At 39.7% G+C, this 57671-nt stretch carries 53 protein-coding genes (1 of these 53 running past the window's edge); 13 read left to right on the top strand and 40 right to left on the bottom strand.

Going from position 1 to position 57671, the window contains the following annotated elements; genetic code table 11:
* The 29 genes from BM375_RS11550 to BM375_RS11410 all read right to left on the bottom strand — a co-directional run.
* Positions 1-467, bottom strand: the 5' portion of a protein-coding gene (locus BM375_RS11550; protein WP_093366244.1) for a glycosyltransferase family 2 protein. The gene continues 358 nt to the left of window position 1, outside the view; the window shows 467 of its 825 coding nt (coding positions 1-467); its start codon is at positions 465-467; its stop codon lies off the left edge, out of view.
* Positions 468-484: 17 nt separating this feature from the next.
* Positions 485-1252 (bottom strand): glycoside hydrolase family 16 protein, encoded by a 768-nt coding sequence (locus BM375_RS11545; protein ID WP_170852649.1) that lies wholly within the window; start codon positions 1250-1252, stop codon positions 485-487.
* Entirely contained in the window at positions 1245-2084 is an 840-nt protein-coding gene (locus tag BM375_RS11540) for a glycoside hydrolase family 16 protein (RefSeq protein ID WP_139227577.1), read from the bottom strand. Before BM375_RS11540 ends, BM375_RS11545 begins: the two co-directional genes overlap by 8 nt.
* A 75-nt stretch (positions 2085-2159) precedes the next feature.
* A complete protein-coding gene (locus BM375_RS11535; protein WP_093366238.1) occupies positions 2160-2939 on the bottom strand; it encodes a glycosyltransferase in 780 nt (259 codons plus the stop codon).
* On the bottom strand, positions 2932-5037 hold the full coding sequence (locus BM375_RS11530; RefSeq protein ID WP_093366235.1) for a glycosyltransferase: 2106 nt from the start codon (positions 5035-5037) through the stop codon (positions 2932-2934). The genes BM375_RS11535 and BM375_RS11530 overlap by 8 nt, the downstream gene beginning before the upstream one ends.
* Complete coding sequence (locus tag BM375_RS11525; RefSeq protein ID WP_139227575.1) at positions 5037-6050, bottom strand: glycosyltransferase family protein; 1014 nt, start codon at positions 6048-6050, stop codon at positions 5037-5039. The genes BM375_RS11530 and BM375_RS11525 overlap by 1 nt, the downstream gene beginning before the upstream one ends.
* Positions 6051-6086: 36 nt before the next feature.
* The gene (locus BM375_RS11520; protein WP_212611675.1) at positions 6087-7106 is read right to left on the bottom strand and encodes a glycosyltransferase family 2 protein; all 1020 of its coding nucleotides are present in this window, start codon (positions 7104-7106) and stop codon (positions 6087-6089) included.
* Positions 7107-7111: 5 nt separating this feature from the next.
* Positions 7112-8071, bottom strand: coding sequence for a glycosyltransferase family 2 protein (locus tag BM375_RS11515; RefSeq protein ID WP_170852647.1), 960 nt, complete (start codon positions 8069-8071; stop codon positions 7112-7114).
* Between the two features lie 186 nt (positions 8072-8257).
* Positions 8258-9028 carry a glycosyltransferase family 29 protein gene (locus BM375_RS11510; protein ID WP_093366227.1) on the bottom strand — a complete coding sequence of 257 codons (771 nt, stop codon included), beginning with the start codon at positions 9026-9028 and terminating at the stop codon, positions 8258-8260.
* 2 nt (positions 9029-9030) lie between these two features.
* Positions 9031-10599: an N-acetylneuraminate synthase family protein gene (locus tag BM375_RS11505; RefSeq protein ID WP_093366225.1), complete on the bottom strand. Its 1569-nt coding sequence runs from the start codon at positions 10597-10599 to the stop codon at positions 9031-9033.
* A complete protein-coding gene (locus BM375_RS11500) occupies positions 10544-11227 on the bottom strand; it encodes an inositol monophosphatase family protein (RefSeq protein WP_093366223.1) in 684 nt (227 codons plus the stop codon). Before BM375_RS11500 ends, BM375_RS11505 begins: the two co-directional genes overlap by 56 nt.
* Positions 11220-11957 carry an acylneuraminate cytidylyltransferase family protein gene (locus BM375_RS11495; protein WP_093366221.1) on the bottom strand — a complete coding sequence of 246 codons (738 nt, stop codon included), beginning with the start codon at positions 11955-11957 and terminating at the stop codon, positions 11220-11222. Before BM375_RS11495 ends, BM375_RS11500 begins: the two co-directional genes overlap by 8 nt.
* Positions 11930-13231, bottom strand: a complete 1302-nt coding sequence (locus BM375_RS17490; RefSeq protein WP_093366219.1) for an ABC transporter ATP-binding protein — start codon at positions 13229-13231, stop codon at positions 11930-11932. The genes BM375_RS11495 and BM375_RS17490 overlap by 28 nt, the downstream gene beginning before the upstream one ends.
* Before the next feature lie 18 nt (positions 13232-13249).
* Positions 13250-14110, bottom strand: coding sequence for an ABC transporter permease (locus BM375_RS11485; RefSeq protein ID WP_244525887.1), 861 nt, complete (start codon positions 14108-14110; stop codon positions 13250-13252).
* Complete coding sequence (locus tag BM375_RS11480) at positions 14100-15479, bottom strand: nucleotide sugar dehydrogenase (RefSeq protein ID WP_093366215.1); 1380 nt, start codon at positions 15477-15479, stop codon at positions 14100-14102. Before BM375_RS11480 ends, BM375_RS11485 begins: the two co-directional genes overlap by 11 nt.
* Before the next feature lie 3 nt (positions 15480-15482).
* On the bottom strand, positions 15483-16556 hold the full coding sequence (locus tag BM375_RS11475) for a hypothetical protein (RefSeq protein WP_093366213.1): 1074 nt from the start codon (positions 16554-16556) through the stop codon (positions 15483-15485).
* Positions 16557-16558: 2 nt separating this feature from the next.
* Positions 16559-19069, bottom strand: coding sequence for a polysaccharide biosynthesis/export family protein (locus tag BM375_RS11470; protein ID WP_093366211.1), 2511 nt, complete (start codon positions 19067-19069; stop codon positions 16559-16561).
* Positions 19047-19934, bottom strand: coding sequence for a glucose-1-phosphate thymidylyltransferase RfbA (gene rfbA / locus BM375_RS11465; protein ID WP_093366209.1), 888 nt, complete (start codon positions 19932-19934; stop codon positions 19047-19049). The genes BM375_RS11470 and rfbA overlap by 23 nt, the downstream gene beginning before the upstream one ends.
* A gap of 133 nt (positions 19935-20067) precedes the next feature.
* Positions 20068-20925 (bottom strand): dTDP-4-dehydrorhamnose reductase, encoded by an 858-nt coding sequence (rfbD, locus tag BM375_RS11460; RefSeq protein WP_093366207.1) that lies wholly within the window; start codon positions 20923-20925, stop codon positions 20068-20070.
* 165 nt (positions 20926-21090) lie between these two features.
* On the bottom strand, positions 21091-21642 hold the full coding sequence (gene rfbC, locus BM375_RS11455; protein ID WP_093366205.1) for a dTDP-4-dehydrorhamnose 3,5-epimerase: 552 nt from the start codon (positions 21640-21642) through the stop codon (positions 21091-21093).
* Between the two features lie 93 nt (positions 21643-21735).
* Positions 21736-22086, bottom strand: coding sequence for a four helix bundle protein (locus BM375_RS11450; protein ID WP_170852646.1), 351 nt, complete (start codon positions 22084-22086; stop codon positions 21736-21738).
* 201 nt (positions 22087-22287) lie between these two features.
* Complete coding sequence (rfbB, locus tag BM375_RS11445; RefSeq protein WP_093366400.1) at positions 22288-23340, bottom strand: dTDP-glucose 4,6-dehydratase; 1053 nt, start codon at positions 23338-23340, stop codon at positions 22288-22290.
* A gap of 73 nt (positions 23341-23413) precedes the next feature.
* Positions 23414-23665 (bottom strand): four helix bundle protein, encoded by a 252-nt coding sequence (locus BM375_RS11440; protein ID WP_212611674.1) that lies wholly within the window; start codon positions 23663-23665, stop codon positions 23414-23416.
* 168 nt (positions 23666-23833) lie between these two features.
* Positions 23834-25129 carry a nucleotide sugar dehydrogenase gene (locus BM375_RS11435; RefSeq protein ID WP_093366201.1) on the bottom strand — a complete coding sequence of 432 codons (1296 nt, stop codon included), beginning with the start codon at positions 25127-25129 and terminating at the stop codon, positions 23834-23836.
* 18 nt (positions 25130-25147) lie between these two features.
* Positions 25148-25633, bottom strand: coding sequence for an adenylyltransferase/cytidyltransferase family protein (locus BM375_RS11430; RefSeq protein ID WP_093366199.1), 486 nt, complete (start codon positions 25631-25633; stop codon positions 25148-25150).
* A gap of 17 nt (positions 25634-25650) precedes the next feature.
* Positions 25651-26640 carry a mannose-1-phosphate guanylyltransferase gene (locus BM375_RS11425; protein WP_093366197.1) on the bottom strand — a complete coding sequence of 330 codons (990 nt, stop codon included), beginning with the start codon at positions 26638-26640 and terminating at the stop codon, positions 25651-25653.
* 9 nt (positions 26641-26649) lie between these two features.
* Positions 26650-27207 carry a 3'-5' exonuclease gene (locus tag BM375_RS11420; protein WP_093366195.1) on the bottom strand — a complete coding sequence of 186 codons (558 nt, stop codon included), beginning with the start codon at positions 27205-27207 and terminating at the stop codon, positions 26650-26652.
* Between the two features lie 65 nt (positions 27208-27272).
* Complete coding sequence (locus BM375_RS11415; RefSeq protein WP_093366193.1) at positions 27273-28373, bottom strand: toxic anion resistance protein; 1101 nt, start codon at positions 28371-28373, stop codon at positions 27273-27275.
* A 3-nt stretch (positions 28374-28376) separates the two neighbouring features.
* Entirely contained in the window at positions 28377-29162 is a 786-nt protein-coding gene (locus BM375_RS11410) for a hypothetical protein (RefSeq protein WP_093366192.1), read from the bottom strand.
* A 239-nt stretch (positions 29163-29401) separates the two neighbouring features.
* On the opposite strand from BM375_RS11410, the gene BM375_RS11405 reads away from it, so the two are divergent.
* From BM375_RS11405 to BM375_RS11385, 5 genes are all read left to right on the top strand, one after another.
* Positions 29402-30862: a WG repeat-containing protein gene (locus BM375_RS11405; RefSeq protein ID WP_093366190.1), complete on the top strand. Its 1461-nt coding sequence runs from the start codon at positions 29402-29404 to the stop codon at positions 30860-30862.
* Between the two features lie 7 nt (positions 30863-30869).
* A complete protein-coding gene (locus tag BM375_RS11400) occupies positions 30870-31364 on the top strand; it encodes a hypothetical protein (protein WP_139227573.1) in 495 nt (164 codons plus the stop codon).
* 84 nt (positions 31365-31448) lie between these two features.
* Positions 31449-33308, top strand: coding sequence for a M1 family metallopeptidase (locus BM375_RS11395; RefSeq protein ID WP_093366399.1), 1860 nt, complete (start codon positions 31449-31451; stop codon positions 33306-33308).
* 123 nt (positions 33309-33431) lie between these two features.
* Positions 33432-34565, top strand: a complete 1134-nt coding sequence (hemW, locus tag BM375_RS11390) for a radical SAM family heme chaperone HemW (protein ID WP_093366186.1) — start codon at positions 33432-33434, stop codon at positions 34563-34565.
* A 185-nt stretch (positions 34566-34750) separates the two neighbouring features.
* Positions 34751-36199 (top strand): glyceraldehyde-3-phosphate dehydrogenase, encoded by a 1449-nt coding sequence (locus BM375_RS11385; protein WP_093366184.1) that lies wholly within the window; start codon positions 34751-34753, stop codon positions 36197-36199.
* Positions 36200-36272: 73 nt separating this feature from the next.
* Here BM375_RS11385 and BM375_RS11380 read toward each other — a convergent pair whose 3' ends face one another.
* Positions 36273-37517, bottom strand: a complete 1245-nt coding sequence (locus tag BM375_RS11380; RefSeq protein ID WP_093366182.1) for a 3-deoxy-D-manno-octulosonic acid transferase — start codon at positions 37515-37517, stop codon at positions 36273-36275.
* A gap of 61 nt (positions 37518-37578) precedes the next feature.
* On the opposite strand from BM375_RS11380, the gene BM375_RS11375 reads away from it, so the two are divergent.
* Together BM375_RS11375 and galE are read left to right on the top strand one after the other, a co-directional pair.
* Entirely contained in the window at positions 37579-38571 is a 993-nt protein-coding gene (locus BM375_RS11375; RefSeq protein WP_244525886.1) for a UDP-glucuronic acid decarboxylase family protein, read from the top strand.
* 2 nt (positions 38572-38573) lie between these two features.
* Positions 38574-39602: a UDP-glucose 4-epimerase GalE gene (gene galE / locus BM375_RS11370; RefSeq protein WP_093366178.1), complete on the top strand. Its 1029-nt coding sequence runs from the start codon at positions 38574-38576 to the stop codon at positions 39600-39602.
* Between the two features lie 148 nt (positions 39603-39750).
* Here galE and BM375_RS11365 read toward each other — a convergent pair whose 3' ends face one another.
* Both BM375_RS11365 and BM375_RS11360 read right to left on the bottom strand, forming a co-directional pair.
* A complete protein-coding gene (locus BM375_RS11365) occupies positions 39751-40179 on the bottom strand; it encodes a DUF983 domain-containing protein (RefSeq protein ID WP_093366176.1) in 429 nt (142 codons plus the stop codon).
* A 3-nt stretch (positions 40180-40182) separates the two neighbouring features.
* The gene (locus BM375_RS11360; protein ID WP_093366174.1) at positions 40183-41034 is read right to left on the bottom strand and encodes a helix-turn-helix domain-containing protein; all 852 of its coding nucleotides are present in this window, start codon (positions 41032-41034) and stop codon (positions 40183-40185) included.
* Positions 41035-41179: 145 nt separating this feature from the next.
* On the opposite strand from BM375_RS11360, the gene BM375_RS11355 reads away from it, so the two are divergent.
* The 3 genes from BM375_RS11355 (at position 41180) to BM375_RS11345 (ending at position 46939) form a co-directional block, all read left to right on the top strand.
* Positions 41180-41725, top strand: coding sequence for a hypothetical protein (locus tag BM375_RS11355; RefSeq protein WP_093366172.1), 546 nt, complete (start codon positions 41180-41182; stop codon positions 41723-41725).
* Between the two features lie 57 nt (positions 41726-41782).
* Positions 41783-45118, top strand: coding sequence for a transcription-repair coupling factor (gene mfd / locus BM375_RS11350; RefSeq protein ID WP_093366171.1), 3336 nt, complete (start codon positions 41783-41785; stop codon positions 45116-45118).
* A gap of 633 nt (positions 45119-45751) precedes the next feature.
* Positions 45752-46939 (top strand): trans-sulfuration enzyme family protein, encoded by a 1188-nt coding sequence (locus BM375_RS11345; RefSeq protein WP_093366170.1) that lies wholly within the window; start codon positions 45752-45754, stop codon positions 46937-46939.
* A 38-nt stretch (positions 46940-46977) separates the two neighbouring features.
* Here the strand turns inward: BM375_RS11345 and BM375_RS11340 are convergent, their stop codons facing one another.
* From BM375_RS11340 to BM375_RS11330, 3 genes are all read right to left on the bottom strand, one after another.
* Positions 46978-48249 carry a metallophosphoesterase gene (locus BM375_RS11340; RefSeq protein WP_093366169.1) on the bottom strand — a complete coding sequence of 424 codons (1272 nt, stop codon included), beginning with the start codon at positions 48247-48249 and terminating at the stop codon, positions 46978-46980.
* A 6-nt stretch (positions 48250-48255) separates the two neighbouring features.
* Complete coding sequence (hemH, locus tag BM375_RS11335; protein ID WP_093366168.1) at positions 48256-49284, bottom strand: ferrochelatase; 1029 nt, start codon at positions 49282-49284, stop codon at positions 48256-48258.
* A 74-nt stretch (positions 49285-49358) separates the two neighbouring features.
* Complete coding sequence (locus BM375_RS11330) at positions 49359-50207, bottom strand: 4-hydroxy-3-methylbut-2-enyl diphosphate reductase (RefSeq protein WP_093366167.1); 849 nt, start codon at positions 50205-50207, stop codon at positions 49359-49361.
* A gap of 161 nt (positions 50208-50368) precedes the next feature.
* Between BM375_RS11330 and BM375_RS11325 the strand changes: the two genes are divergently transcribed.
* On the top strand, positions 50369-50788 hold the full coding sequence (locus tag BM375_RS11325; RefSeq protein ID WP_093366165.1) for a nucleoside-diphosphate kinase: 420 nt from the start codon (positions 50369-50371) through the stop codon (positions 50786-50788).
* A gap of 67 nt (positions 50789-50855) precedes the next feature.
* Here the strand turns inward: BM375_RS11325 and ybeY are convergent, their stop codons facing one another.
* Both ybeY and ruvX read right to left on the bottom strand, forming a co-directional pair.
* On the bottom strand, positions 50856-51290 hold the full coding sequence (gene ybeY, locus BM375_RS11320; protein WP_093366163.1) for an rRNA maturation RNase YbeY: 435 nt from the start codon (positions 51288-51290) through the stop codon (positions 50856-50858).
* Positions 51291-51293: 3 nt separating this feature from the next.
* Positions 51294-51707: a Holliday junction resolvase RuvX gene (ruvX, locus tag BM375_RS11315; RefSeq protein WP_093366161.1), complete on the bottom strand. Its 414-nt coding sequence runs from the start codon at positions 51705-51707 to the stop codon at positions 51294-51296.
* Positions 51708-51780: 73 nt separating this feature from the next.
* Here ruvX and def point away from each other — a divergent pair, with 73 nt between their 5' ends.
* Positions 51781-52998 carry a peptide deformylase gene (def, locus tag BM375_RS11310; protein ID WP_170852645.1) on the top strand — a complete coding sequence of 406 codons (1218 nt, stop codon included), beginning with the start codon at positions 51781-51783 and terminating at the stop codon, positions 52996-52998.
* 44 nt (positions 52999-53042) lie between these two features.
* Here the strand turns inward: def and BM375_RS11305 are convergent, their stop codons facing one another.
* The 3 genes from BM375_RS11305 to BM375_RS17655 all read right to left on the bottom strand — a co-directional run bounded on the left by BM375_RS11305 (position 53043) and on the right by BM375_RS17655 (position 56401).
* Positions 53043-54113: a glutaminyl-peptide cyclotransferase gene (locus tag BM375_RS11305; RefSeq protein WP_093366397.1), complete on the bottom strand. Its 1071-nt coding sequence runs from the start codon at positions 54111-54113 to the stop codon at positions 53043-53045.
* 102 nt (positions 54114-54215) lie between these two features.
* Entirely contained in the window at positions 54216-56201 is a 1986-nt protein-coding gene (gene dnaG / locus BM375_RS11300) for a DNA primase (RefSeq protein ID WP_093366157.1), read from the bottom strand.
* A gap of 11 nt (positions 56202-56212) precedes the next feature.
* Positions 56213-56401 carry a PLDc N-terminal domain-containing protein gene (locus BM375_RS17655; protein ID WP_093366155.1) on the bottom strand — a complete coding sequence of 63 codons (189 nt, stop codon included), beginning with the start codon at positions 56399-56401 and terminating at the stop codon, positions 56213-56215.
* 157 nt (positions 56402-56558) lie between these two features.
* Between BM375_RS17655 and BM375_RS11290 the strand changes: the two genes are divergently transcribed.
* A complete protein-coding gene (locus tag BM375_RS11290; RefSeq protein ID WP_093366153.1) occupies positions 56559-57413 on the top strand; it encodes a universal stress protein in 855 nt (284 codons plus the stop codon).
* Positions 57414-57671: the final 258 nt, after the last annotated feature.

Genomic DNA, 57671 nt, shown 5'->3' with positions numbered 1-57671 from the left:
AATGTAGCAAAATGCCCGACATAGGTCTCCTGTATAACAGATACGTCCACAGGCTGTTCTTTGACCCAGGAACTTATTTGAACAATATTCATTTGTTCATCGCATTCGTAATTCGTTGAATATATCAAGCTGGCATTTTCAAGTTCACGATGTTTTTGCACCATAAGAGAGACAGCATGCAGAGCCAATTTATCATCTGGATCAACAAATCCACACAATTCGCCAGAGGAAGCATCTATGCATCTCTTTTTTGTATAACCAGCGCCCCTATTCTGTTCGTTCCGAAGTACCTTTATATTGGGAAAGTTGGTCGCAAACTGCTCTAATAACGTCATAGAATGATCTTGGGAGCAGTCGTCTACTACAATGATTTCGATATCAGCATAATCCTGATTTAAAATACTGTCTAAGCACTCCTCCAAGTACCGCCCATTGTTATAACTTGCTATTAGAACTGAAAACTTCATATTTTTAGCGGCACGGATTATTTACTCTTTTTTTGGTAAACACGTACGTAATCTACGGTAAAATCCAAAAACGAATCGCCCATCTTGTTTATAAACACCTGTTTACTATCGACCTCCGTACTTAATATAACATACTGGGGTCTATGGGAAATCGGTGAGGTAGCCGTCCATACCAGCTTACCATCGAAATAAAATTTATAGTATTCCGGGGTCCATTCTACCGCTGCGATGTGAAATTTTCCATCAGCGATATTCGGAATAGGGGTTTTCTGACTAACAGATTTGTGATCGGCACCATAGCCATTCCAGTGCAATGCATTCTCCAACAGCTTTGGATCCCCCAAATAGAACTCCATGACATCAATCTCGACGCCATCATCTGCAGGAGTTTTAGTACTTCCAAAAGTATTACTTTGCAACCAAAAAGCTGGCCAATACCCTCTAAATACTTCGTCCACCTTGAATCGACACTCAAAGTAACCATATTGTTGGTCAAGATGTGCCTTGCTCCTCAACATACCCGTTATGATATTGCCATCCTGAGCAAAAGTACGAATATGCAAATGACCTTTCCTTCTATTGGGAACAATAGCTTCTACGGCGTTGATAGAGGCCCTCCGAGGTCCCAATGATCGATACTGCCAAATCGTAGTGTCCAACTCTTGAGACTTGAAATCATCTTTCCAAACTAATTTATACTCTTTTCTGGAAACATTTTTCTGCGCACTCACAATGTTTGGCACAATCAACAATGCCAATGCGAGTGCATAAATCATTTTATTCATCTTTTGCATAAACTCTAACATAATCTACATAAAATTTAATTCCTGATCCGGCGACCGCTTTGAATAGCGCCGCATTATTTACCTCTGTGCTTAAAATAATATATTGCTCCATCTTTGATATGGGTTCTTTTACCACCCATATCAATCGATTATCTACAAAGAACCGCAACTCATTCTCTGTCCACTCCATACCATACCTATGGTACCTACCTTCATCATATGGGGTATTAGAATACACCGCGTTGGAGAGAGTTGCTTGATTCTCCCCATAACCATTCCAATGTAGGGCATTTTCCAAGACAAACCTATTACCGTTATAAAACTCCATAATATCCATTTCTACACCATCGACCTCTGGGTTTAATGTTTTCCCTATATTACGACTCTGCAACCAAAAAGCAGGCCAATAACCTGCAAATATAGTATCGATCTTTGCCCTACACTCAAAATAGCCGTGTTTTGCTTCAAACAACCCCTGTGTACTTATCATCCCTGTATAAACCGTATCCCCTCGAGAAAAAGTATTGATAACCAATGCTCCTTCAGTAGTATCTACATAGACGGGTTCTTTCCCATTAAAACTTTCCCTCCGAAAACCAGGCGCTCTATGATTCCACTTTTTTGCATCAAGAAGAGGAGAATCAAACTCATCAGCCCACACCAATGTATAACCTGGGGGAGGCATACTAGCATAGGGCATATTCTCTATATCATTAAGGTTTTCTTTTCTGCACGCTGTCAGTGTTAAAAGCAATAGAAGGAAAATAAAATATTTCATTGTTACTTCAATAATTAAATCGGATGTTTTTGCTAATTTAATATTTTTTTTCAAGAGCACTAATGATTAAACCAGTAGCACTTATAATTACACAATTATTATTTCGCTATATAGATTTATAGAACACTATCAACGTCTATGACTTAAATAACCAATTAAATAAACAAAGTCCCTGATAGCATAATATGGCCTAATACAATAACTTAAGCACCTTCTCGCGCTGATTCTAAAATTCGATGTCCGTCTATCTAATGCTCCAAAGAATATTTCTTTCTCGATCATGGACTCTTTCTTTTTCCCCGTACTCTCATAAGGATGAGATACGATATATTCATTTATATACCCACATCTTAATCCTGCCTTCATACAATCACTGATAAAGACCTCTTCTTCCCCTTTTTTCAGTTTTGTGCCTAATCCAAACTTTTCGTCAAACCGTAAATTATATTTATTAATCGCCTCCGTCCTTATAACAATTTCAATAGACGAAAACCAATGTTTAAAACCATTATTAAGCGTATAATCTGAACGTGGGTAGTTTTTATATTCAGGTTCCTCTGGGTTAGTTTTGATCTTGAATAATAATACATCATAATTCCCATTCTCCATCTTATTGAGAATAGTTTCAAAACTATCCTTAAAATACCGAACATCATCATCAGCAATCACGGCATATTTCGTTCGACAAGAATCAAGTCCGGTATTACGACTTTTCGAAAGCCCAGTTTCATCACGCTCAATGATATTAATATCTTCTCTAAACAAAGTCTCTGGCACTTCAATCCCTTTGGGGTTCTGGTGAATAATCAGATATTCAACCAATGGATGTCGGTATTCAACAACATTTTCTACTTTTTTAATCCCCTCATTCATTGTTGAGATCAAAATTGTCAAAATATTTTCATCCATCTTTTCTACCCTCAATCTTTAAAAGTTCCCGATACTTATGATGAAAATTTTTCGTATTAAAATATTCAACAGCATATAGAAACGAGTTTTGAGCAAGTTCAAATAAAACCTCTCTATTCTCTTCTAAATAAGAGATATATTGGACAATAGCTTCAACGATCTCATCCTCATTCTCTTCTTCGATCAAAAGTCCATTTTTATGGGGATGAACGTGCTCACTTATACCACCAACATTAGTTAAGATACAAACGACTCCTCGAGCCATTGCTTCCATAACAACAAGGGGAAAACCCTCTCTTTCTGAAGCCATTAAGAGTATGTCCGCTTCGTTATAAATTTCATCAAGCTCTTCATCGTCAATCACATTACCCTTATAAAAGTCATTTATGCCTTCAATATTTACGAATAATGGGCCGAACACACTGAAATCCAATTCAAACGGAAGTTGTCTAATTGCTTTTACCAAAAGATGCACTCTTTTTTCTTGTGCAACTCGACCTACAAATATTATATTAAGTTTTTTCTTGTCATTTACTCTATTGGTTTTCACCAAATGGTCTGGGACATAAATTGCATTTTCAATTTTTACAATTCTATCTGTGTATTTTGTAGGTATATTTTCAGTTTGATACAACTGTCTAAAATCCTCCCTCGTCCTTTCATTTATTGTTACTCTGTTATGTAGCAAAGATACGTACGGCAAACTGAATCGTTCTACCGTGGTTTCCAAGGTACTAAAGGCATGCACCAAATCGATTTTTCGAGTGGAGGTCCTCAGATAAGGCAAAAGACGATAAAAAAATAAATTATTACAACCGAATACTGTAACCTTATTAAAAAAAGATGAAATACTAAAAACTATAAATAGGATTCGTTGAAGATACTGATTTCCTACAAAAGGGGATAAATTAAAACATTTGCGACAGGATTGTTTAAATTCATTTAAGTAGTGTTCATTTACCGAATTTTGAAGAAAGAATACAAGCGCCTTGTCTTTTTTCACGCTCCGGACAATCTCTAAATGGACTCTCTCTCCTCCCCCTGTATGATAAAATGGAAAAAAAAACCAGACTTTGCTTTTAAAAGAGTTAAGAAAAATAGCAGAACAAATCGAGATGAAGTTCGCAACCTTTATTAATTTATTAAAAAACGAAAGTCTTACTTTAAAACCAAGGATACAGCAAGATTTTATCATCCTCTTTATATAATCTGTATTAGAAAGCAAACCTAACCTTTTCATCAAACGGGAATAGGTTGTTAATGCTTTCAAAACTTTCAATTCATTTGGCTTGTTATTATTTCTAAGAACCTGTTCGAAGGAGGTGCAATAAAATTTAGTTAATTGCTGACGGCAATACTCTTCATCTACCCGTCCCTTCACCAAAGATGAGGCCATTACAATATACTTAGAGAACCCCTCAATTCCAATGAGCATATTCCATTTCTTGCCTATTGGTTGACGGTACATACAATCTGCCGGGACACCCTGAAAAACCTTAAATTTCACATCTTCTACTAAAAGTGCTCTTGTATAGAATTCGGGGTCTTGCAGTCTGGGAAAGTCTTCATCAAAGCCCGTTAAATGCTGAATGACGAACTCCCTTTTCATTATTGGAGCTGTTATAGACCACGGAATATTATATGCTAAATATTCGTACAGATAGTTAGCACTACTTTTGGTCGATTCTGAATTTAAAATTTCACCAAGTTCATTAAAACGAGACATTTGGAAAACTAAAAAGTCACACTCAGAGTGGTCATTAAAATAATTTATACGCTGCTCCAAACAGAAAGGCTTTAGTACATCATCCCCATCCAAAAAAATCAAGAACTCTCCAACTGCATTCTTTATCCCAATATTACGACAAACATTCCCACCCTTTTGCGTACTTATTTTTTCTCTCCTAAAAAGCTTAAACCTATTATCACTCGCTATACACTCCTGCGTAATCTCAACCGTTCTATCAGAGGATCCATCATCAATAATTAGACATTCCCAATCTACACAGGTTTGAGCAGACACAGAACGTAACGTCTCCTCTATAAATGAATCACAATTAAACGTAGGTATTATAATTGATGTTTTACCTGCCCCCATTATCTATATGTCAATAATTCTTTATAGAGAGTCAAATGACTCTTAGCAATAGAATTTATGTCGAGAATAGCATCACTATATTTTTTGTTTAATGCCCCTATATCTCGTCTCTCTTTAGCCTTTCGTAAGGCTTTTTCAATAGAAAAAATATTTAGAGGCTCAAAAGTAGGGTTACTATTTATATCTAAATATTCTTTTATATTTCCTATCCGAGGACCAACGACTACTTTACCAAAACTAAACCCCATAAAAACTACCCCCGAATTAAGACTGTCTACCCTCGGAACTATGACTACATCAGATTCATTAAAGTAATGATTTATTTCATCATCAGAAAGTCTATGAGTAATCAATACTATATTTTTTCTCTTCAGAGAGCGCAAATACAACCGATACTTTATTTTTTTTATCGCTTGACGGATTCTATATTTATTGACTCCGACTAAAGAATTCACAATTATCAACTTCGTGTCAGCATCTTTCATAAGCAGGAACGCTTCAATAAGTTGCCTTTCTTCTTCTACACTACGTATTTTCCCAAATGACAGATACGTTATGCATTCTTTTTGTTTTTCATCCTCTGGATTAACTTTAATAACTGGATTGTAATTCGGATGGGGTATAACGACATTCATCACATTGGGATAAAAAGACTGACTATAACTCCCCAAATGAACAACCGCATCAACATGTTTGTATACAATGTTATAAAGCTTTTCATCTAAGTCTCCTTTTCGATGGGGAGCTTTATTATGCAAGGTTGCAACCAACTTAGTCCCTCTATTTTTCAGGTATGCGATGCGCTTATTCAGTCTTAATAGATCTGCTTCAGATATTTTTCTCCACTTAAAAAGCTCTTCTGGCCATTGAATATGAACAACATCATAATCCACTGATGACGTCCAGAAGTTTTGAGGTTCCGAAGCAAATTCAGTCTGCTCGCGCAAAATGTCTGCCAACATTGAAAAATACGAATTTGGACTATCATACTCACTCGTGATTAATACCTTCATATTCATGTATAAATGACCTATCATACCCAGTATTTATCAAGAGAAAAATTGAAATTTTCTTATCTTATCTTTTACCCGCCCCTCTAATATAGACACTTTTTCAAAGTAATACTGGTATTCCAAAACAAATATAGGAAAATATTTAAAAATAAATTTCTCTATCCTATTGGCAAAACTATCTGTTGAAATTACAGGGATTGAAATGCCTCTTAAACTTTTTTGCAAGCCCTTACCATATACCTTATTATTTTGTTCCTTGAAAATCTTTTTCAGAAAAAAAAACTCATATTGCATGCGATGAAGAAGGTAGTCTTGTGGCAAAAGTTGTTCATTCCGAATATAGTTGAATTTATTCAACACTTGAACTTCAGATGAGAGATGTTGCTTATTGAAACGCGAAGTCATAATCGACCCCTCCCTTTTAAAATAGTGTATCAATATCTCGTTAATACCCACTACATTCTTAACAACCTGATAAATATCCAGGTTAATATAAATATCTTCAAAATATATCCCCTCTTTGAAGCAGAAGCCATTCTTTATAAAAAACTCTCTTTGATAACACTGCGTCCAAGCATTTATCGGCACAACACCGTATCTCTCCACATACTCAACTCCTGACAAAAGAGGTGTATCTTCAGGGGCGTTCACATTAATCCACCCTTTTTTTTCAGCCCCCTCGTAGATTACCTCATTATTAAAAACCACAATATCTGGACTGTCAGTTTTACTTTTTATTGTATCATAAATTTTTTGTAACCCTTCCTTATCACAGACATAATCATCTCCATCAATAAACCACACATAAGCCCCTTTACTATGATGTAATCCAAAGTTTCTTGCCGAACTCAACCCTCCATTTACTTTGGATAAAATCTTAATTCTCTTGTCGGTATATTCTTCCACCAATGAAATCGAACTATCTTTGGATTCATCATCCACAATGAGCAATTCATAATCATCAAAAGTCTGCTCCAAAACACTATCAATACACCTTTTGATATATTGTTCGATATTATATACAGGAATTACAATAGAGAAAAAGGGCTGTCCCATCATGTTCATCTCCCAATCCCTCTCAGTCGACTCAACAGCCCTTTGAGCTTCCGAAATCGGTTTTCGTTCCTATATCTATTTTGCATATCTTTCAACATTCCACCATCCATTACAGTTTCAAAACTCGCTTGTATCTCATCTACAACATGATCCTCCAAAGAGGATTTTCTCTTTTGGAATTTGTCATACCGCTGTACCAGAGATTCATTGATATACTCTTTAGGAGCACGAAGCACATTCTTAAAATAAGTTAATGCCTTTAGCTCTTCAATAAAATTATAGCCACTTTTATTTACCTTCCCCGTGACGTCTCGACCATGTTTCCTAAAATAATTAAGGTGTTTACCCAATTCCAACACATCTCCCAATAGACTCAACTCCGCCCAGAACACCCAGTCTCCACAGAATCTAAAGTCCTTATAATATGGTGACACTTCCCAATATAACTCTCTTTTAAAGATAGCCATACTAGCATTCATAATCAGATTATTGGGCAGTAACCTTTCTTGGATAAAGAAATCCTTTGATATTATCTGAACAAGTTTCCTGGGCAATTCTAGTGTTCGAAGTAAACCTGTCTCCATATAATAATAATAAGATTGGCAGAATGCAATGGAGAGCTGCTCTTCACTTCTTCCGATATGGTACATTAATTCTTCTAAGAAATTAGACTCACACCAGTCGTCGCTTTCAGCGATCCATACCCATTCCCCTTGCGCCAATTCAATTCCTTTCTCCCATTGTTTAAAAGTGGATCCAGAATTACTTTTATTAAAAACAATATTAGTAACATGAGGGTGATTCCTATATCCCTCAATTATTTCTCTGCTACCGTCAGTAGAACAATCATCCAAAATAATTACTTCTATATCTTGATACGTTTGGTTCAAAACAGAATCAATGCGCTCTTTTAGATAAGGGGCATGATTATAGTTTGGTGTGATAACAGAAACTTTGGGAACCATGGAATTCATACATTATTAAACTCAACACCTCCTTCCTCCACTAAAGAACTATTTTTAGTTGCAGAAAAAAGGTTTTATTAGATTTTTTTCAATTCATTAAGCATTCTCCTATATACAGGAGCTACAAATATATTATTATGGGTTATCATCATTATATATCTTCTTAGGTCGGAAAGATCAAATACTTTAACTAATTATTTTACTTAGTGTTGAATCAACCTTTAGTTTTCCTCCCCATTCTAATTTTTTCTTAAGGAAATATGAAAATTCTGAGTCTGGAGAATGGTTGTTATACTTTTTAAAATGATCAATCCAGTGCGATAAATCCCCCTGTCTATAGCCTGGATTATGGGGCGTCTTAAAAAATGTCACACCGGTAATATAGACTTCCTTACATGGACTATTTAATATGGTATGTATTGCAGCGAATCCGGTTGTTGGAGAATAGCCTTGCAAATCTTCTTTAATCTTTTGATACTGCTCATAATCCAATTCGCATATTCGCACCCTTCCCTTCGTCTTATTGAAAAAATTAACGAGAACATTATGGTTATACTTATTATCATTAGAATTAAAAGGAAAAATAATCTTCTCGACACACATCTTTTTCCAAAGCTTAATATTAAACTTACTCCCCCCATTCAATTCATCCTGTCCCTCACCTAATGAATGAAACAATATATCTGTTCTTTTTCCTATATATTCAGAGTATCTCTCTATAACATCAACTCCCTTATTAATGCGTACAACAACATCATAATTGTCGATATAATTACCTAATTTATCTTTAAAAGCAGAATCTGCGCCTCCAACAATAGCCACTCGCTTATCTTTAAACCACTTCTCGTCGAAAGGTATAAGAGCTTTCTTTTTATACCTTTCAAACAAATAGTTACTATATCTATTTTCGACCCTCTTCTTCAAGTTGGAAAGCTTCCGTAGAATTTTATTTATCATACTTAATTCACTTTATTATTTGCCTGATACTTGTGATGCTCAAATTGATATACTTGCTTCACTTTACTACCACACATTATTTCCGCCCTACGAATGTCGCTCACAAATTGTTTAAAGTTACTATTATATAAATCAATTGCAACACTATCAAAATGCACCCACTCCAAATCCCCTAACTTAACATGCTTTTCAATCATCCTAGCCCCAGCAGCTACTGCCATCATACAACCTAAGCTACCTAGATCATGCGACGAGTACCCAGGGACAATATTAGGATACTTCTCTCGCAGCGCATCATAATGCCTCACTACACTCACTTGACATCCCTCTGGTGGTGTCGGGTATGAAGATGTGCATTGTAACAAGAAAAATTTGTTTTCTCTCACCAAATTATTTAAAACAAAATTCTCATAATCCTCATCGGTAAAACCTGTTGATACAACTAACTCCCCTTTAAAATCTTCTGCTACCTTAGTCAAGTAGTTTTTGTGATTCGAAATCGTAGAAGGTAATTTGATAATTGGGCAATCTAATTTCTGCATATAAAGATAGGAATTCCAATCCAATACTGATGCGAACCAAGGAATATCCCGTTTTCTACATTCTAAATCTAACAGATCAAAAAGCTCATCCGATAACTCGACTGCGTTACGGTAATCTCTTAATGTATTCCCAAAAGGTGAACTATAAGGAGCATTAAGTTCTTCCTCTGTATAAAAAGTATCTACATCTCTTTTCTGCACCTTAATCATATCTGCCCCGCTTTCCTTCGCCAACTCTATCATCTTTAGCAATCTGTTACGGTCTCCGATATGATTGTTCGTAAATTCAGCTACTACTATAACTTTATTAGAGCTATCCAGTTCATCCAACAATTCTTGATAAAGAGTGGAATTGGTTTTTAATGCATATGATTCTATATAGCGGTATAAACTTTTCTGAAAATCTTCTACACTCAAAGCGCTATATTTCTTGTTTCCTACATGCTGTAGCTCCAAAAGAGGATATTGCTTTTGAATATGCTGTAAAATAGTCACAAAAAGGGATTCCTGTGTTCTTAAATGTGCGTTTCTATATTCTAATCCATGCAAATCATTGTCTTGAACCGATGGCATATAAAAATCAAAGCCCAAGAAGGCAGTTTCAGTAAGGATACCTTTTACAGCTTGGAACTCTATCGCTAATTTAATTGCCGATAATAAAGTAAAATCCAAGATATAAAATTCGGATGAAGCAAAATAAGTATAAATACGCTCTATCCCATCCTGATCAAAAGAATGATATTCGGCAGGAATGTGTTGAGAAGAAGGTAATTTTACGTCTTCGGGAGCCAAATAATATTTTGAAGAAAAACCATCCCTCTTATAAATTGATAATAGTTCAGCTTTATAAAAGACTGTGAAATCAGCATTTAGGCTAAGCCCTGCGTCATTTAGCGTAATGATAAAATAATCATCTTGTAGTTTTTCAACAGAAACATCTTTTATAGAATTTCCCTTACCAACAATAGCTATTTTAGTTTTGTTCGATTCTAAAAATATATTTCTGATCTGGTCTAAGCAATTCTCCATGATATTCTTTATTATTTACACTTACTTTTAAATTATTGTCTAAAGCTAAATTCAGCCCTGCAATAATATCCCAAACCTTAGCTCCTTTGGGGTTCTCAAAAGAGTGATAGGATCCTGTAACGACGTTATACATATTATAGACGCAACAACCTATAATACGATATTCAAAACCGTCTTTTAAATTTAAAATATCCTCCTTTGTTAGGCTTGATGAGATTCCAGCTATGCGGGATTCAAAACGCTTTACCTCTTCCCCAGTCTTTAGATATAAATCCAATTCCGGCAATGCTAAAAGCGCCTCTGTGCATTTTCCCTTTTCGTAAACACAAAACGAAACCCCCCATTCCTTTAAACCCGAAACAAAATTTTCGGTTCCATCTATTGGATCTAAAATAATTAACTTTTCGGAATTAAGAGCTTCCAAATTCCCTTCTGGTGACTCTTCTGAAATTAAGGCATATTCCGGAGCTTCAGTTTTTATAAAGTCCTTTATGAGTTGCTCACATAGTAGGTCTCCCTTAGACACATAACTGTTGTCTGCTTTTAAAACCTTAGAATCTCTTAATGACAAAATCTCATCAAGATTTCGCCTAATTATTACTTCTACCCGAGAACTTATTTTATTCATAACGTACCCCATTTTCTATTAACCATTCTTCTGTTCTTTTGAGGTCATCCAAATCATGTACATCAAAACAACCTTCTGTAATAAAGGGAAATATTCGATTTCCCATCACTGGCCAAGGGTATTGTCCATTTTCGGATTTCACTCCATTTTTAACATCAAGAACCCAAAAAGAATGGTCAAAAAAAACACAAGGTTCTAGTTCCTGTCTATTTGCAGAAATATATTCTGTGTCACTTCCTACAAAATTACCTAAAGTCCCGTCTGCATTTATTCTTTTTGCCCTCCTAGGGTGATACTCATATTTGTAATGACTTGGAATTACTGATGTATAGTTATTATTCATCAATAGGTCTATACATGAATCAAGCATCTGTGTCGTTATTGTACCTACATTAGCGTGAATAACTATCAGTATATCAATCTTTCCAATATCTCCTTCAATGAAATTTAACGCATGTTTAACTGCATCTGAACTTTGCGAAGTTGGCAAAGCCAATTCATCAGGCCTCTTAATACTTTTAAAGCCAATCTCTTCACCAACTTTAAGAATTTTATCATCATCTGAACTCACATAATAATAATCTATATAGTTCGAAAATTTTGCTGCTAATCCTCCCCATTGCAATAAAGGTCTGCCCATTACAGGTAGAATATTCTTGTTTTTTAATGTATTGTTTCCTCTACCTATAATTAATGCGACAATTATAGGTTTGCTTTCAGATATTGCCATGTCGGTTCTATATTAAAAATGCCTGGTCGTTTTTTATCGGCTGCCTGATAACGGATATGTTTTGATAAAATATCAATATCAATTCCTATACCATTCCTCTCATATTGATCTGGTGTTGAACCAAAATGACCAATTTCAAAATCAAAAGTATAAGTACCCTGTTTTAAGAACGGCACAGGGTATTCTACACGTATCTTATAAACACCCGAATCTCGATGGAGAATTAGATTTTCTAAAGTTGAAATATCAAAATTCAGCATAATAGTATCAAATTGATCTTTACAATAAATAACGATGCCCCTATTCGCAACTTTTTCCTTTATACTTAACGTGATTTCGAAACCAATTTTATCATGAAAATCTAATAAGGGACTATCTGTAGGTTGACCATTTTTCAATAATTGAACATGATTAATCACCATTGGTTTTTCAGGTAAATCGTTAAATATAGAGGAAGTTTTCAATATTGCATCACCAGCATTACTTTCCATATACAATTGTATAGATGAGTCGATATCTCCCGCATATTTTACGGTACCTGTTTCCATGAAGAGGCCTTTACTACACAAAGCTTTTATAGAACCCATATTGTGGGATACAAACAGGACAGTCCTACCTTCTCCTTTACTGACATCTCCCATCTTTCCTAAACATTTCTTCTGGAACTCAGCATCTCCTACCGCCAATACTTCATCTACAATCAGAATCTCTGACTCCAGATGTGCCGCTACCGCAAACGCTAAACGCACATACATTCCCGAGGAATAACGTTTTACAGGCGTATCAATATAGCGTTCTACTCCCGAAAAATCGACTATTTCATCAAATTTACGAGCAATCTCCTTTTTGGTCATGCCTAATATAGCCCCATTCAGATAGATATTTTCGCGTCCGGTCATTTCGGGATGAAAACCCGTACCCACTTCCAGAAGCGAAGCTATACGTCCCTTATATTTAATTGAACCAGTAGTTGGCTTTGTTACCCGGCTTAACAACTTTAAAAGGGTTGACTTTCCTGCACCATTCCGGCCGATAATTCCAACCGCATCCCCTTGCTCGATCTGAAAATCAACGTCTTTTAGTGCCCAAACATACTCGGAACTTCCTTTCTTAGTTCTGTCGTTGGTCTCGCCAATTTTTAAATAGGGATCTTCCTTTCCACGAATAGATGCCCACCATCGGTTTAAATCATGGGATAAAGTCCCTGTTCCTACTTTACCCAAACGGTATTGTTTGGATACATTTTGTATATCTAACGCAATGCTTTTATTCATTATCTATCTTTCACTCGATTAAACGGTATCCATAAAGGACTTTTCTACCTTATTAAAGATTAATACACCTAAAGCCAATATAATGATTGCAAATGCCGTAGGGTAAAATAATATCGTTGGATCAAAGCTGCCCTTTCCTAAAAAAGCATACTTAAAGCCTTCAAATATACCAATCATAGGGTTATATTGTAGGTATACCTTAACAGACGCCGGCATAATAGAAGAAGGGTAAATAACAGGAGTCGCGTACATCCACAATTGAATACAAAAACCCAGTAGCATAGATACATCTTTATATTTAGTCGTCAAGCTAGAAAAAATCAATCCTAATCCCATAGCAATAATGGAACAGAGCAAGACATAATAAGGTACTGCCAATAGCCATATATTCGGTTCAATTACCCCTTGCATCCAATAATACAACCAAAACACAAAAAATAGTAGCATTTGCACCCCAAATTGCATAAGTCTCGAAATAATAATCGATAAAGGCATCACCAACCTAGGGAAATAGACTTTACCAAAGACATTGGCATTGGCAGTAAAGACATTAGAGGTCAAGGTTAAAGCTGAAGAAAAATAATTCCATAAGGTGATACCCGACAGATAAAATAAGATAGGCGGGATCCCATCTGTTGGGATACGGGCAATAACCGTAAAAATAATAATGTAAATAGCCGAGGTCAGCATCGGACTTATAAAAAACCATAAAGGTCCTAAGATTGTCTGCTTAAAAGACGTAACAAAGTCTCGCCTTACTAAAAGCGATACTAAGTCCCTGTATTTCCATACCTCCCGAAGCTTCAGATCAAATAGCCCCGTCTTGGACGTGATGACCTCGTCCCAATGTTCCTGTTTTTTTACAACGTTACTCTCCAATGGCATAATATTTAAAACCCAATGCTTCTAAACTTTGTCTATCTAAAATTTTCCGCCCGTCAAAAACAAAAGATGGTCGTTTCATATCTTCTTTGATTTTTTGCCAATCATATCCCTTAAACTCATCCCATTCGGTCAGTACAGCGATGGCGTGCGTTTCACGACAAGCCGCATAGGGGTTGTTAACAACAGTCACCAATCTTCTATTGTCTTCCGGGGAACGTGTGCCCAAAGAATCTAAGTCTTTGTAAACCTGCTCTGCAGAAACTTTGGGATCATAAACTACAATACTTGCTTCTTCATTTAAAAGATAATCTGCCACATATATCGCTGCAGATTCACGTGTATCGTTCGTGTCCTTTTTAAAGGCCCAGCCCAAGAAGGTAATTTGTTTGCCGTTAACCGTATTGTATAAGGTCTGTATTATTTTTTCAGCAAAACGCTGTTTTTGGTGATCGTTCATAAGAATCACCTGCTCCCAATAGTCAGCTACAGCATGCAAATTATACGAACGGGCAATATACACAAGATTTAAAATATCCTTTTGGAAACAAGAGCCTCCAAAACCGACCGATGCTTTTAGAAACTTAGAACCAATGCGCGAATCCATACCGATGGCATGTGCGACCTCGTTGACGTCTGCTCCTGTCACTTCACAAAGTTCAGATATCGAATTGATAGATGATACCCGTTGTGCCAAGAAAGCATTAGCCACCAATTTTGACAATTCGGAGGACCACAGGTTGGTTGTGATAATCCGTTCACGTGGTATCCATGCTTCATAGACCTTCACCAAAGCTTCTATAGCCTCTGGGTTTTCACCACCTATAAGCACACGATCCGGATTTTGCAAATCCTGAATCGCTGTACCTTCCGCCAAAAATTCCGGATTGGACAAGATATGGAAATTCACGCCATTTCCTGTATTGTCCAGGATAGATTTCAAGGCTTCAGCGGTACGTACCGGTAAGGTAGATTTCTCCACCACAATCTTATCTGTCTTGGCAACGGAAGCTATTTGACGCGCACAAAGCTCGATAAACTTGAGATCAGCAGCCTGCCCCTTACCTTTACCATATGTTTTAGTAGGGGTATTCACCGATATAAAAATCATATCGGCCTCATCAATGGCTTTATCGACATCGGTCGAAAAAAAGAGATTGCGTCCTCTCGCTTCTGCCACCACTTCCTTCAATCCTGGCTCATAAATAGGCAATTGATCCAAATCTTCCCCATTCCATGCAGCAATACGTGCGGCATTCACATCAACAATGGTAATTTGTATATCAGGATTTTGCTGCGCTACAACCGACATCGTAGGTCCTCCAACATAACCGGCACCGATACAAGTAATCTTACTTATAATCATATTTTAATCTTTCATTATCTGTTTAAACACATAAACCATCGTCAGCAATAGGCCCGTTAACAAAACTCCTCCAATAGCCCCCAATATACCAATCTTATTTTTATTCGGGTTCGTTACATTCAAAGGATATCTTGCCTCATCGATTATCTTAATCAGAGGAACCTCCTGATCAAGCGAGAGACGTGCCATTTCCAAATTTCTACTAAACTCCGCATAGAGGCTTCTTGATGCTTCAACCTTGACCTGAGCATCTTGTACAGGGACCTGCCTTAATGCCCCACGGGTAGGGTTTAAATTTGGGGTTTGATCGGTTGATGCCGCAACTCTTGAAATAGCACTTAACAGAACTCGATGCACGGAATCTGCTTTATGCTGTAAAATCCTGACATTTTCATAAGATTTTCCTCCTTTTATTTCCATATACAAGGTATTTACCTTATCCACTATCTGTTGATTAAACGACCTTGCAAACACTTCATCTTCAGCACTGACATTAACTTGGAGCATACTTGCTTTTGGATTTGGATAACTTACAGAAAAATAACCTTTCGCAACATTGACTGCCCCATTCATAATACTATCCCGTTGTCTCTGCCTTTCTGGCGAAGGAAATAACAAAAATTGCGTATCTTCAAGTAAGTCTCTATTGGTCTCTGTCAACTTCTCCTCCAACTTTTCATTAATCGAGAATAGCTTTTGTATCAATAAGGTTGTACTATCATCCTCCATTGGCGATAGCAGCACTTCTTCCAAAATAGTACGGGACTTATAAAGTTCCATCAAGCTTTCTCCCTGAAAAAGATTTACTGAACCCGTTCCGCCCCCGCCTCCTAAAAAAGCGCTTAATCCAGACATATTTCCTTTAGGAGAAGTGTTACTTTCTAAAACAAATGTGGTCGTAGCAGTGTACATCTTCTTTTTTTGTCCCTCATATAAATAGCCTATACCATAACCTATCCCTCCGACAATCAATAAAATATACCAATATTTAAAAACATAGTATAGGGCTGCCCTTGCGGTCAACACAACTTCCTTTAAGGAGATCTCATCACTATTGATTACTTTATTATTTTCCATTCTTATCTTCTAAATAAAGTCACCAGAATAGCTGTCATTGAGACCAGACCAGAAGTCAATCCTACAATAGCTTGTACCGAAATCTTTTGCTTCTCCGGTTTCTGTGGGATAATAATCTCAGCCCCAGGTCTTATTTCTGGATAAATCCGTCCCAATCCTTTTTGTGTTCCCTTAACCGAACCATTGGCATACTGTACAAAAGTCTTCGATTTATGCGCACGGGATGTATATCCTCCCGCCTGATTGACGTAATACTTTAAGTTTCTGCCTTTCTGATACACGACAGATATCGGACTAAGTACCTCACCTACTATCTTCACAGTCTGTAATTGTCGTGGCACAGTCAGCACATCTCCTTCTTCCAAAAAGATATCCAACCTGGATTCCGGACGTTTAACAATACGTTTTAAATCGATTCCTATATACTTATTAAAATACAGATTAGTTTTACTCTGCCCTTCCTTAATCTTACCTAAAATCGCATTCCGGTTTTCCTCGTTTTGTAACTCCAGAGAATCTATCAAATTGTTATCTAACGAAGTCGCCGATCTGGAACTTTGTACCGCTATTTCTGAGCTTGTCGCAATACGTTGCAGCGAAGCGCCCTCCAGATAGGCGTACTCGGTAAAGCCACCGGCTCGTTCTATCAGGTCAGATATACGCTCATCTTTACGCACCAAGGTGTAAACTCCAGGATATCTCACTTCACCCTCAATCCGTACCTGGCGCTGTAATTGGTAACCGGTACTTGTTCGGATACTAATCATATCAAAAGGTTGCAAAACAAAATCAGATTGCACTGCTTCTTCTTTGTTATCGAATTTCACCACCATCAATTCTGACAAAACAGAATCTCGTTCGTTGATATTTCGACGGATACGCCGAGCAACCTCAATACGTTCAATATTTGCGGCATCGGAAAGCCCACCTGCCATTTGGATAGCACTACCCAAAGTCATCTCTTCGGCATAATCCAACTGACCCGGATGACGAACCTCACCGTCAATGGTTACGAAATATTCATCCCGCAGGTCGAAAATAGAGGTAACCACTAAACGATCTTCACGTCGCAGCGGAATATCCTCAATTTCACCGTCCAATAACTTTTTGAGATCAAAGGATAGTAGTCGTTGTGTATTATCCGGATTCAATCGTTGCACATAGGCTCTCGCCGTAAATGCATCCTCACGAATACCTTCTCCTCTTTTCAGCAATTCTCCCACGGTCAAACCCGGAGTTAATTCATAATCTCCAGCACGAAAGACCGCTCCATCCAATACAACCCGATTCGCATAACGTTCCAATATTTCCTCGACAATATAATGATCCCCGTTGAAGGGCTTATATATTGCAAAATCAGTCTCCTTAATATCGAAGATGCCCACATCTTTCCCTGTAGAGCGAAGCACTTTTACACGAGCAGTATAAGCCTTATTATCAAAGCCTCCTGCATAGCGTAACAAATCAGCAAACGTTTCACCATCTTTAATCTCAAAGAAGCCGACTCGCCTCACCAATCCTTCCATTTGCACGCGTGAAATATAAACCGGAATATGGATAACATCCTGATCTTCCAGACGAATATTGCCTGCCTGCAAACCATTGACCAGAAAATCATAAGCATCAATAGTACTGACAACTTCGTTATTCCTAAGCACCTGAATGCTTCGGAAAGATCCCTGATCATTTGGTCCACCTGCGGCATACAAAGCATTAAATACGGTAGCTACCGCTGGCAAGGTATAGGTTCCCGGCTGTGTGACAAAACCCGTCATCGTCACCTTGATACTCCGCATGGCTGCAAGATTTAGATCAACTTTCGTACGACCTGAACGGATTGCGGGGTATATGCTCGTCAGACGATTGGATATTTTTGTCCGGGCAGCTTCTACACTCAAACCGGCAATATTGATTAAACCGGCATATTCCACCTTGATTGCTCCCTCTGGCGTAACAGTCAATTCATAGCTGGCTTCATTATCACCTGTAATATCCAAACTTAGCTGATCGCCTGCCCCCACTACATAGCCCTTGGGAGTAGGCATATTCATATTCGGTTCAAAGCTAATCGCATTGTTCTTGAATAATTCAGAACCAAAAATTTGAAATTGCTTATCAAGCTCTTCTTCAATCTCAATATCCTCATTTAGGGTATCGACCAATGGCGTAAACCAATCCTGATCCAATAGCACCTTTTTGGTCTTCTCTTTTGTAGCTGGGCTTCCTTTGCGCAAGCGTTCATTTTCCCGTTTCTTTTTAAGCGCAGTAATCCTGACCCTTAGTTTCGTTATTTCGGCATTTGGCATCCCTTGTTGCTGCAGGGAATTATACAAATCCTGATCACTCATCTCTTGCTGTTCTGCCCGAGACCAAAGGTTCTCAATCTGTGGCTCCGTCAATTGATCTACCTGTATTTTGGAAAAATCACGAATCTGCGCCCCGATGGACGTACAGACAAAAACGAGGAAAACCCCTATAAGGGTTCTCAAACTATGCCTTATGCTTTTCTTCATACTCCAATTTTACAATACGCTTTAAATATTCGCCATAACCTGACTTTATCAACGGTTCAGCAAGTTTTAATAATTGTTCTCTGTCAATATACCCCATACGGTATGCAACTTCCTCAATAGCACCAATCTTCATGCCTTGGCGTTCTTCGATGACCTGCACGAACTGTCCTGCCTGCATCAGAGATTGGATCGTCCCCGTATCCAACCAGGCCGTACCTCTATCGAAGATACCTACCTTCAGTTTCCCTTGCTCCAGATATACTTTATTGACATCCGTGATTTCCAACTCACCTCGGCTGGATGGTTGAATGTTCTTTGCAATATGGACCACGTCGTTGTCATAAAAATACAATCCCGGAACAGCATAATTAGATTTAGGCTTCTTAGGCTTCTCCTCTATGGATACTACTTTTTTATTTGCGTCAAACTCCACTACGCCATAGCGCTCCGGATCATGGACCGGATAAGCAAACACAACTCCACCATCTGGATCAGCGCTGGATTGCAGCAGTTTTGACATACCCGATCCATAAAAAATATTATCACCTAAAATCAGAGCAACTTTATCATTACCAATAAACTCTTCTCCCAAAATAAAGGCTTGCGCTAAACCATCAGGGCTAGGCTGTTCTTTATAAGAGAACTTGCAACCGAGTTGTGATCCATCACCTAATAATTTCGCAAAGTTAGGCAAATCTTTTGGAGTTGAAATGATTAAAATTTCTTTTATTCCTGCCAACATCAAGGTAGACAAAGGATAGTATATCATCGGCTTGTCGTACACAGGCATCAGCTGCTTGGAAACAGCAAGAGTTAACGGATGGAGACGAGTACCGGATCCTCCGGCAAGTATGATTCCTTTCATTTTTGTATTTTTTTGTAGTTAGAAAACAGTTAGATAGTTAAGAAGTTAGATAGTTAGAGAAACCATACCCTCGAACCTGTTCTAATCCAACTCTAACTTTTTTAACTCACTCTAACTTATTCTAACTCTTATTCTAACCAATTCTAACTTGCTCTAACATTTTACGCAAGCTTTCTCGCCAATAAGGCACTTCTACGCCGAAAATACGTTTTATCTTGCTTTTATCCAATAGTGAATATTTTGGACGTTTTGCTGGTGTTGGATATTGCGCTGTTGGAATTGGGTGGATTTTACACTCTAACCCTTTAATCTCCTTAATTGCTTCTGCGAAGTCGTACCAGGAGATCTCGCCTTCATTAGAATAATGGTAGATCCCACTGACCCAATTTTCGCCTTCAACGATGGCTACTATTGCTTGTGCTAAATCTTTTGCATACGTAGGGGAACCGATCTGATCATTAATCACAGAGATTTCATCTCGCTCGCTCATCAGCCGAATCATCGTTTTGACAAAGTTATTTCCATACGTTGAATAAACCCAAGATGTACGGATGATAATTGCCTCTGGCAACCACTTTTGAATAGCCTGCTCACCTCTGAGTTTCGTCAAACCATATATGTTGATTGGGTTTACCGGAGCATTCTCTGCTAAGGGATTCACGGAGCCCCCATCAAAAACATAATCTGTAGAGATAGCGAGTAGTTTAGCCCCATGCAACCGGCAATATTGCGCAATTTCCTCAGACGCCAAATGATTCACCGCATCGGCCAGATCAGATTCTGATTCAGCCTTATCCACTGCAGTATACGCTGCGGCATGAATAATAATATCCGGTTGATACATCGCCAGAATATCCTGAATAATCAAAGTCTGGTCTAAGGGAAGTTGTTTACGATCAAGAAAGTAGCATTCCTTATCAGACTGTTCCCTTAAAATCTCCTGCAGCTCAGAACCTAATTGGCCATTTGCACCAGTAATAAGTATTTTCATTTTTGTTATTTTTGAAGAGTGAGAATTTAGTTAGAATTTAGCTAGACAGTGAGAATTTAGTTAGAGAGTTAGACGTTAGTTAGAAGGTGAGAGAGTTAGCTCTCTAACTCCTAAACGCTCTCTCACTCCTTAACTTCTTAACTTCATCTAACTCCTTAACTCCATCTAACGCTCTCTAAACACCTCCTTAAACGATAGTGCTTCCTTATCCTTATCAGACAACAACAGCTCACTTTCAGCGATTTGCCAGTCAATTGCTAAATCCTTATCCAGCGGATGTACACCACATTCGGAAGCTTTATTGTAAAAATTGTCACACTTGTAAAAAAACGTCGCTGCATCACTCAACACAACGAAGCCGTGCAAAAACCCTCTTGGAACAAACAATTGTAGGTTATTCTCTGCCGACAACCGAACAGCTACATGTTGTCCAAAGGTTTCGGATTGGGGACGTACATCAACGGCTACATCGATGACTTCACCTTCCAATACACGGACCAATTTAGCTTGTGCATATTCACCTGCTTGCGCATGCAAACCACGCAACACCCCCCGTGTCGAATAGGACTGATTGTCCTGCACAAAATGGGTGTCTGTACCCGTCAGTTCATTGAAAGTTTTCTCATTGAAACTCTCCATAAAATAACCACGGCTATCTCCATATTTTGCCGGCTCAAGTATAAAACAGCCTTTTAGTTTTGTATTTGTAATTTTCATTCGTTGCGATCATTTATGTTAGAAAGTTAGAATTTAGTTAGAAAGTTAGAATTTAGTTAGAAAGTTAGAATTTGGTAAGAAAGTTAGAAATGTTTAATCTCCTAAACTTTTGATCAGTTTTGCTAGCATCCTTTTTATTAAATATATTTTATTAACAATATGTTCTTCGGTTTCACAAAATGATAACATAACAGCGATCTCTAATTGTGCATCTACTTCACTCAAAGAACCCATAGCTATATACAAAAATCTGATAAACTCTGCTTTACCTTTTCTCCCAGCCCCCTCTGCAATATTGGAAGGAACAGAAATACAAGCCCTTTTAATCTGTGCAGTCAAGCCATACTGCTCCTCTTTAGGAAACTGGTTAGTTAATTTGTAAATATCAACCACAAGCTCTAACGACAACTTGTAGACCGCTAAATCTTTATGTGACCTAATCATAGTTATAGAAGCTTAAAATTATTGTTAGTAAGAAGCAATATATTAATAATTACCCAAATGATCTAACTTTTTTCTCTCACTCCCTAACCCTCTCTCACTCCTTAACTTTCTAACCCTTTCTAACTCTCTCTAACTCCTTAACTTTCTAACCCTTTCTAACCCTTTCTAACTCTCTCTAACTCCTTAACTTTCTAACCCTTTCTAACTCTCCCTATACTGCCCCTCATAATACTTCTGATAATCCCCACTGGTTACATTATCCAACCATTCCTGATTATTTAAAAACCAATCGATTGTAATGGATAATCCCTGTTCAAAAGTAACGGAAGGCGTATATCCCAACTCTTGATTGATTTTGGTTGCATCTATGGCATAACGCAAATCATGTCCGGGGCGATCTTTTACATAAGTGATCAACTTTTCTGCAGTACCTGCCGGACGACCTAATTTCTCATCCATTTGCTTACACAATTCTTTGACCAGATCGATGTTCTGCCATTCGTTGAAACCACCTACATTATACGAATCCCCTGTTTTACCCTGATGGAAAACCAAATCAATAGCCCGGGCATGATCTATCACAAAGAGCCAATCACGTGTATATTTCCCATTACCATAGATAGGCAACGGTTTTTCATTTAAGATATTGTGGATACAAAGAGGGATTAGCTTCTCCGGGAAATGGTTTGGCCCATAGTTATTGGAACAATTTGTCAGGATCACCGGCAAACCATAGGTATCGTGATACGCACGAACAAAATGATCAGAAGAGGCTTTGGAGGCAGAGTATGGAGAATGCGGATCATAGGCTGTCTGCTCCGTGAAAAGTCCTGTCTCGCCTAAAGTGCCATACACCTCATCCGTAGAAACATGATGGAAGCGTTTGCCTTCATATTCGCCATTCCATATCGCTTTAGCAGCATTTAAAAGGTTAACCGTTCCGATAACATTGGTCATCACAAAGGCTAAGGGATCTGAGATGGAGCGGTCTACATGGGACTCCGCTGCCAAATGGATAACGCCATCGGGCCTATATTCTTGAAAAATAGCCAAAATATGGTCAGCATCCCGAATATCTGCCTTCACAAAGGTATAGTTTGATTTATTTTCAATATCCTTAAGGTTTTCTAAATTTCCGGCATAGGTTAAAGCATCCAGATTGACGATATGATAATCCGGATATTTATTCACAAACTCCCGAACAACATGCGAGCCAATAAAGCCTGCACCTCCAGTGATAAGAATTGTTTTCATTTGTTTATTTTTTTTGCGTATTTGCATATTCGTAAATGTGCGGATTTGCGCTTCTATATTCCAGCGAATCTGCCTACTTATCAAATTTATTATACAAGCTATTCAGTTTATTAGTTATCATCTCTGTTTTTTCTCTATGAGCAACGTTGGTCTCTTCATCTATAAAAGTCAAATCATGCGAAAGCACCAATATACCTATAACCTCAATGGCAGAAGAAAAGGCTTGATTGATAAACCTTGCCTTGTCCTTCTCAGTTCTGCGACTCATCCCTTCGGCGATATTCAGCACAATACTGACGGCAGCTCGTTTTAATCGCGAAGTCATCCCATATTTTCGGAAGACGGAAACTTCTCACATATAGAATAGACATCCTTGACCAAGCATCTGGCATCTTGTCAAACCTCTAATTTCTCGAAATAGAATTGCCTCATTATTTTTGTTTTTTTTGCATATCTGCCTATCTGCAAATCCGTGAATCTGCGAATTCACATTCTACAACCGAGCATCAACCAAATCCCGGTCTAAACAAGCCTTGATATCAAATACAACTGCAGTTTCTTTTTTCAAAGTAGAAATATCTAATTGCAGAAACTCTTGATGGGCGACGGCAAGGATAACCGCCTCATATTGTCGTCCTTCGACAAGCTCAGGATGACAATCTATACCATATTCATGCTTGACCTCTTCCGAGCTTGCCCAAGGGTCATACACATCGACTAGAAGACCATAGGTCTCTAAATCCCGTACGATATCCACTACTTTCGTATTCCGCACATCAGGACAATTCTCTTTAAATGTAATGCCCAACACCAACGCTTTAGCTCCCTTGATAGCAATATCTTTCGCAATCATCAACTTTACGACTTTAGAGGCTATAAAAGATGCCATCATATCGTTTACCCGTCGTCCAGATAATATCACCTGCGGATGATAACCCAACTGCGAAGCTTTCTGCGCAAGGTAATACGGATCGACAGAAATACAATGCCCACCAACTAAGCCGGGCTTATATTTCAAAAAGTTGAATTTTGTTCCGGCAGCTTCCAGTACATCCGTAGTATCAATTCCCACCCGGTCAAATATTAACGCCAACTCATTGACAAAGGAAATATTCACATCACGCTGGGCATTTTCAATAGCTTTCGATGCCTCCGCCACTTTAATAGATGGCGCTTTGTGGGTACCCGCTTGAATAATACTCCTATATAACTGATCTATCTCTTGCGCAACCGCAGGCGTACTTCCCGAAGTGACTTTCTTAATCGAGGTTAAGGTATTCACTTTGTCGCCCGGATTGATTCGTTCAGGGGAGTATCCAACAAAAAAATCTTCATTAAAAGTCAAGCCAGAGACTCTTTCCAACACAGGAACACATTCCTCCTCCGTACAACCGGGATAAACCGTGGATTCGTATATTACGATATCGCCTTTACTCAGAACCTTCCCCAGCATCTCGGTAGCTTTTATCAGGGGAGTCAAATCTGGGGAATTATATCGATCAATCGGCGTGGGCACCGTAACTATATATATCTGAGCCGATTCCAAATCAGATAATTTGAAAGAAGCCTTATACCCTCGTTCAAAAGAGGTCTGATTAAACAAAGAAATACCTTTATTAAGCTTATCAAGATCCGCCTCCATTGTCCTATCTTTCCCTTGGTTAAGTTCCTGGACACGTGAATCATCAATATCAAACCCAATGACTGGGTAAAGTTGTGCCAGCTCAATTGCCAAAGGCAAACCCACATATCCCTGCCCTATAACGGCTATCTTCTTTGTATTACTCATTTATTCTAAATTAATAAATTATTTACCGTTTCTTTCAGCTTCCTTCTGCGCGACAATCTTACGGAGTCCCGAACTGGAAAAGCGGTGATCACGACTGTTAAAATACAGTTCTATACCCTTCTCCTCACAATACTTTCGTCCTGTAAAATCTTTGTCTTTATATTCATCTCCTACGATACGTACATCCAGCTTAAAGGAACGCAGAATATCTTCTAAATCCTGCTCAGTGGAATAAGGAACAATCTCATCCACATACTCACAACCCCGTAACTGTATATAACGCTCCACAACTGTCTGCGTTGGTGGGTTCTTTTCCGGACGATCCAAAGTAGGATCCATCTGCAATCCACAAATCAGATAGTCGCATTGACGTTTTGCTTCTGCCAACATCATGATATGTCCGGCATGCAAAAGATCAAAAGTAGAGAAGGTAATCCCTACCCGTGGACCAGGATTGTAATCCCTATGCTTCTTTTTTGCTTCTTTTTTCTTCTCTTTTTCCATTATGTATGAGTGATAAGTTAAACCAACTCTGAATTATCTTTTTCAAGCTGCTCATAGATGTGCTTGACATCCTGCGCATGTGCTTTGTCCAAAATTAACACGGCATCATCTGTATGCACAACAATACAATTTTTCAACCCCAAGAAGAAGGTTGGTTTATCGCTACCGATCACCACATTGCCTTGTTCGTCGTGCTTATAGCCTTTATTGATCAGATACTCATAAAGCGAATCGAAAGCCCCCATATCCGACCAATCGAAGAAAGCCGGTACAACTTTGATGCTATCGCTACGCTCCATAATGGCATAATCCACACTTTTAGAAGGGATTTTCAAGGACAACTCTTCATCCAGTACACCGTTATCAGAGGCTTCAAAAGCTAATTTAGCTGCATTATACAGCTTCGGGTCAAAGCGTTCCAATTCATTGAGATAGGTGCCTGCCTTAAAACAGAATATACCAGAGTTCCACAGGAAGTTACCTCGTTTCAAAAATTCTTTTGCCGTCTCGAAGTTTGGTTTCTCACGAAAAGAAAGCACATCGTTGCCTTCGGATTCTATATAACCATATCCTGTTTCCGGACGTAAGGGTTTAATACCAAAAGTGACCAAAAAACCATCTTTGGCAAATTCGATTCCTCGTTTGACGGCTTGAAGGTATTGCTCATTACCCTCAATGAGATGGTCAGAAGGTGTGGCAACCAGCACATCTTCCGGATCAACTGTAAAAGCTGCGAATGCTATCGCAGCAGCAGTATTCCGGGGAGTGGCTTCTTGCACAATTCGATGGGGAATATCCTTTAATTCGGCTTTGGCCAAATCAATATTCTGTGTAGAACCAACCAATAAAACCTCATCACATACACTTTTATTACGCTCAATTGTCAATCCAAACAAAGATTTCCCATTAAAGAACGGCAAATACTGCTTCGGTTTGGATTTACGGGACAAGGGCCACAAACGAGACCCCACCCCTCCTGAAAGAATAACATTAATTATTCGGCTCATATATACTTTTTACGAATGCTTATTGATTAAAACTTCTTCTTTGGGAAAATGCCGTTCGACCAATGCTGGCGTCACCTTATCGCTCATCATATACAGCTGGGCACAGGCTCTGGCATCAGACAATGGGTCATGGTGCTGCAAATCTATTCCCATAATCGAACAACAAATACTTAATTTGGTTTTCTGAAAGCCTTTTGCACGGTAGATTTTACTGGTGCAGTCCCACATTTTGGGCAATTGCAGTTTACGATAATCCAAGCCATAAAAATTCATGGTCTGCATCAACACTTCCCGATCAAACTTTTCGTTATGAGCCACCATGTGATGTGGTGTCAAATAAGATTGAATGGTAGAAAACACTTCAATGAATGTCGGGGCTGAGGCTGTATCCTTGGCTTTGATACCATGTACACGGGTCGTTTGCCACATATAACGGTTCTGTGGAGGTTGTACCAAAGCATGATACTCATCCACAATCTTTCCTTCCTCCACTTTTACGATGCCCACCGCACATACACTGTTGTATGCAGCAGTAGCCAACTCAAAATCTATCGCTGTAAAAGTCATGATGCAAAGATAGGAAAATCTAATGTGTTTAATTGGTTAAGCGTTTAAACGCTTAACCAATTAAACTACTGAATAAGTTTATCATCCGCCGCCGACTTCAACAAATTGTTTTTCAACTCGTTCTCCGATTGCAGAAGTTCCTGTTCTACCACTTTACGTTTTTCACGCCCTTCACGTTGGATTTGCAACACCTGCTCAATCGTAGAGACAATATCCTGATTGGCTTTCTTAATGGTTTCAATATCGACTATGCCACGCTCGGTTTCCTTAGCAACATTGATAGTAGATTCTTTCAGCATTTCGGAATTCCGGCGAAGCAATTCATTTGTTGCATCGGTTACTGCTTTCTGGGCTTCCAGAGCTTTCTGCGAATGAGCAATTCCCAAAGTCAGTACCATCTGATTCTTCCAAAGTGGAATAGTGTTCACCAATGAGGATTGAATCTTTTCCATCAGCGAAGAACTATTGTTTTGGATAAGCCGAATCTGTGGCGCAGTCTGCAGAACTACCATTCGGGTAAGTTTCAGATCATGCACTTTGCGCTCAAAACGCACCACATGCTGCTCCATATCTTTATAGGCTTGAATTTTATGCTGATCGCCTGTTTCTTCAGCCTCAGCTTTCATCTGTGGCAAAGTGACCGCATGGGCTTCCTGCAATTTCTCTTCTCCGGCAGCAATGTAGAGCGAAAGCTCCTTGAAATAGTTTTGGTTTTCTTGGAAAAGGCGATCAAAGATATGCACGTCTTTCCCAAGATTTTTATAGTGCCCTTCCAGTTTCAGCTCAATCTGATGGATATTTTTTTCTACCGATTGGTACTCGGTACGCATCCGTTGAAGTTTCTTCTTCATATTATCGAAGAATGGTATCAACGGCTTTTTATTCACATTTTCGTCAAATGAACGTATATCCGAGCGTAGGTTCAGCAGAACATCTTCGGCACCTCCCATATCCTTGGTACGCACCTGCTTCAAAATCTCGTTGGAGAAATTGCTCACCTTGGTCTGACTACCGACACCAAACTGAATGACATCAGTTGTAGAAGTCAGGTTAATTTTATCTTTATATTGTTTTATCAACGCTTTTTCCTCTTCCGTAAAAGGAACGGTGATCGACTTATTTTGGTCTTGGTTGTCGTCAATAGGGGTTATATCTAAATTTGCCATAATTTACTCTTTTAAAAGATTTCTATTTCTTAGGGTCTGAATGTACACATCGGTCTCTGCCGAAACATCCAAAATGCCCAGTTTGATCTGATTAGTAACTTCTTGCTCGATAGCCGCAGCGGCCTGCACGATGACTTGCTCCAGTTTACGTTTCGATTCCACAGTAACGGTATTGTGCAATCTGGAATTTTCTATCTCATCGTATTTCATGAGCACACTAACTATCGTAGAATGCCGCACCAAAAATTTCTCCGCTTCCATCTTATCCTTCTGCTCCAATAATTGAAACAGGTGGATGATGCGGTCAATATTTTGATGGATGGTCTTGTTATCAATTTCCTTACGCCAGTGCAATAGCCTTTCAACGAACAACTGTGGCGTATCCAAAGTTGCTTGTGGCAGTTGCAGGAGATTCTTAGGTGATGCGGAAGGAATCCATGCTAATGGGCGTATTTCAGCCAACTCCAAACGGCGGAGATAGGGTTTTGCCCGGCTGAGCAACAAACCATTCCCGACAATATAGCTGGACACATATCCACCCAACGTTAACAGCATGCCCTGTGAAAGCGTACCAAAGAAATATACAAAGGAAGCAAAAAGTGCTATCTCTGCCATCAGCAGAATCAGAGCTGTAGCATACCAGGAACGTATCTTACTTTTTTTTGCCTGCGAAAGCATGATAAAAGGAAAAATATGCACGGGTATAGGAAGGATTGCAAGTATGGAAATAAACGTCCATGTCAATTGACGCAACTCCCAGCCTTTCGATTTTTTGGTCACTAATCCCATCTTGCAATTTACTTATTTTTTCTGTAACTCAAAGATAGGACATTTTTTTATCGGGTGTATTTAGGTACAATTTTATTTTCCCTTTATTAAAAGCTATAGGCAGTAAGCCTTAAAGCTATGCAGCTTATCTCCGGAATCTCGTTCACTTCCATAACAATAAAAAAAGTCATCCATAGCCTATAAAAATAATTACTACCGTTCCTTATTTTTTCTCACCTTTGCTCTATAATATTTCATCTATGTACAAAAGTATATTCACACTGCTTTTAAGCTTCGTTACGCTCCATCTTTGCGCACAGGAGAAGCTCTTTAAAATTGATTACAAACTCTCTTTATCTGAAGCTCTGCTTTCAGAGGCTGACTCCTCAACAGAAAGTTCCTTAGCGATGATTGCTGCCTTGGCCGCAGCTTTTGCAGAAGATGACAAGCCACAGGTACAGGCTTGGGTTAATAAGGATTTTATACGTGTTCAAACGGAAGGTCTGGGAGAAAACATTCAGATTACTAACCGCAAGACAGGAGAGTCATATATCCTATACCCTTCTATGCAGACCTATACCGAAGCTAGTGATGCAACCGATAAACTGGACATTCAAGCCACAGAAGACGATTTCAACGTATTCAGTACAGCTGATTTAGATTTGCAATTTATCGAAGGGCGCAGTAAGACCATTGCTGGTATACCTTGTAAATTAGCCATCCTGGATCTAGGAAATCCAGAATATGAGGATATAATCCCTGAGGGCGCTCAATTAGAAATATGGTATACCGAAACGCTTCCATCTTTATACTGGGGCGAATATGCCTACTTAAAGAAACTACCCGGCGCGGCTCTATATATCGGTGCTTACGGCATGGGGATCGAGGCTTCCAGCGTAAATACGGTAGCCTTTGATGCTTCTCTATTTGAGGTTCCGGAGGAGTACGAACTGCAAGACTACTCCTCTGCGGATTATGATGCAAGCGACATCCCTCTGGGACACGACTTATTCACTTACCAGGATGAAGAATCCTCCCTAATCGGAATAAAAGATGCAGACAATAACATCATCACTCCTGCCAAGTATTCCGGTATATACGAATTTGTTGAAGATTATGCGGTGGTCTTAAGCGCTGACGGGTTATATGGGCTCATCAATGCAGAAACCGAAGAAGTAATCCCCTGTACGTGGGACTACCTGCAATTGGATGGCGAACAACCCTATCTCATCTTTTCAGAAAACAGCAAAATGGGCATTATGACTCCACAGCAGGAAGTTATTGTTCCGGCAGAATATGAGTACCTTTCTTCCTTTAACCAGGGCTATGCGACCTTCACCGAAGGCACAAAAAGTGGCTTGATAAACCTAAAGGGGGAAGTTGTCTTGCCTGCGACCTATGAGGTTATATCAGAATATGTGCAAGACAAAGCAATTATTCTGGAAGGGGACCTGTATCACCTCGTAGACATCAAGTCCAACAAAAAAAGCACAACCGGTTACACCTATTTGGCTTTTGCCAACGAGGACAATTTATTGGTTGCCTCTAAGAATGAAAAATATGGTTATATCTCTTATGCGGAAAAGGAAGTCATTCCTTTCAAGTATTATTATGCAACTCCTTTTTATGACGGCATAGCGACTGTTTACGAGACCGAAGACGGTGATATTCAATACATCAACGGCAAAGGGGAAACTGTGGACGTGGCGACCGAATGGTAAAAGAATAGTGATATTTACAATAAAGAGTGGCAATCTTGCCGCTCTTTGTTATTTTTGGGGTATGGAGAACCCCAGCTTTCAGATTGCCACCTTACATCGTGGCAGGTACATGTTGCTCTTATTACTAGGTGTATGCATTGTCACCGCGATAGTCTCACGGTTTCCGTGGACGGAAATTGCAAAGATCCTGACGGTATTGGTAAGTTTGCCATTCCTTCTTTACCTCAGCATCCGATGGAGCAGAAACAATTCTTCATGGACAATTAATGCGGATAATGTACATGTTGTTTTCCGGAATGGGAAGGAAGAGATGATAACATTCAAGGATATAAAATATTTCCGAAATCTCCCGCGTTCGGGAGGGAACCTGCTCATGATTTTCCTACAAAAATCCAGAACACCCAAACGATTTTGGCGCAATAAGCTCTTCCAGCAAGAAGATCAATTAAACAGCTTAATACACGCCCTAAAACAGAAAGGCGTAGAATATTATTATATGTAACATCAAGTGATGATGGTGACTAACGTGATTGCGGAAATGAAGAGCCTTCATAACCATTATCAGTACCATAACTTAAAAACGAATATGAAAAAACTATTGCTTTTATTTTTCCTCTGTGCCACGTCCTATAGTTATGCCCAGCGAGCAGGCTATTGGCAGCAAGCCGTTGATTACAACATGGACATCGATATCGATGAAAAGAATTTTCAGTACAATGGTAAGATGATCTTACAATATACCAATAATGCACCTCAATCATTAAATAAAGTGTATTTTCATCTGTATTTCAATGCTTTTCAGCCAGGAAGTATGATGGATTATCGTTTGTCAAACATAGCGGATCCCGACGCGCGTATGACCACGAACAAAGGCACTAAAGAAAAGCCTGTATATGAGAGCCGTATCGCTCAATTAACACCTGAGCAGATTGGCTACCAAAAGATAAACAGCTTAACGATGAATGGGCAACCCACCGATTTCAAGGTGGACGGCACTGTTTTAGAGGTAACATTGCCCAAAGCGATTTCATCGGGAGAAACGGTATCTTTCGAGATGGACTGGAAGGCACAGGTTCCGGAACAGATACGTCGCTCCGGCAGGAATTCCAAAGAAGGCGTAGCGTTATCCATGACACAATGGTACCCTAAAATGGCGCATTTCGATGAATTTGGCTGGCATCTGGATGAATACATAGCCCGAGAATTTATCGCACCATTCGGCAATTTTGATATTACCTTTCACCTGAATAAAGATTACGTGATTGGCGCATCAGGTAAATTACAGAATCCAAAAGAAGTAAAAGGATACGATAAAAAAGCAAAAATTATTGCGCCCGACGGCAAGGCAAAATGGCACTTCAAAGCAGAAAACATTCATGATTTTGCATGGGCTGCAGATACTAAATTTGTTGTGGATTCAGCCAAAAGCCAAGGCGGTGTATCTGTTTACACGGTTTATCTTCCCACTGACAAGCAAGTCCAAGAAAACTGGGCTACAGCTTTAGACATGGCAACACAGTTTTTTGACTTTTGCGCCACCCGATTTGGTGCTTATCCTTGGAGTACCTACACCATCGTACAGGGTGGCGATGGTGGTATGGAGTACGGTACCGTAACTTTGGTTACAGGTGGTCGTAATCTCCGAAGTTTAGTTGGCGTTATCTTCCATGAAGCAGCACACTCTTGGTATCAGCACCTTTTCGGCATCAATGAAACTGTCGATGAATGGTTCGACGAGGGTTTCACCAGCTACGTGCAGGAATTGGCAACCCAAGCTTTATTCGAGAAAAAAGGGGCAGTCGAAACCAACCCTGTTATCAATGCCTACCGTGCTTATTACAAGCTTGCTCTTTCCGGAAAAGAGGAACCAATGAGCCTTCTGGCTGATTATTATAATACCAACTATGGCTATAGCAATCAGGCCTACAACAAAGGGCAGGTATTGGCAGAACAACTGGGCTATATCATCGGAAAGGAAAATCTTGAGAAAACTTTCCTGAAATTTTATGAGCTGTGGAAGTTTAAACATCCTACACCAAACGACTTCAAACGTGTAGCAGAGGAAATTTCAGGCATCAACTTAAAATGGTATTTCAACCTATTTCTCAATACTACCCGCACGATTGACTACGGAATTGACAAAGTAGACGACAACGAAATTATCTTGGTCAACAAGTCGGACTTTGCTATGCCGTTGGATGTTTTAGTGGAGTATGAGGACGGTTCAAAAGAGCTTTTCTATATCCCTTTGCGGGAGATGCGTGGCGAAAAACCTGCGGAGAACTTCAGCATCTATAACAATGTGAAAAGGACAACTTTGGAGGATTGGTTCTGGACGAAACCAAGCTACAGTATCTCCCTTACAAAAAAACCGAAGAAGGTAGAAATCGACCCTTCTTTGCGCTTAGCGGACATTGAATCGAGCAACAATACCTGGACAAGATAAAAACAATATATCATGTATAGATTGATATTTCCCGTCCTACTGATTACAGCCTTTGGCGATCAGGCAAAGGCCTTCAAAGGCGCTGATCCAGATGGCTGTCTTTGGCGAAAATCTTTATAAGCGATGATATACTTCCATATCCCCTTTTGCAAACAGGCCTGCCATTATTGTGACTTTCACTTTAGCACGTCATTAAAGTATAAAGACGAGCTGCTTGCTGCTTTGCAAAAGGAGATTGCCGCACGGGCAAGTTATCTGGAAGACAAAAAAATACATTCCATTTACTTTGGCGGAGGTACACCATCTCTCTTAACCGCAGAAGAAATACAGCATCTTATCGATAAAGTTGCTACACATTTCGAGATAGCCAACGATGCAGAAATCACTTTGGAGGCCAATCCTGACGATTTGGACAAAGTGAAGGTAGAAACTTTACGCCACACCCCTATCAATCGTTTCAGCATTGGCATACAATCCTTCTACGAAGAAGATCTCCGCTGGATGAACCGTGCGCATAATGCGAGCGAGGCTGAGGCTTCTATCAAACGGGTGCAAGATGCGGGGTTTGAGAATATCACCTGTGACCTTATCTATGGATTTCCACTCCTCACGGACGAGAAATGGAAATCCAATATTAATCAGCTCACATCAAACCAGATCCCACATATTTCTTCCTACGCCATGACGGTAGAAAAGCGTACGGCCTTGGACCACATGATCAGCAAAGGCAAAACCCCACCCATGGATGAAGAGCAAAGCGCAGCACAGTTTGAAATACTTATGCAATCCCTTGCCGATCAGGGATACCAACATTATGAAATTTCAAACTTTGCCAAGCCCAGTCACTATGCCCAACACAATACCAACTACTGGCGAGGCAAACACTATTTGGGTATTGGACCTTCTGCCCATTCTTTTGACGGAAAATCCCGAAGCTGGAACATCGCTAACAATGCGCGCTATATCCAACGGATAAACAATAACGAACCCAGTTACGAGACTGAACTACTATCATTCGAAGACTGCATTAATGAGTATATCATGACGGCTTTGCGCACTATGTGGGGAATAGACCTACAACACATAGAGCAAAATTTCGGATACGACAGCTTACAGCATATAAGACAGCAAGCGGCTATTTTTATCGATCGGCAAGAAGCAGAAATAACTGAGAAGCGCTACCTGAAGCTAACAACAAAAGGAAAATTGCTGGCTGATTATATTGCTTCCGAACTCTTTCTGATAGCTTCAGAATGATTGTAAAGTGAAGGAGGTGATAAGAGGATAATAAAATATTATTTTCATAATTTTAAACCCAATTTAACCTCATTAATAAAATAATAAAACATTAATTAGCCACTTTTTTACCAATTTTTCAAAAACACATGATTCATATCGCCTAAATTGATAAGTTTGTGCCATAATCCTATATAAATAAAATTATGGTACAAGAACATGCTTTTGAGCAAGAAATCAAAAGCTATAAGAGCAGACAAAACGCTACTGTTAAGCTTATTGAGATCATCAGCAACCTATGGTTCAACCGTTCAGTTGAACTGATCTTTTTCCGCAATCAGATTGTAGATCGCCGTGTAAGTCATATTCTGAATCTGCATCAAGCTTCTAAAGAGTTAGCAGATAGGCCTATCAGTATTTTTGAGACTTTACAATTGGCGGAAGCCATGCAGCATCTCAATCTCGCTCCTTCCCGTATTGACATTGGAAAGCTTGCACTAAAGATGAGAATGGACAACATTGAGGAAGAAGACACTCTTTATTTTATCAAAAAAGAGTTGTTACCCGCGCAAGAACACCGATCTTTCGAGCCTAAAGATGTTGTATTGTATGGATTCGGTCGAATTGGCCGCTTATTGGCTCGAGAATTAATCAGTAAAGTTGCATCAGGACATCAGCTACGGCTCCGTGCTATTGTCACTCGTGATAACATCGATGAAAAAACATTAAGAAAAAGAGCAAACTTGCTACAGAGCGATTCCATACATGGAGAGTTTGACGGCATTGTGGAAGTTGATATTACAAAGGAATCATTAATTATCAATGGCACTACCGTTCGTTTTATCTCTGCTAAAAGCCCAGAAGAAATTGATTATACAAAATATGGGATCAAGGACGCATTAATCATCGATAATACGGGAGCGTTCCGAGATGATAAAGAATTATCCCGACACCTCTCTTCCAAAGGGGCAAAACAAGTATTATTGACTGCGCCCGGTAAGGGAATCCCAAATATCGTATATGGCGTTAACAATGACATGATTAATACCAAAAAGGACAATGTATTTTCCGCGGCCTCCTGCACAACAAATGCGATATCTCCCATCTTAGAGGTTATACAACAGAAATGGGGTATTGTGCATGGACATATCGAAACCATACATTCTTATACAAATGACCAGAACCTCGTTGATAATATGCATAAAAAATCAAGAAGAGGGAGGGCAGCAGCCTTGAATATGGTTATTACAGAAACTGGAGCTGGAAGTGCGGTAGCAAAAGTTCTTCCAAAACTCGTGGGCAAACTGACGTCAAACGCCATCCGGGTCCCGGTCCCTAACGGCTCCCTCGCCATATTGAAACTACAATTGGAAAAAAGCACATCCGTTGATACACTCAATTTAAGCATCAAAGAATCTGCCTTGGATGGACCATTGGTAGAACAGATCAAATTTTCTAATAATGACGAATTAGTATCATCCGATATAATCGGTACGACCACTGCATCAGTCTTCGATGCTCCGGCGACCATTGTATCGGACGACGGCAAAAATGTGGTGTTATACGTTTGGTATGATAACGAATATGGATATACACATCAGGTTATGCGTCTTGCGCGTCACATCGCTGGTGTAAGAAGGTATACGTATTATTAAGTTGTATAAAATGAGGCTTTTGTCATACTACTGATCGGAGTTTCAGCGTAACAAAAGCCTCATTCATTTCTGCTTACAACAACCCTTCACTTTCCAGATATTTCATGATAATCTGTGTAGCACCAGCTTTCTTACGAACATAGTTTGCAGCGGTTTCAGCAGCAGAGGTTCTTTTATCAGTATCAGAGAGGGTCTGTACAAGCTGCATAAATTCTTCTGTTGTCGCTACGCTGAAACCAGCTCCTTCCTCAATAAGCTCAACAGCTTCCTGAAACTTGGTATAATTAGGCCCAAAGATAACGGGCATACCATACGTAGCCGCTTCTAAAGTGTTGTGGATCCCCACACCAAACCCACCACCTATATAAGCCAACTGCCCATAACCATAAAGAGAAGATAGCATGCCTATATTATCAATAATCAAAACCGATGCCTCCTCAATTTCTGGAAGTTTATACCCCGAAAACCGAGAGAAAAATAATGCTGTGGGGAATGTTTCCTCCAACTCCTGCAGATGGCTTGCATGGACTTCATGGGGCGCTAATACAACTTTCCATCGCTTCTGAACAGTTAACCATGCAGACAACAATCGTTCATCGGGTGCCCAGGTACTCCCTGCTACCAATACGTTTTTGCTTGCCCCGATAAACTGCTCAACTTCCGAAATTGACCGCCGCTGCTGTGGCAATTCCACGACCCTGTCAAATCGGGTATCGCCAGCTAAACCGGCCTGCTTGATATGGATAGCTTTCAACCAAAGGACAGAATCCATATTCTGCGCAAAAAAGAAGGTCACATTTTTCAATATTTCCCGGAAGAAACCTCCATACCATTTAAAAAAAACTTGGTTTTCACGAAAAATAGCCGATATTAAGAAAAGAGGAATATCCCGATGCTTAAGCTCCTTAAAATAATGATACCAGTACTCATATTTGGTAAACACGACAAACTTCGGTTGTACAATATCCAGAAATCGCCTTGCATGCTTTGCGGTATCACTTGGCAAGTAAAACACATAATCTGCTAATGGGGTATTTTTCCGAATCTCATAACCAGATGGAGAGAAAAAAGTAATTAAAATTTTTTGTTGTGGATATTTTTTTTTGACCGTCTCCATGACCGACCGTCCTTGCTCAAATTCACCAAGCGAAGCAAAATGAAACCAAATGGGTCTGCAACCTTTTTCAATCGTTTGTTCCATGCGCGCAAACAAGCCTTTTCGCCCTTGCACCCACAACTTTGCTTTGGGGTGAAAAGGTGAAATCAAGCGCAATAACAGGGTATAAAGGCCTATTCCTAAGTCGTAGAGAAAACGCATGTTGATAAAAATATGCTTATATTCGTCAAAGATATTAAACTTTTATTCATTCCAACGGTTCGTGAACTATCAAAGCAAAAAACGGATACTGATAACAGGTGCAGCAGGTTTTTTAGGATCGCACCTCTGTGACCGCTTTATTGCCGAAGGTTACCATGTAATTGGCATGGACAACCTGATTACGGGCGATCTGCAAAATATCGAACATTTGTTCAGCCTTCCAAATTTCGAATTTTACCACCACGATGTTTCAAAATTTGTCCATGTGCCTGAAAAGCTAGACTATATCCTTCATTTTGCTTCGCCTGCCAGCCCTATTGATTACCTGCGTATACCTATTCAAACGTTGAAAGTAGGTTCTTTGGGCACCCACAATCTATTAGGTTTGGCCAAAAGCAAATCTGCACGTATTCTGGTCGCTTCTACTTCCGAGGTATATGGGGATCCCTTGGTATCACCGCAAACCGAAGAATATTGGGGCAATGTCAATCCGGTTGGGCCTCGGGGCGTTTACGATGAAGCTAAGCGCTTCCAGGAAGCCATGACTATGGCTTATCATAATTTCCACGGACTGGACACTCGCATTGTCCGGATTTTCAACACCTATGGCCCGCGTATGCGCTTGAATGATGGTCGTGCTTTGCCAACTTTTATAGCCCAAGCACTTCGTGGAGAGGACCTCACCGTATTCGGAGATGGACAACAGACACGTTCCTTCTGCTATGTATCCGATCAGGTAGAAGGTATTTTTCGTTTATTACTTTCGGGTTATAGCCAACCCATGAATATCGGCAATCCCGACGAAATGACCATCAACGACATGGCACAGGAGATCATCGCTTTGACGGGAAATCGGTCAAAAATCATATACCGAGAGCTACCTGTTGATGACCCGAAACAACGACGTCCGGATATCAGCAAAGCCAAACAGGTTATTGAATGGCAACCACAAGTTTCCCGACAAGAAGGGTTGATGAAAACGCTTGCCTATTATAAAAGTTTACCCAACGAAAAGTTAAGACAACAAGATTATACATATTATAATACCAAATAGCTATGCGCAAAATACTAGTTACCGGCGGAACAGGTTACATTGGTTCACATACCGTTGTAGAGCTTTATAATGCAGGCTACACGCCTGTCATTATCGACAACCTGTCCAACTCCAACATCCAGATTTTAAACCAAATAGAAAAAATAATCGGTATAAAACCTGAGTTTCATGAGTTTGACCTCTGTGATGAATCAAAAGTCATCGATTTCGTACAAAAAAATCCAGATATTACAGGTATTATACACTTTGCAGCCTCCAAAGCTGTTGGTGAGTCTGTTGAGAAACCTTTAAAATACTACCACAACAATTTCTTTTCGCTTATCAACCTGCTAAATGCATACCAAGGTAAAAAGATCAATTTTGTGTTTTCATCCAGCTGTACGGTATATGGTGAGCCTGATACTTTACCTGTGACCGAATCCGCTCCGGTAAAGAAAGCTACTTCTCCTTATGGCAATACCAAACAAATTGCGGAAGAGATTTTGGAAGAAACGGCCAACGCATACGACAACTACAACATCATCGCCCTGCGTTATTTCAATCCAGTAGGAGCGCATGCATCAGCATGCATCGGCGAATTGCCTATCGGTGTCCCACAAAATTTATTACCATTCATTACGCAAACGGCTATTGGAAAGCGCGAGAAACTGACGGTATTTGGCAATGACTATGATACGCCGGACGGTTCCTGCGTGCGTGATTTCATCCACGTTGTCGATTTAGCAAAAGCGCACGTAGCTGCCATTAAGTTGTTGGAGAAAGGCAATCCAAACGGAAATTACGATATTTTCAACGTAGGAACAGGAAATGGTTATTCGGTTTTGGAAGCGATAGCGGCTTTCGAGAAATCTTCCGGACAAAAATTGAACTATGTGGTGGGCCCTCGCCGCGAAGGTGATATTATCAAAGTGTGGGGCGATGTAACCAAATCCGCAAACCAACTCGGCTGGAAAGCCGAATTAGGTATCGACGAGATGATGGCCTCGGCATGGGCTTGGGAAAAGTACTTAAAAGAGAACCCTATTGGGTAATACAAATGGGGCTAAAAAGTAAATACTAATGCTTATTCTGCCTTCTTGAGGATTGGATGAATCTGCTTGTCATACGAAATTGTATTGTTGATGAATCACACTCCTATCGAGATGAAAGAAAAAGTCACTTTTTAGCCCCCTCTTTGGATTATTTTTTATCTGCCACGTATAAATCGGGACGAAATTTAAACTGAGGTGTCATCCAGTACATGAGTACGACACGTGAATATCGATAATTAAACGGCGCCAACAGCACTGCTACTGCAATTGAAACAATAAGATACAACCATGGTGATTCCAGATTACCTGTGATAATATACGTTCCAACGCACGAAGCAACCAACTCTGCCACCACGAATACATAGCTCACATACATTGCTACATAAAAGTAGCCTGGTTCTTTTTCAAATTTAAGACCACAATGAGGACAATTATGGTACATCTTTTTAGACTTAAAGCTAAAAAGTGGAGCCGCAAACATATTGCCCGTTCTACATCTCGGGCATTTGCCTTCTACAGCACTTTTAAACTCTCCGGGCACAACATTCGTACTTGTCATTTTATCTGTATTTTCCATTTATTACCGTTGTATTTTTCTAAATTCTTCGGGTGTCATCCCTTCTTTTTTCTTAAAAAACTTTGTGAAATAGGAATTATCCTTGAAATTCAAATCGTAAGCAATTTCAGATACGGAATAATCCTCAATAACCAACAAACGTTTAGCTTCTAAGATAACTCTATTACGGATAATTTCACCTGCCGAAAACCCTAACTTCTCTTTACATAACGCATTAAGGTGATTAGGTGTTATATAAAGCATATCGGCATATTCTTTTGGCAGTCGGAGCGTTTTATAATGCTCTTCTACAAGATTCAAGAAATTGCGCAATAACGTGTGATTATAAGCCGGCATACGCTCGCTAGCCACTCCCTTCCTCTGCTGCTCAAAAATATGAAAGAGATACAACAAAGATATACAAACAAAATCTTTATCCTGCTTCTGGCTCCTCAAACGCTCAAGAATATGGATAATATGATCGCGGTCGTCTTCGCGCACTTCAAACACATCATTCTGAACCAAACCCGACAAGAAAGAATAGTGACTTAGATAGTCCGACCGTTGTAAGATTGCGTTAAAGATATCCGCTTCAAAGTTAACAACATAACCTTCCATTTCGCCCTTAAAGTCCCAAGTGTGAATCTGCCCGGGTGACATAAAATATATCTGCCAAGGGACCACATCAAATGTATCAAAATCAATACTATGCTGACCACCTCCTGCTGTGAATAGTACGAAATGATAGAAATTATGGCGATGTGGAAAGACCAGGTTTCGGTTACGTTCTAAATATGTTGACAGTCGTTCCACAGTCGTATCGCTCTGAAGAACGTCAGAAACCGTACATTGCTTTAACACAGGAACTTTTGCCATACCGCAAATATACAGCGATACTTCCACAAGCAGTGGTACAAATCCATCATTTAATGGTATTTTTTACTTATACTACTGCAACCGCACCCTTTTACACTGATAACTCATCAATTCTCACTTCCATTTTTTTACTTAAATTTACAATATGTCTTTACACAAACAACCTGATTTAAAAGAAGCTGTTTTAAACCTTTCCCAAAAGGAAAAGGATAAGCTACTCGTCCGCTTAGTCGGAAAGGACAAAATGCTGATGAAGCAATTACACTTTCAACTGCTTGAAGATCAAATCGACCTTGAAGACCGCATTGAAAAATTAAAAGAAAGATTGCAGGATCTTTTTGCTGAAGGACGGCATAGTATCAAAAATCTCCCGATGTACAGCCACTATAAAGGTTTGCAAATGTTGTTACGGCAAGCCAGCGGCATTATCAATGAGCATGAAAAAATAACGAAAGACAAATTTAGCGAGGTTGAATGCCGAATCTATATCCTAAAGGAGGCCTTTCAACGCTTCCCTCGGCTCTTTGAGCCTACCGCTATCCATCCCGGATTAAAACTCGCGGAATATGTCAAAGCTCGACTGCGTATAACCACCAACAAATTTGATAAACTGCACGAAGATTTACAATTCGACCTACAGGAGTCTATGCAACAAGTATTGGATTTTGCGCAGGAACACGGCCTCATATAACCTTACAAAAGAGGTTTCTAATAATTTTCTTAAATTCGCAAAAAGATTAGTAAATACGTGGGCATTCAAGAAGTTTTAGAAAAATATACACAAAGCGAACAGGCAAAAAACCTTTCCAAATCCTTACACGGTAAAAATCCGAAAATACAATTAAAGGGATTAATCGGTTCATCCGATGCGATGCTTGCAGCAGCAACATACGTCTTGCAAGAAAGGCCGTTTATCTTTGTTCTTCCCACACATGAAGATGCCGCGTACTTCCTAAGTGATTTGGAAAGTATCCTGGACAAACAAATACTTTTTTTCCCGGCGTCCTTTCGCAAAGCATTTGAATTTACCCAAACGGATGCTGCCCATGTCCTGCAACGAGCAGAAACATTAAGTGCTCTCAATCACAGCTCTGAACTTCCTAAAATGGTCGTGACTTATCCTGAAGCAATCGCTGAGAAAGTTATCAACCGTGAAGATTTGGAGAAAAATACCTTAGCTATCACCCAAAACACGAAGCTTAGTATTGATTTCATCAATGAATTTCTCTATGAGTATGATTTTGAACGGGTTGATTTTGTATACGAACCAGGGCAGTTCGCTATCCGTGGAGGGATTGTAGATATTTTTTCCTTCTCCAACGACTTGCCTTACCGCATCGAGTTTTTTGGCGATGAAATCGAAAGCATCCGCACATTCGACATCGACACGCAACTTTCGGTCAGCAAGATACACACCGTAACGATTGTCCCCAACGTACAAGCCAAGTTCCTTAGCAACAACCATATTTCACTGTTAGAATATATCGACCGCGATAGTGTAATCTGGTTAAAAGATGTGCAATTTACCTTGGACGTCATGAAGGATGGTTACAAAAAAGCTTCTGAATTCTGGAAAGCACTGCCTGAAAAAGACATCAAGGCCAATATCGACTGGGTTGATCCAAGGGTTACTTTTACTACAGATCGTACATTCAGCGAAATGTTGTTCGATTTTCCTGTTGTAGAATTTGGAAAGCAATTCTATTACAAGGCGGACGAAACACTGCGCTTCGATATACATCCGCAGCCCTCTTTCAATAAAGACTTCAACCTGTTAATCCATAACTTTCAACAAAACGAGAAAGACCGTATACAAAATCTAATTTTTTCGGATTCCACCAAGCAAATTGAACGCATTTTCAGCATTCTGGAGGATATCGACAAAAGCGCAACTTTTATTCCTATACATAGGGCTTTACGCGAGGGGTTTCGGGATGACTCGGTTAAATTGGCCTGCTATACAGACCACCAGATTTTTGACCGTTACTACAAATACAAACGAAAAAAAGCATACGAACGCTCGCAAGCTATTACCTTGAAGGAACTGCGGGACTTAAAACCCGGTGACTATATTACGCATATTGACCATGGCGTGGGTAAATATGCTGGTTTGGAGAAAGTAGAAGTCAACGGGAAGACGCAGGAAATGATCCGACTCGTCTATGCAGACAACGACCTGCTCTATGTGAATATCAACTCTCTGAACCGTATTTCGAAATATTCCGGAAAAGAAGGTACTGTACCAAAAATGAACAAACTGGGCACAGATGCTTGGGAGAAATTAAAAAAGACGACCAAAAAGAAAGTTAAAGATATTGCCCGCGACCTTATCAAGCTGTACGCCAAAAGAAAAGCCCAGACAGGTAACGCGTTCAGCCCTGATACCTATCTCCAAAACGAGCTGGAAGCTTCCTTTTTATATGAGGACACACCCGATCAGGAGAAAGCTACAAATGATGTAAAACGGGATATGGAATCGCCACACCCAATGGACCGTCTGGTTTGTGGCGACGTAGGCTTCGGTAAGACAGAGGTCGCCATTCGTGCGGCATTTAAAGCAGTAGCAGACAGCAAACAAGTTGCCGTATTGGTACCAACAACCATCCTAGCATTACAACATTATCGCACCTTTAGTGAACGATTAAAGGGATTGCCTGCAAACATAGATTATATCAACCGCTTCAAGAGCACCAAACAGATAAAAGATACCTTAGCACGATTGGCAGAAGGCAAAGTTGATATTATCATCGGCACACATCGCTTGGTGAGCAAAGATGTAAAATTCAAAGACTTAGGCTTAATGATTATCGACGAAGAGCAAAAATTTGGGGTCTCGGTGAAAGAAAAGCTGAAAGTGATGCGTGCTAATGTAGACTCTTTAACACTTACGGCAACCCCCATTCCACGGACATTGCACTTCTCCCTCATGGGAGCGCGTGATTTGAGTATCATTTCCACGCCACCACCAAATAGACAGCCTGTACAAACAGAACTTCACGTCTTCAATGAAACACTTATTCAGGAAGCCGTGTCTTTTGAATTAGACCGAAGTGGACAGGTATTCTTCATCCACAACCGTGTAGCAGACTTAAAACAGCTCGGACTGATGATACAGAAATTGGTTCCGGGAGCCCGGGTTGGTATTGCCCACGGACAATTGGAAGGCGATGATCTCGAAGACGTGATGTTGAAATTCATCAACCACGAATTTGATGTACTTGTTGCCACCACTATTATCGAAGCCGGATTGGATATTCCGAATGCGAATACCATTATCATCAACCACGCACACATGTTTGGTCTTAGCGATCTTCACCAGATGCGGGGGCGCGTAGGGCGTTCCAATAAAAAGGCATTTTGTTATTTGCTAAGTCCTCCCTTATCTACATTGACCAACGAGGCTTACAAGCGCCTATCCGCATTGGAAGAGTTCTCCGAACTGGGATCGGGATTCAATGTCGCTATGCGCGATTTGGACATCCGTGGTTCAGGAAATCTTCTTGGAGCCGAACAATCTGGCTTTATCGCGGAGATTGGTTTTGAGATGTACAACAAAATTTTGGATGAAGCTGTACAAGAGCTGAAAGAGGATGAGTTCGGCGAGCTATTCGCAGATGACAAGAGCCGTAAATATGTTAACTTCACACAAATAGACACCGATCTGGAAGTCATGATTCCCGATGAATACGTGACCAATATCGGCGAACGTTACAACCTTTACAACGAAATTGCGAAATTGGAGAATGAGCAGCAACTGGCTACTTTTGAAAAAGAATTGGAAGACCGTTTCGGTCCTATTCCTCCACCCGTTTATGAGCTGTTCAACACATTACGCCTACAATGGTTGGGCAAGCAGATAGGTTTTGAAAAAATTGCTTTCAAAAAGAACACGCTGAAAGGGTATTTTGTGAATAACCCAAAATCAAGTTACTTCGAGTCAGAGCAATTTGGCAAAGTACTGGCGTTTGTTCAGGGACATGCCGCCATATCCAACCTCAAGGAAGTAAAGGGACAATTACGCTTAGCACTGAGTAATGTAAACAGCATTGCTTATGCGCTGCACTTGTTAAAGGAGATGGTATAAATAGGTTCTTGCATAAAATTCAAACAAAAAAATAACCAACATTCACTGGAAAAAGGGATTCTTTTCCTCGACATACAAACTATTTAATCATAATGAAGAGATTGGACGACTCCGTCAATCAGCATTCAGCAATTTATCCGAAGCAAGTTTACGCGACACGAAACTTAAATTCAAGAATAAAGGAGGATTCAGTTATAAAACAGAAATTACAGATTTAAACTCAAATGAGCTGATTGGAACTATCAAATCCAACTCTTGGGGAACCAAAATAATAATAACTTTTACTCAAAAGGAATACTCATGGAAAAATGATAATTTCTGGGGTACAAAATGGAGCATTTCAGAGCCACAACAAAAACTTATATCCTATAAAAGTTCGAGCAACAAAGGTGAAATTGAGGCTACAACTGATAATAATGTCCTTTTACTCTGTGGCTTATTTATTTACAATTATTATGTAACTATAATGACACTTGTTGTTATAATAACTGCAGTACTCATCTCTCGAGCTTAAGGTTTCATAAATCCCAACCCCAGATTGGCACGACTTAAACTACTTTACAAAACACTTTTCCGCAAAACACTATCAAAAAAGTAGATTATTTTTTAGCTTTGATAATAAAATCTTTAAAAATGTCAAAGTTAGAAACCTCTTTGGTTCATGAAGGTGAGCATTTCAACACCACAAACTCGGTCGTGAGCCCTATATATCAAACCTCCACTTATTTTGCAGCTGAAAATATTGAGGAATTTGCCCATGCAGCTTCAGCCCCTAAATATCCGGAATTTTACCATCGTCATGGCAATCCGACCAATAGTCAGGTCGCGGCCGTTATCGCGAAACTGGAACAAACCGAAGACGCACTGGTATTAGCCACAGGAATGGCTGCTATAAGCTCCGCTATACTGGCTGTGGTTCAATCGGGAGACCATGTCATTGCGCAATACGCACATTATTCCGCTTCTTTGGTTTTTATGCGCGATTTTCTGCAACAATACGGTGTGGAAATAACGCATGTAAATCAAACCGATAATGAAGCATTCAAAAATGCCATACAGCCAAATACCAAACTTATCTATATCGAAACCCCTTCTAATCCTAACCTAGACATCACAGATTTAGCTTTTATAGGACAGCTGGGGAAAGACCATGATATCATTACGATGGTTGACAACACTTTTGCTTCTCCTATTAATCAAGTCCCAGCTTCATTTGGGATTGACGTTGTCGTACATAGTGCCACAAAATATTTAGGTGGCCACAGTGATTTGACGGCTGGTGCAGTATGCGGCACAAAGGAGTTTATCGAAAAAGTATGGCGCAGGTCATTGCTTTTAGGTGCATCCTTAAGCCCTTTCGATTCTTGGTTACTTTTAAGAGGATTGAAAACCCTGGCGCTCCGTGTTCGGCAAATTAATGAAAATGCTTTAGCACTTGCACAATGGTTGGAAAAACACCCCTTAGTAAAGAAAACGAACTATGTTGGTTTGCCTTCGCATCCACAACACGACTTGGCTAAATCCCAGATGAAGGGCTTTACAGGTATGCTTTGTATCGAAGTTAAAGGGCAAGATGATACGGAAGAGTTTCAGCGTGCACAAGGCTTATTAAAACATCTTGATTTATTTGCTAATGCCGTGAGCCTTGGAGGCGTAGAATCATTGATCGCCCACCCTGCGAGTATGTGGGGCGCCAGTCAGTCCGAAGAACAACGAAAAAAATCAGGTATCACCAATGGCTTATTGCGTCTTTCGATTGGTATTGAACATATAGACGATTTGATCGCAGACTTTGAACAGGCTTTCGCAAAGATTCAATAAAAAAGAAGGGCGGCCATTAAAATGGCCGCCCTTCTTTTTTATACCAGAGGCTTTTCGCCTTTAATCAACTCAAATATGGTAATCTCAGGCAATATGCCAACACGTCCAGGATATCCCAAAAATCCAAAACCTACGTTGACATAAAGCTTCTGATCTTGTTCTTCATATAAACCAGCCCATTCTTTATAAATATACTTAGCTGGGCTCCATTGGAAATGTTCGCCACGAACACCAAATTGCATCCCGTGAGTATGCCCAGCAAACATCACATCAACATCAGTCTCCAACACTTGTGCCCGCCAATGCGATGGGTCGTGGGAAAGCAACAATTTGACAGGAGCTTCTTCCGTACCTTGCAAGGCTTTTTGCAAATCGCCCTTTTTCGGAAAACGTCCCGTTCCCCAGTTTTCCACGCCGAGGACAGAAATAGATTCATTATTGACAGTGATAGGGCGATTCTCATCCAAAAGCAAATCCCAGCCCATTACTTTGTGAGTACCTTTTAAATCTGCAAGGTTCTTGCGTTTTGCCGCAGAATCCTCACCTCCGAAATAATAATCCCCATAATCATGATTACCCAGCACAGAGTATACGCCCAGATCTGCTTTTAGCTTCGCGAAGATATCCTGATAGTCACGCATCTCAGAAGCCAGATTATTGACTAAATCGCCGGTAAAAAAGACCATATCCGGTTTTTCCCCCAGAATCATCTCAATCCCGCCTGTTACCGCCTTCTTATTGTAGAATGAACCGGAATGCACATCAGATATCTGTGCGATACGCATACCATGGAAAGAAGCTGGCAGATTAGGCAAGTACAACTTCTGCCTTCTGATTGTATAATCATATCCACCCGCAATCATGCCCCAGGACAAAGGAAAAATAGGTAAAGAAGCTACCAATATCCCGGATTTAGTAAGAAATTCTGAGCGGGTAATACCATTTTTAGGCACTTCCGGCAATGGTTCGGATAAGTCTTCCATACGATCCGGAAGACTCTCACTTTTCTGTGGAGAAAATAGCCGTGCAATCCATATACCTCCTCGACGAATATCATCCACCAACAGGATGATGATAAAAATAAATTTGCTGACCGCTGTCATAAAGAAAGCCACCAAAATGATGGAACGATAAGCCAAAGGAATATTGTATTTTGCGGAAATATATAAGCCAACCAATAAACCGATAGAGTAGCCCCACCATATAAAACTAAACAATTTACTTTTCACAAATTTGATTTTCGTTGCCCGAAGAGCAAAGAAAATGTAAAAATCAAACAAGAAAAGTAATATTGCATTAAAAATCAACATAATCTCTTAATTATTTAAAGCCAAGCGCTTTAAGACTTGTATCCATTTAGGATGACTGTTCAAGCTCTCTACCATAGCCACCTCTTCTCCTCCCAAACTTTTGAACTCATTGGCATATTCCACCTGTATTTCATCCAGCGTCTCGATACAGTCCGCCACAAATGCGGGACTAAATACCAACAGTTTTTTCACTCCCCTTTCTGCCAATTGATGTAAGGTATCGGAAGTGTAAGGTTGAATCCATGGTGTTTTCCCCAATCGAGATTGGAAACACAGCGTATATTGATCTTCGTTCAATCCCAACTTAGCAACAAGTGCCCTTGTCGTTGCATAACATTGCGACAGGTAGCAATAAGGTTTCTTCTCCACCTTACATTCCTCGCATCCAAAGTCAGGGCATTTAAGAACTCCTGTACAATCCACTTTGCCCAATTGCCGAACAGGCAAGCCATGATAACTAAACAAAACATGGTCATACGCATCTATGTCATGCTTTCTACCGTTTTCAGCAAATGTTTCGATCATTTCCTCATCATCGCAATAACTACTAACGAAACTTAATGCAGGAAAGTATTGCCAACAACGAATAATTTCCATCACCTTGTCGATAACAGAACCAGTCGTTGCGGAAGCATATTGTGGGAAGAGTGGAATTACACGCAGGGACTCCAGCTTCATTACTTCCAGTTTTTTCAATGCAGATTCTATCGACGGGTTTTGATAGCGCATCGCCAATTCCACATGGTATTCATCGCCCAGCTCAAGCTGAAGCATATCACGCTGCAATTCACTATAATGCATTAACGGGGATCCTGTCTCTTCACTCCAAATAGTAGAATAAGTTGCTGCCGAGCGCGGTGCTCTTTTGGGAACGATAACGCCCTTTACCAACAGCGAACGGCTGAAATAGGGAATATCCATGACACGGGAGTCCATTAAAAATTCCGTTAAATATTTACGAACATCGTCTGTTGTTGGTGTGTCGGGAGTCCCCAATTGGATTAAAAGGATTCCTTTTTTTGCGCTCTTACTCATTGTAAGACAAAAATACGCTAAAATCTAGAGGATGGCGGAACCTTATGCGGAAAATGAAGATATCATGACGTTGGCTACAGCAATTCTAGAGCCTGCTTCACGTCTTTCATCAACCACATCGGAGTCGAAGTAGCTCCGCAGATACCTACGGTTTCATTTTCTCCAAAAATTTCAGGATTTAACTCTGCTGGATCAGAGATAAAATAGCTGTTTGGATTAGCTCCTTTACAGACCTCGTAAAGCACCTTACCATTCGACGATTTCTTTCCGGAAACAAAGACAATCTTATCATATTGTCGAGCAAAATCACCTAAATCCTCATACCGATTGGAAACCTGCCGACAGATAGTGTCATTCGCCTTGACTTCATAACCTCGTTTAATCAACTCTTCTTTTATAGCATAGAACTTGTCTACACTTTTTGTTGTCTGACTGTACAAAGTAAAGGATGGAGGTAGCTCTACAGCATCAAGTTCTTCCATATCCTGAAAAACAATAGCTTCATTATTCGTTTGTCCCTGTAGACCAATCACTTCTGCATGACCATGCTTCCCGAAAATTAAGATTTTCTCTTGCCCATCATAAGAAGTTTTAATACGGTTCTGCAGTTTCAAAACAACTGGACAAGAAGCATCAATTAGGGTAATGTTGTTTTCCAAAGCTATGCGATACGTTTCCGGCGCTTCTCCGTGCGCCCGAATCAACACTTTTTCGTTTTTCAAACTTACCAAATCCTGATGCCCAATAATGCGTAGCCCTCTCGCCTTTAAACGCGCAACCTCTTCATCATTATGGACAATATCTCCCAAGCAATATAGATAACCGTCTTCTTCCAGAATCTCTTCTGCCATATCAATAGCATAGACCACGCCGAAACAAAACCCGGAATCTTTATCGATCGTTACTTGCAGATTTTTTGACATATACAAAAGTAAAAATTATCTTCGATGAACCTGCTAAAGCTCTGTTAAAAAGTCAAAAGTCGCTCTCCCCACGCCCGCTATCTTTCTTCTTTTCTCTTTATTCTCTATTCTTTTCCTCTTTCTTCTTTTATCTCCTATCTTTGCAAAAAATATAGTATAAAATGGCAACAAACAGAACTTTTACCATGATTAAACCAGATGCAGTTGCAAATGGTCATATCGGAGCAATTTTAAATGATATTATCGCAGGCGGCTTCAAAATCGTAGCGATGAAATATATCCAACTATCTACAGATACAGCTGGAAACTTTTACGCAGTACACAAAGAGAGACCTTTTTATGGTGAGTTGGTAGCTTTCATGACTTCTGGTCCTATTGTCGCTGCTATTTTAGAGAAAGACAATGCGGTAGAAGATTTCCGCACGCTGATTGGCGCAACCAACCCTGCCGAAGCTGCTGAAGGTACTATCCGCAACAAATATGCGAAATCCATTGATGCAAATGCTATCCATGGCTCAGACTCAGATGAAAATGCCGAAATTGAAGGTAATTTCTTCTTCTCACAATTCGAGCGGTTTTAATCAGTCAAAACAAAGGTGTCACCGTCATTGCGAGATACGAAGCAATCTGGTGACACCTATTCTATTTTTAAAATTCCCGTTTTCCCAAATACTCGTTTTCCTTAGCGGTCATCAGCTCTTTTGCTTCCTTTTTCTTGTCCAAATAACCACAAAGATGCAATACGCCATGAATAATGACACGGTGCAACTCATCGGCCTCGGACTCACCAAATTTAACCGCATTCTCTGCTGTACGTTCTACGGATATAAAAATATCGCCTGCAATGGTATCCTCTTCTTCCGAAGAATCAAAGGTCACAATATCTGTATAGGTATCGTGGTTAAGGTATTCTTTATTGATTTCTAAAAGATAAGCATCCGAACATAAAATAAAATTCAGTTCACCAATACGTTTAAACCCTTCGGCCTTGATTGTAGCAGCAATCCATTCTCTTAATTTTTGCTTGTTTTTAAGCTTATAATCAACCTCTTCTGTAAAAAATGAAATATCTCTTAATGCCATATCTTAAAATGTTTTTGAATCCATATAGGTTTGTAGAATAATGGTTGCTGATACCGTATCAACAAGTCCCTTCTCTTGGCGCTTGCTCTTCTTTTTCCCACTTTGGGCAATGACCGCTGAAGCCATCTTTGAAGTAAAACGTTCATCTACCTCCACAACGGAGATGGCAGGGTATGTTTTTTGAAGCTTGCGCACAAAGCCCAAAATATGTGAAGCTGATTCCGAAGCTGTTCCGTCCATCTGCAATGGTTTTCCCACAACAAACGTCTCCACTTCTTCCTTTTGAAGATAGTCAGTCAAAAATTCCCAAATCTTCTCTGGATGAACCGTTGTTAAAGATGTAGCAATAAGTTGCAAGGGATCTGTCACTGCTATGCCTATTCGCTTCGTCCCGTAATCAAATGCCATGATGCGCATATCTGTCTTTTTTGCAAAAATACGATTCTTAGCTGAGAATAAAATCTATATCTTTGGTAGATTAATTCAGAACATGAGACGTTTAATAAGCCTTATGGCAGTGTTACTGCCTTTTTTTCTTTCAGCACAAAATTATGTGCAACAGATTGAGCAATATCGACAAGAACAACTGCTCCACTTAAACCAAAAGTCAAAAGGTCCTGTCGCTGAACAGAACCTGGTTTACATTCAACATTTTGTCCCGCAAGAAGTTTTTCGAGCAGAGGCCAATGTTGAGTATCTCTATAACGAACCAACCTTCCGCATGCCAACCTTGGACGGTACAAGTAAGACCTTCAAAAGGTTTGCATTATTGCACTTTAGCTTACAGGGCAAGTCCTTGACATTAACGGCTTACCAAAGTGTAGGAATATTGTCAACACAGGTGTCACCATATCTATTTCTTCCTTTTCTGGATCTGACGACCGGTGAGACCACATACGAAAGCGGACGTTATCTGGATGTAAAAATAAGCGATATACAGGCCGATAAGCTCATCCTTGACTTCAATAAGGCGTACAATCCTTATTGCGCTTACAGCAGTGGCTACCGCTGTCCTCAACCCCCATTGGAAAACTTCCTCGATGTCGCCATCGAAGCGGGTGAGAAGAAATATACTGGACCAAAACATCAACGAGAACAAGACAACAGCATGGCAAAAAATTTCAACGATGGAGAGAAAGAACTCATCCTTTCTGGGGGAGAAAACGACAAAATGTACGTTCTCCAAACAACAGTAGAAAAAGATTCTATTATTCTGCGCACTTTATCAGATGACATCAAATTCGACGATCCGCTTTTACCTGTATTGGCAAGCCGCATGTTAGCAACAGTACAAAACCCAGAGCAAGCCGGTGTAGGTATTGCTGCTCCTCAGGTAGGCGTCAATAAAAATGCTATCTGGGTACAACGCTTTGATAAAGAAGGAAGCCCATTTGAATTCTACATTAACCCCAAAATTGTATGGCGATCCAAACTCTTACGGAAAGGCGCTGAAGGCTGTCTATCTATACCTGACCGCAGAGAAGACGTTATCCGCAATTATAGTATCAAATTGCAATACACATCCAAGAAAGGCAAAACGGTTGATGAACTGATAGAAGGATTCACCGCTGTTATCTTCCAACATGAAGTAGACCATCTTTATGCAATACTTTATCCTGACCGTTTGGAAGAACAGCAAAGCAAGGACATTGTGCCTTTGGCTGAAAAAATAGAGTTTTCTATTGAGAAAGGAACGATACTTCCGTAACAAAAAAGGCGGATACTAAGTATCCGCCTTTTTTGTTACGTTAACTAACGCTCTAAAATTTTAACCTCATAAAGCCTATTCCACTGTTTACCTGTTACGAATAGGCGTTTTCCGACTTTATCATAAGCGATCCCGTTCATCTCTTCATCCACAGGTGCACGCTTGGGATTCTTATATAACCCCACAAAATTGATTTGCCCTTCAACAGCTCCAGTCTGGGGATTAATGATTACGATAATATCTTTTCCGTACACATTAGCATATACCCGTCCATCTATATACTCCAACTCATTAATAGCATCTACTGGTCCATTGCTATCGTAAACAGCAATAGAACCCGTTTCCTGGTATGTTGTGGGGTCAAGAAAATAGATTTTGTTGGAGCTGTCCGTTTTCATCAATCTTTTTCCGTCCGGATCGTAGCAAAGACCCCACCCCTGTTTACTTTGTTGATAATTGAACGTAGAAATTTGCTCAAAACTACCCTTATTAAATACATACCCCAGATTGTTCAACCAAGTAAGCATAATTATTTTATCGCCTACAATCGTCATCCCTTCCCCAAAATAGGGTTGACCAGCAGCATCACTCCCTGTAATCTCTTTCTTTTGTATGACCTTACCGGTAGTCAGATCCACTTTACGCAACGAAGTAATTAGATTATTTCCTGAACCCGTAGATTCATACAAATAACCATTTTCAAACTCCAACCCTTGAGTAAAAGCAGTTGTGTCATGTGAATATTCATTAACCACTTCAAAACCATATTGTTTAGGCTCTTCTGGCAAAACCGTCACATTACTGTATGCTATGACTTCCTTACCTGCCTGATAGACTTTAGCCGTTAAATTCCGTGCACCTAATCCAATACGCTCTGTGTCTAGAACCCATGCGGAAGTATCTTGTTTCTTCCCAACGATTTCTCCATCTACAGAATAAATAATAGAGTCGATTGTGGTATCAGGAAATTGCATACGAACAGCCACCTGTTGCCCCAAAGTCAGTTTATCTCCCGATTTAGGTGTAAGAAATTCAAATTTCTCTTTTTGCGACTTACAGCCTATTACCGAGGCTACCCCAATCGCGACAAAACTTATTATATGTACTAATTTCATATTTTTTACCATTCTATTTTAAAGTTCTGGCTTTAACCTATAAACCTTAAGCATCTATATAGCCTATTTAAAGCTTATTGACTACAGCCTATTGCTGTAAGCTTATTTTACAATTGTATTTCCTAAATAAGATCCTAACAGCTGCTCTACCTCTTTAAGCTTCGCATATTTAGCCATTAATCCCTCGACCTCTGCATCACTCAAATTTTGTTTTAATTCTTCCCTTATCTTCAACATATCACGCTCTACCTTTCGTTTTTTAATCCGGTAAATAGCTTGTTCAATCAATGGTTTAAGATGTTCTCGCTCTTGACTCACATAGATTTTACGCTTATCATCATTCCAATTTGGACTCAGTTCATAAGGCGAGGCAACACAGGAAATAGCCAATTCCTGCACATCTTTATCTTCATGTGAATAAAAAAACTTAGGCTCAGGAAGTTCATACTCCTCCATTTTTTTCTTGAAGACCCCAATAATATAAGCGCAGGCTTTATCCACAAAATCGACGTCCTCTATGGCACTAAGCAAATATGGCGCAACCGGAATATCACCTTCACCTTCCCAAGTAGCCAACTCCGCACCATAATTAATCAGTATGCGAACAATTTCACGCTCTTGTAGAATCTCCGGAGTGATAGTGACGCTCTCCTGGGGCGGGGCAATCCCCAGCTCTTCACGTTCTGCATCCGTAAGGAAGAAATCTGCCGGAGGCTCATCCATTTGCGGCGGAGCAAAAGTGGATTTACGGACTTGATTCTCCTTTTTACTTTCAGCTTTCGCCTTATCCAATTTCATTTTGTTGAGCTCGGTCAGCAAAACCCTTTCTTCAATATCTAACAATGTAGAACATTGCTTAATGAATACGGATATCTTAATTTCATCTGGTATCAGAGCTATACTTTGCACAACATCACGGATTACCTCCGCTCGTTTAATAGGATCATGTCCAGCATCTTTTAAAAGGATATTTGTTTTATAAAATATAAAGTCTTCCTGATGTGCATCTAAATATTCCCTAAAAGCCGTTGAGCCAACCTTCTGCACATAAGAATCCGGGTCGTCACCATCTGGAAAAAGCAACACTTTAACATTCAAGCCTTCCTCTAAGAGCATATCCGTACCACGCAACGAAGCCTTTATTCCCGCAGCATCTCCATCATACAAGATTACTACGTTCTTAGTAAAGCGGGAAATCAACTTAATCTGCCCTGTCGTCAATGAAGTTCCGGAAGAAGAAACAACATTTTCTATTCCTGCTTGATGCATTGACAGTACATCCGCATAGCCTTCCACCAGATAGCAAGTGTCGTTATCCATAATGGATTTCTTGGCAAAATTCAGCCCATAGAGTACATCCGATTTATGGTAAATATCACTTTCAGGAGAATTGACATATTTAGGAACAGACTTTTCTGTTTTCAGCGTACGGCCACCAAACCCAATAATTCGACCGGTAAGATTATGTATGGGAAAGATGACCCGCCCCCGAAAACGATCGTAAATATTTCCGTCTTCTCGCTCAATACAAAGTCCTATCTCTTTTAGATACTCCTTTTGAAATCCCGCTTTCAATGCAGCTGAAGACAGAGCTTCCCACTGATCCGGCGAATAACCCAAATCAAATTTCTGGATGATATCTTCCCGATAACCGCGTTCTTTAAAATAAGATAATCCGATAGATTTCCCTGCTTCCGTCTCCCACAACTGTTCTTTGAAATATTTACCTGCCCAGTTGCTTAATACATACAGACTTTCACGCTTATCTTGCGCAGCCATTTGCGCTGGGCTACGTTCCACCTCTTCGACCGGTATGCTATATTTATCCGCCAGATAACGAATCGCCTCAGGATAGGAGTATTTTTCCAGTTCCATGACGAACTTCAGCGAATCCCCACCTACACCACAACCGAAACACTTATAGATTCCTTTGGAAACAGAGACATGAAAAGATGGTGTTTTCTCGTTATGAAAAGGGCAGTTCCCAATGAGAGAAGTGCCTCGCTTTTTCAAATCCACGAAATCACCTACGACCTCCTCGATCCGCACAGTATCCAATACTTTCTCTATGGTCTCTTTTTTTATCATGTCTAACGAAACTATTTCTTATAGAAGAGGATAAGATAGGTTAACCCTCCAAATAAAGGGATAATCAAACTCAATATTACCCACAACGCTTTCTGCTTGACAGAAAACTCTCTGTTTAAAAGACATTTATAAATGGCGAACAAAGGCACTGCCAATATAAGCACACTAAAAATATATGTAATAACTTCTTGAAAGCCCATTTCGATAAAATTACCATTTAAAATACAAAAGTACAAAAGAGCTAACGGAACTTTGTCATCTATAGGGAAAAGCCTTTTCTAATTGTTCACCTTTCTCTTATATTTTTAATATATTTGGTTAAATACAAACTTATTAAGCGCCTCTAAATTCCTTAATATGAAAAAACATACCATTCTTGTACCTACAGACTTTTCAGAAAATGCTTGGACAGCACTCTATTATGCCTCTACACTAGCCAAGGAATATCATTGGGAGCTACATATTTTACATACCTATAATAACCTAAATTTTAGCAGTATAAAGGAGACTTTTTTAGAAATGGAGGGTCTCAAAGAGAAAGAGAATCTGGATTTAAAAATGAAAGAACTCAGCACTCGACTAGAAAATGTATTCCCCTCCCTAAAAGCACGTACATCTTGTATGTTTGGCGATTTAAGTAAAATCATTTTAGACTTATTACAGGATCAGGATTATCGCCTTGTCATCATGGGAACAAAAGGAAGCGGGTGGGCAAAAAGCAGAACAATAGGAAGCAATACCTATGATATCATAAAAAGTAGTCCGATTGGTGTCTTAGCGGTTCCCCAAGGGTACAACGCTTTTAAATTAAATAAGCTTGGTCTACTCACGAATTTCAAAAAAAGTGAAATAAGCCTTTTACAATCCTTCATGGACCGCATAGAGCGTCCTTTTGAAATTTCTCTCTTACATGTTACCGAAAGAGATAGACCGGTAGAAAATCAGCAAATTGCATTCTGGAAAGACCAAATATATCAATCAGTTGCCATCAAGGACATTGAGTACATAGAAAAAGAAGCAGTGCATCGTTTAGATTATCATATGCCTATCCCTAACTGCATAAATTGGATGATAGACAAGCTTGATGTAGATTTATTACTTGTCTCCTATAACAGAAAAAGTTTCTTCAGAGAACTGTTTTCTAAGAGTCTACCAAGATCGATTGCACACAATCTTAATATTCCAACATACTTTAAGAGTAATAACGATTAGTTTAGTATTGAGTACAAAGTATTTCGTATTGAGACAATACGTGTATTCCAGTATCGGCAGACCTATAGGTCTGTCTTTTTTAGGTAGGTAAGTAGCAGGGATGATGATATTAATATACGGTAACAAACAAAAAAGCCCCTTTCAGTTTCCTGTAAGGGGCTTTCGTGTAAAATTAGGCACCGACCTACTCTCCCATCCGCCGCGGCGGACAGTACCATCGGCCCGGCAGGGGGGGAAACAAAAAAGGGACGTCCAAAT

Origin of the sequence: Sphingobacterium wenxiniae (assembly GCF_900116225.1) — a bacterium.
In the GTDB taxonomy this organism is placed as follows: Bacteria; Bacteroidota; Bacteroidia; order Sphingobacteriales; family Sphingobacteriaceae; genus Sphingobacterium; species Sphingobacterium wenxiniae.
The sequence above is the reverse complement of the archived record's forward strand: the minus strand, read 5'-3'. Positions and strand labels throughout refer to the sequence as shown.

Excerpts from the sequence above, each read along its gene's own strand:
- BM375_RS11545 (WP_170852649.1), bottom strand. The coding sequence starts at position 1,252 with ATGAATAAAATGATTTATGCACTCGCATTGGCATTGTTGATTGTGCCA.
- BM375_RS11535 (WP_093366238.1), bottom strand. The coding sequence starts at position 2,939 with ATGGATGAAAATATTTTGACAATTTTGATCTCAACAATGAATGAGGGG.
- BM375_RS11530 (WP_093366235.1), bottom strand. The coding sequence starts at position 5,037 with ATGGGGGCAGGTAAAACATCAATTATAATACCTACGTTTAATTGTGAT.
- BM375_RS11525 (WP_139227575.1), bottom strand. The coding sequence starts at position 6,050 with ATGAAGGTATTAATCACGAGTGAGTATGATAGTCCAAATTCGTATTTT.
- BM375_RS11520 (WP_212611675.1), bottom strand. The coding sequence starts at position 7,106 with ATGGGACAGCCCTTTTTCTCTATTGTAATTCCTGTATATAATATCGAA.
- BM375_RS11515 (WP_170852647.1), bottom strand. The coding sequence starts at position 8,071 with ATGGTTCCCAAAGTTTCTGTTATCACACCAAACTATAATCATGCCCCT.
- BM375_RS11510 (WP_093366227.1), bottom strand. The coding sequence starts at position 9,028 with ATGATAAATAAAATTCTACGGAAGCTTTCCAACTTGAAGAAGAGGGTC.
- BM375_RS11505 (WP_093366225.1), bottom strand. The coding sequence starts at position 10,599 with ATGGAGAATTGCTTAGACCAGATCAGAAATATATTTTTAGAATCGAAC.
- BM375_RS11500 (WP_093366223.1), bottom strand. The coding sequence starts at position 11,227 with ATGAATAAAATAAGTTCTCGGGTAGAAGTAATAATTAGGCGAAATCTT.
- BM375_RS11495 (WP_093366221.1), bottom strand. The coding sequence starts at position 11,957 with ATGGCAATATCTGAAAGCAAACCTATAATTGTCGCATTAATTATAGGT.
- BM375_RS17490 (WP_093366219.1), bottom strand. The coding sequence starts at position 13,231 with ATGAATAAAAGCATTGCGTTAGATATACAAAATGTATCCAAACAATAC.
- BM375_RS11480 (WP_093366215.1), bottom strand. The coding sequence starts at position 15,479 with ATGATTATAAGTAAGATTACTTGTATCGGTGCCGGTTATGTTGGAGGA.
- BM375_RS11475 (WP_093366213.1), bottom strand. The coding sequence starts at position 16,556 with ATGGAAAATAATAAAGTAATCAATAGTGATGAGATCTCCTTAAAGGAA.
- BM375_RS11470 (WP_093366211.1), bottom strand. The coding sequence starts at position 19,069 with ATGAAGAAAAGCATAAGGCATAGTTTGAGAACCCTTATAGGGGTTTTC.
- rfbA (WP_093366209.1), bottom strand. The coding sequence starts at position 19,934 with ATGAAAGGAATCATACTTGCCGGAGGATCCGGTACTCGTCTCCATCCG.
- rfbD (WP_093366207.1), bottom strand. The coding sequence starts at position 20,925 with ATGAAAATACTTATTACTGGTGCAAATGGCCAATTAGGTTCTGAGCTG.
- rfbC (WP_093366205.1), bottom strand. The coding sequence starts at position 21,642 with ATGAAAATTACAAATACAAAACTAAAAGGCTGTTTTATACTTGAGCCG.
- BM375_RS11450 (WP_170852646.1), bottom strand. The coding sequence starts at position 22,086 with ATGATTAGGTCACATAAAGATTTAGCGGTCTACAAGTTGTCGTTAGAG.
- rfbB (WP_093366400.1), bottom strand. The coding sequence starts at position 23,340 with ATGAAAACAATTCTTATCACTGGAGGTGCAGGCTTTATTGGCTCGCAT.
- BM375_RS11440 (WP_212611674.1), bottom strand. The coding sequence starts at position 23,665 with ATGACTTCGCGATTAAAACGAGCTGCCGTCAGTATTGTGCTGAATATC.
- BM375_RS11435 (WP_093366201.1), bottom strand. The coding sequence starts at position 25,129 with ATGAGTAATACAAAGAAGATAGCCGTTATAGGGCAGGGATATGTGGGT.
- BM375_RS11430 (WP_093366199.1), bottom strand. The coding sequence starts at position 25,633 with ATGGAAAAAGAGAAGAAAAAAGAAGCAAAAAAGAAGCATAGGGATTAC.
- BM375_RS11425 (WP_093366197.1), bottom strand. The coding sequence starts at position 26,640 with ATGAGCCGAATAATTAATGTTATTCTTTCAGGAGGGGTGGGGTCTCGT.
- BM375_RS11420 (WP_093366195.1), bottom strand. The coding sequence starts at position 27,207 with ATGACTTTTACAGCGATAGATTTTGAGTTGGCTACTGCTGCATACAAC.
- BM375_RS11415 (WP_093366193.1), bottom strand. The coding sequence starts at position 28,373 with ATGGCAAATTTAGATATAACCCCTATTGACGACAACCAAGACCAAAAT.
- BM375_RS11410 (WP_093366192.1), bottom strand. The coding sequence starts at position 29,162 with ATGGGATTAGTGACCAAAAAATCGAAAGGCTGGGAGTTGCGTCAATTG.
- BM375_RS11405 (WP_093366190.1), top strand. The coding sequence starts at position 29,402 with ATGTACAAAAGTATATTCACACTGCTTTTAAGCTTCGTTACGCTCCAT.
- BM375_RS11395 (WP_093366399.1), top strand. The coding sequence starts at position 31,449 with ATGAAAAAACTATTGCTTTTATTTTTCCTCTGTGCCACGTCCTATAGT.
- hemW (WP_093366186.1), top strand. The coding sequence starts at position 33,432 with ATGATATACTTCCATATCCCCTTTTGCAAACAGGCCTGCCATTATTGT.
- BM375_RS11385 (WP_093366184.1), top strand. The coding sequence starts at position 34,751 with ATGGTACAAGAACATGCTTTTGAGCAAGAAATCAAAAGCTATAAGAGC.
- BM375_RS11380 (WP_093366182.1), bottom strand. The coding sequence starts at position 37,517 with ATGCGTTTTCTCTACGACTTAGGAATAGGCCTTTATACCCTGTTATTG.
- galE (WP_093366178.1), top strand. The coding sequence starts at position 38,574 with ATGCGCAAAATACTAGTTACCGGCGGAACAGGTTACATTGGTTCACAT.
- BM375_RS11365 (WP_093366176.1), bottom strand. The coding sequence starts at position 40,179 with ATGGAAAATACAGATAAAATGACAAGTACGAATGTTGTGCCCGGAGAG.
- BM375_RS11360 (WP_093366174.1), bottom strand. The coding sequence starts at position 41,034 with ATGGCAAAAGTTCCTGTGTTAAAGCAATGTACGGTTTCTGACGTTCTT.
- BM375_RS11355 (WP_093366172.1), top strand. The coding sequence starts at position 41,180 with ATGTCTTTACACAAACAACCTGATTTAAAAGAAGCTGTTTTAAACCTT.
- BM375_RS11345 (WP_093366170.1), top strand. The coding sequence starts at position 45,752 with ATGTCAAAGTTAGAAACCTCTTTGGTTCATGAAGGTGAGCATTTCAAC.
- BM375_RS11340 (WP_093366169.1), bottom strand. The coding sequence starts at position 48,249 with ATGTTGATTTTTAATGCAATATTACTTTTCTTGTTTGATTTTTACATT.
- hemH (WP_093366168.1), bottom strand. The coding sequence starts at position 49,284 with ATGAGTAAGAGCGCAAAAAAAGGAATCCTTTTAATCCAATTGGGGACT.
- BM375_RS11330 (WP_093366167.1), bottom strand. The coding sequence starts at position 50,207 with ATGTCAAAAAATCTGCAAGTAACGATCGATAAAGATTCCGGGTTTTGT.
- BM375_RS11325 (WP_093366165.1), top strand. The coding sequence starts at position 50,369 with ATGGCAACAAACAGAACTTTTACCATGATTAAACCAGATGCAGTTGCA.
- ybeY (WP_093366163.1), bottom strand. The coding sequence starts at position 51,290 with ATGGCATTAAGAGATATTTCATTTTTTACAGAAGAGGTTGATTATAAG.
- ruvX (WP_093366161.1), bottom strand. The coding sequence starts at position 51,707 with ATGCGCATCATGGCATTTGATTACGGGACGAAGCGAATAGGCATAGCA.
- def (WP_170852645.1), top strand. The coding sequence starts at position 51,781 with ATGAGACGTTTAATAAGCCTTATGGCAGTGTTACTGCCTTTTTTTCTT.
- BM375_RS11305 (WP_093366397.1), bottom strand. The coding sequence starts at position 54,113 with ATGAAATTAGTACATATAATAAGTTTTGTCGCGATTGGGGTAGCCTCG.
- dnaG (WP_093366157.1), bottom strand. The coding sequence starts at position 56,201 with ATGATAAAAAAAGAGACCATAGAGAAAGTATTGGATACTGTGCGGATC.
- BM375_RS17655 (WP_093366155.1), bottom strand. The coding sequence starts at position 56,401 with ATGGGCTTTCAAGAAGTTATTACATATATTTTTAGTGTGCTTATATTG.
- BM375_RS11290 (WP_093366153.1), top strand. The coding sequence starts at position 56,559 with ATGAAAAAACATACCATTCTTGTACCTACAGACTTTTCAGAAAATGCT.